Raw genomic sequence first — 57,671 nt, 5'->3', positions numbered from 1 at the left:
TTGTCGAGGAGCGAAATCTTGATGCCTTCGACTCTGGCGCTGTTCTCGCGAACGATGGAGAGCACCGTTTCCAGCGCCTCCTCGAAATTCTCCGAGCCCCAATAGCCCCTGAGCTGCGGGTCGAACATGTCGCCCAGCCAATGCAGCACCACCTTATCCTTGGCCTGGGACAGGATGCGGCCGTAGACGCGGCGGTAGTCGTCTGCGGAGCGCGCGACGCGGCCGAGCGCGCGGCTTGCCATCATGATCGCCCGCCCACCCTCGGCCTCGACGAAGCCGATCTGCTCCTCATAGGCGGCGATGACGTCCTCGACGGAGCGCGCATCCGCGGGTGCGAGCTGGTCGGTGCCGGCGCCGCAGGCAAGGTCGGCGCCGGGGACGCTGCGGGCCTCCGCAAGCGACCGGCGGATCAGCTCCTGCGCGCCCGCCCAGGAAAGTCCCATGCCGCGTTGGGCGGTATCCATAGCCTCTGCGATTTTGAAGCCGAGGCTCCAGAGATGGCGGCGGAAGGCCATGGTCGCATCCCAATCGATGGCCGGATTGCCCCACGGATCGGCGTCGTCGAGCGGGTTGGAGACGACATGGGCGGCCGCATAGGCGACGCGGCTGAAGCTTGGCACCGCTTCGGGTCGGGCGATCGGCGTTCCGCGGAACCGGTATTCTTCGACAGAGCCGTCTCGGTTCGGCAGCAGCAGGCTGGTCATCGGCGTTGATCCTCCTCGGTCTTGCGGAAGGAGTAATTTAGATCGTTCCAAATGACAAGTTGGAAAAATACAAGCCGGCAGATGTTGCGGTCACGCTTCTGCTATCGGCGTCCGCCTCGCGGCGGAGCCACGCTTGCGAGTTGCGATTAAGTCTTTGAATTACCGCAAGTTTCGGCAGTTATGCCATATGCTTTACCGGTGGTGCAGCCGTCCGGGCGGTTCCATCAGCAGTGCAAAAAAGTGAACTGAACCCTCTTGACGGGATTGGAACGATCCAATTATGTAGACCGTCAGAATGAAAAACCGGTGGGAGGCATCCATGGCGAAGGAGCGGGTGACGGTCGTCGACATTGCGCGTGCCGCCGGCGTGTCGAAGTCGACCGTGTCGCTGGTGCTGCAGAGCAGTCCGCTCGTCAACGAAGTGACGCGGGCCAAGGTGAATGCCGCCATCCGCGAGCTCGGCTATGTCTACAATCGCGGCGCCGCCAATCTGCGCCAGGCGAAATCGAAGATCATCGGCATCGTCGTAAACGATCTGACCAACAGCTTCTTTGCCGAGCTTGCCGTCGGCGTCGATTCGGTCGTGCAGGCGGCAGGCTTCGTGCAGTTCCTTGCCAATACGGGCGAAAGGATTGGGCGCCAGCGCGAGGTCATAGCCTCCATGCGCGAGCATGGCGTGTCGGGTCTGATCGTCTCGCCGGCGCGCGGCACGCAAGCCGCCGACCTGGCGCCGCTTGTCGCTAGCGGCATGCCCGTCGTGCTCGTCGTTCGCGACATTGCGGGTGCCGGGGTTTCGTCGCTGACCTCCGACAATCATGCCGGCGCCATTGCTGCCGTGCGCCATCTGGTCGAGCGTGGCCATCGCCGCATCGCCTTTCTCGGCGGCTTTCCCGATACCGCCGTCTTCGAGGCGCGCATGCACGGCTATCGCGATGCCCTTGGCGAGGCGGGATTGGACTCTCCAGAGGAGCTCGTCATCGGTTCGGCGCCGTCGCGCGCCGGCGGGGTCACGGCCATCGAACAGGCGATGATGCTGAAGGAGCGGCCGACGGCGGCACTCTGCTTCAATGACGCGGTCGCTTTCGGCGTCTGCGACGGGCTCAGGGCGCGGCGGCTGGAGCCGGGCGCGGATTTCGCCGTGATCGGCTTCGACGACGTTATTGAGGCGAAGACGGCGGTGCCGGCGCTGACCACGGTCTCGGTCGATCCGCAGGGCATGGGCGAGCGTGCGGCGGAATTGCTGTTGAAGCAGATCGGTGCCGGTCGCGCGGAGGCGCAAGCGATCGTCAGTCCGGTGCGGCTCGTCGTCCGCCAAAGCTGCGGTGCGCCGATCGAGCGCAGGGTGAAGGAGGTTTCGCCATGATTCGCTGGGGATTGATCGGCGCGAGCACGATCGCGCGCGAATGGGTGATCGGCGCCATCCGTGCGGCCGGCGGCGAGGTTGTCTCGGTGATGAGTTCGAGCGCCGAGCGGGGCGCGGCCTACGCCCAGGAAAACGGCATCGCCAGGGCGGCCGCCAACGTCGATGAGCTGGTCGGAGATCCGGATCTCCAGGCGGTCTATATCTCGACGACCAACGAACAGCATCACGACCAGGCGCTCGCGGCGATCCGCGCCGGCAAGCATGTGCTCTGTGAGAAGCCGCTGGCCCTGAACCTTAACGACGCCTGTGAAATGGTGTTGAAAGCGTGCGAGGCGGGCGTCGTGCTTGGCACCAATCACCACCTGCGCAATGCCGCGACCCACCGCACCATGCGCGAGGCGATCGCCGCGGGCCGCATCGGCAGGCCAATCGCGGCGCGCGTATTTCACGCCGTCTACCTGCCGCCACATCTGCAGGGCTGGCGGCTCGACAGGCCGGCGGCCGGCGGCGGCGTCATCCTCGATATCACCGTGCATGATGCGGACACGCTGCGTTTCGTGCTCGACGACGACCCGATCGAAGCGGTGGCGATCAGCCATAGCGCGGGTCTCAGCAAGGAGGGGCTTGAGGACGGCGTCATGGGCGTGTTGCGCTTCCGCTCCGGCGTCATCGCCCAGTTCCACGATGCCTTCACGACGAAATTCGCGGAGACCGGGCTCGAGGTGCACGGCACGGATGGCTCTCTCATCGGCCGCAACGTGATGACGCAGCGTCCCGTCGGCACCGTCACGCTGCGCAACGAAGAGGGTGAATTCGAACTGCCGCTCGACCACCGCAATCTCTACGAGACGGCGCTTCAAGCCTTTCATGCCGCCATCGAAGGGAAGGGCAGTCCTTCGGCTACAGGCGAGGACGGCGTGTGGTCGCTTGCGGCCGGCCTCGCGGTTTCAAAGTCTGCCGCCAACGGCATGGCGGTGCAGATCGAAACGGGGCTCTGAGGCGCAATGCCCACATTTTCCAGCAAGCACATCAGCTCGGCCGAAGCGGCGGCCCTCATTCCGGACGGCGCGGTGGTTTCGGTCTCCTCCTCGAGCGGGCTCGGCTGCCCGGACCTGATGCTGAAGGCGATCGGCGAGCGCTTCGACGCGACCGGCCACCCGCGGGATCTGACGACCCTGCATCCGATCGCCGCCGGCGACATGAGCGGCATCAAGGGCGTCGACCACATCGCCAGGAAGGGTCTCCTGAAGAAGATCATCGGCGGCTCCTATCCGTCCGGGCCGTCGAGCGCAGAGCCGCCGCTGATCTGGCAGATGATCGGTGCCAACGAAGTCGCCGCCTATAACATTCCGTCCGGCGTCCTCTTCGACATGCATCGCGAGGCGGCGGCCAAGCGGCCGGGGGTGATGACCAAGGTCGGCCTCGACACCTTCGTCGATCCGTTGCGCGAAGGCTGTGCCATGAATGCGGCGGCGGCCGCAGAGCCGGTCGTGAAGAAGATTTCCTTCGAGGGCGAGGACTGGCTCTATTTCAAGGCGATCGCGCCTGATGTTGCGATCATCCGCGCGACGACGGCGGACGAGCGCGGCAATCTCACCTATGAACATGAGGGCGCCTATCTCGGCGGCCTCGATCAGGCGCTTGCCGCCCGCAACAATGGCGGCGTCGTCATTGCCCAGGTGAAGCGCCTCGCCAGGGAAGGCTCGCTCAAGCCCCATGATGTGCGCGTTCCCGGCGTCCTCGTCGACTATGTCGTCGTCGATCCCGAACAGAAGCAGACGACGCAGACGCTCTACGACCCGGCGATCTCCGGCGAGATAATCCGGCCGCTCGACAGCTTCCGCCTGCCGGAATTCAACATCCAGAAGGTGGTCGCCCGCCGCGTTGCGCAGGAGCTCGAAGCCGGAAGCGCGGTCAATCTCGGCTTCGGCATTTCCGCCAACGTGCCGCGGATCCTTCTTGAAGAGGGATTGCACGGGGCTGTGACCTGGGTGATCGAGCAGGGCGCGGTCGGCGGCGTGCCGCTCCTCGACTTCGCCTTCGGCTGCGCCTCCAATGCCGATGCCTTCATGCCGTCGCCTCACCAGTTCACCTATTTCCAGGGCGCGGGTTTCGACGCTTCGCTGCTCTCCTTCCTGGAGATCGACCGCACGGGTTCTGTCAATGTCTCCAAGCTCAGCTTCCGCCCGCATGTGACGGCGGGGGCAGGGGGCTTCATCGACATCACCGCGCGTGCCAGAAAGATCGTCTTCTCCGGCATGTTCAATGCCGGCGCCAGGGTTGCAGCCGCTGATGGAAGGTTGGTCATCGAGAAGGAAGGCAAGCTCAAGAAGCTCGTCGACGGCGTCGAGCATGTCACCTTCTCCGGCCGGCGGGCGGTCGAACAGGGGCAGGACGTGACCTATGTCACCGAACGCGCGGTAATGAAGCTGACGCCGGAAGGAATCATGCTCACGGAGATCGCGCCAGGCGTCGACCTTCAGGAACATGTTCTCGGGCAATCCGAATTTCCCCTCATAGTTTGCGACAGGCTGAAGGTCATGGATGCGGCGCTGTTTCAGGAGGCGCCGATCGGGCTCAGGCTGCCGGCCAAGCCGCGGCGGGCGAATGCGGGAGGCGCCGATGCCTGACGACCGGATTCGCGTCGATATCGACGGCGCCGTTGCAATCTTGAGGATCGCGCGACCGGATAAGCTCAATGCCTTCGACATCGACATGCTGAAGGCGCTCGCCGCCGCCTGCGATCGGGTCGAGGCCGAGCCTGCCGTGCGCGTCGTGATCCTGACGGGCGAGGGCAAGGCCTTCTCCGCCGGCGGCGACATCAAGGCATGGGGCGGCATGGATCCGCACGCGTTCGGCCATGAGTGGGTGCGCTTCGGCCATCGCGTCTTCGAGCGGCTCGCGACGCTGCGCATGCCGGTGATTGCAGCGCTCAACGGGCACGCGCTCGGCGGCGGACTGGAACTCGCGGCGGCCGCGGATATCCGCATCGCCGAAAAGCAAGTGAAGATCGGCCTGCCGGAGACGAGCCTCGGCATGGTGCCCGGCTGGTCCGGCACGCAGCGTCTGGTCGTTCGGTTTGGCGCGCAGATCGTGCGGCGCATGGTGCTCGGCGGCGAGATGTTCTCGGGAGAAGAGGCAAAGGCCGAGGGCCTGATCGATCTCGTGGTGGAAACCGGGGCGGTGATGCGGACGGCGCGGGACTATGCGGCGCGCGTGGCCACCCGCGGTCCCGCGGCGCTCGAAGTATCGAAACTGATGATCGCCTCGGCGAATGGCGAGGACAAGGGCGCCGCAGTCGAGGCGCTGGGTTCGATCCTCGTAGCCAAGACCGGCGACCTCAAGGAAGGCGTCGCCGCCTTCGGCGAGAAACGCGAAGCCCGTTTCAAGGGAGAATGGTGATGACGGTTCTGGTGCGGCCAAAGGGGCTCGGCGATTTCAGGGTGCGCGAATTCCGCATGCTGATCGACGGCCAATGGGTTGCAGGTGCGGAAGGCCGCACGATCGAACGGATCGCGCCCGGCCACGGCGTCGTCGTCAGCCGCTATCAGGCGGCGACACGGGCGGATGCGGAACGGGCGATCGCCGCCGCCCGGCGCGCCTTCGATGACGGTCCCTGGCCGCGCATGACCGCGGCGGAGCGCTCGCGCATCCTGCTCAAGGCCGCCGATCTGATAGAGGCGCGCGGCGACGAGCTTGCCTTTCTCGATGCGATCGAATCCGGCAAGCCGATCAGCCAGGCGAAGGGGGAGCTTACGGGCGCGGCGGACATCTGGCGCTATGCGGCGGCACTCGCCCGCGAGCTGTCCGGCGAAAGCTACAACACGCTCGGCGACGGCACCCTCGGCGTCGTGCTGCGCGAGGCGATCGGGGTCGTCTCGATCATCACGCCCTGGAATTTCCCCTTCCTGATCGTCAGCCAGAAACTGCCATTCGCGCTCGCAGCCGGCTGCACGGCGATCGTGAAGCCATCGGAACTTACCTCCGCCTCGACGCTCGTCCTCGGCGAAATTCTTGAGGCCGCCGGGGTGCCGGCTGGTGCCGTCAACATCATCGTCGGAACCGGGCCGGAGGCGGGCGCGCCGCTCACCAGCCACCCGGAAGTCGACATGGTCTCCTTCACCGGCTCGACGGGGGTCGGCCGGCTCACCATGGCCAATGCCGCCCAGACCTTAAAGAAGGTCTCGCTCGAGCTCGGCGGCAAGAACCCGCAGATCGTCTTCCCCGACGCCAGTCTCGACGAATTCGTCGACGCTGCCGTTTTCGGCGCCTATTTCAATGCCGGAGAATGCTGCAATGCCGGTTCACGGCTGATCCTGCATCGCGACATTGCCGAGGAGGTGACGGCGCGCATCGCCAGCCTCTCCGCCAAGGTCAAGGTTGGCGATCCGCTCGACCCGGAGACCCAGGTCGGCGCGATCATCACCCCTGAGCACCTGGAAAAGATTGCCGGCTATATTTCCGCCGCGGCGAATGACGGTGCCACGATTGCGCAGGGCGGCGCGGCGCTCGACCTCGGCATGGGGCAGTTCATGGCCCCGACCATTTTATCGGCTGTGCGGCCGGACATGGCGATGGCACGCGAGGAAGTGTTCGGGCCGGTCCTTTCGGTGCTGACCTTCGAGACGACGGAAGAGGCGATCCGCACTGCCAATTCGATCGACTACGGCCTTTCGGCCGGCGTCTGGAGCCGCGACCTCGATACGTGTCTGACGATTGGACGGCGGGTGCGCGCTGGAACCATCTGGATGAACACCTTCATGGACGGCGCCGCGGAACTGCCCTTCGGCGGCTACCGTCAGTCGGGGCTCGGCCGCGAACTTGGGCGGCATGCGGTCGAGGACTATACGGAAACGAAGACGCTCAACATGCATATCGGCCGGCGTACCAACTGGTGGATGCGGCGCTGACGCTCCGGCGAACGGTGAAGTCGTCGCAGGCGGCGAAAAGGTGTAACGTATTGATTAGGCTTGCGGCAGAAGCCGCGAGCGATGCCGTCCGCGGGATAGGGGCGGCAAAGGAGACAAGGCGGGAGGAAATTCTCCGCTTCGGTAACTTGCAAACGGGAGGAAAACGATGCGCAAGTTGATGACGACGACGGCTGTTGCGGCTCTGATGTTGGCGGCGACCGCGGCGCAAGCAGCCGAGAATGTGGAAGTGCTGCACTGGTGGACGTCGGGCGGCGAGGCGGCCGCACTTGAGGTTCTGAAGAAGGATCTGGAAAGCAAGGGCATCGGCTGGACCGACATGCCGGTTGCGGGGGGCGGCGGTACGGAGGCGATGACGGTGCTGCGTGCCCGCGTCACCTCCGGCAATCCGCCGACGGCGGTGCAGATGCTCGGCTTCGACATTCTCGACTGGGCCAAGGAAGGCGCGCTCGGCAATCTTGACGAGGTGGCTGAGAAGGAGGGCTGGGGGGGGGTGATCCCAGACGCGCTGCAGCAGTTCTCCAAATATGACGGCCACTGGATCGCCGCTCCGGTGAATGTCCATTCGACCAATTGGGTCTGGATCAACAAGGCGGCGCTTGACAAGGCCGGCGGCAAGGAGCCGACGACGTGGGAGGAACTGATCGCGCTGCTCGACAATTTCAAGGAGCAGGGCATCACGCCTGTCGCCCACGGCGGTCAGCCTTGGCAGGACGCGACGATCTTCGACGCGGTCGTGCTTTCACTCGGCAACGACTTCTACAAGCAGGCCTTCATCGACCTCGATCCGGCGGCGCTCGGCAGCGACAAGATGAAGGAGGCCTTCGACCGGATGACGAAGCTGCGCTCTTATGTGGACGACAACTTCTCCGGCCGCGACTGGAATCTCGCCTCGGCGATGGTGATCGAGGACAAGGCCGGCCTGCAGTTCATGGGCGACTGGGCGAAAGGCGAGTTCCTGAAGGCCGGCGAGACGCCGGGCGAGGACTTCGTCTGCATCCGCTTCCCCGGAACACAAGGCTCGGTCACCTTCAACTCCGACCAGTTCGCGATGTTTGAGGTTTCTGAGGAGAAGGTACCGGCGCAGCTGGCGATGGCGTCTGCCATTTTGAGCCCGACCTTCCAGTCGGCCTTCAATGTCGTCAAGGGGTCGGTTCCTGCCCGCACCGACGTTTCGGACGCCGATTTCGATGCCTGCGGCAAGAAAGGGATCAAGGATCTCGCCGAGGCCAATGCCAGTGGTACGCTTTACGGCTCCATGGCGCATGGCCATGCCAATCCGGCCTCCGTCAAGAACGCGATCTACGACGTGGTGACCCGTCACTTCAACGGCGAGATAAGCTCGGAAGAGGCGGTCGAGGAACTCGTCACGGCGGTCGAGTCGGCGAAGTAAGAAGAGGTTGCCCCTCATCCCGCTGCCGCGCCCTTCTCCCCGCACGCGGGGAGAAGGGACAAGCGGCGAGCTCCCGCATCCCTCTTTCCCTCTGGTGGGTGAGCGGCTGCGCCCGCCCCTCTCCCGCAGGCGGGAAGAGGCGACTTAAGGCGCTACGGCACGACACCTTCTCCCCGTGAGCGGGGAGAAGGTGCCGGCAGGCGGATGAGGGGCGAGCCCCCATGCAAAACGACAACGGTGGTAACGAACATGGATAGCCGCGCCCGGCTGCAGGAGCTTTTGCCGAAGCTCGTGCTCGCTCCCAGCTTTCTGATAGTCCTGGTCTTCGTCTACGGCTTCATCGTCTATACCGGCTTCCTGTCGATGACGAACAGCCGCATGCTGCCTTCCTATGATTTCGTCGGCTTGAGCAATTATACGAGGCTCTGGGCGCTGCCGCACTGGTGGCGTGCGATCAGCAATCTGGCGATCTTCGCGACGCTCTATATCGCGATCTGCTCGGTGCTGGGCCTGGCGCTCGCCATCCTGCTCGATCAGAAGATCCGCGCGGAAGGTTTCCTGCGGCCGATCTATCTCTATCCGATGGCGCTCTCCTTCATCGTCACGGGAACGGCATGGAAATGGTTCCTCGACCCCGGCATCGGGCTCGAGAACACCATGCATCTCTGGGGCTGGGAGAGCTTCTCCTTCGACTGGATCAAGGACCGCAATTTCGCGATCTATTGCGTCGTCATCGCCGCCGTCTGGCAATCGACCGGCTTCATCATGGCGATGTTCCTGGCGGGCCTTCGCGGCGTCGACAACGAGATCATCAAGGCCGCCCAGATCGACGGGGCGACGACGCCGACCATCTATCGGCGCATCATTATCCCGCTGATGCGTCCGGTCTTCCTCTCGGCCTTCGTCGTCCTCGCCCATCTCGCGATCAAGGCCTATGACCTCATCATCGCGCTCACCGGCGGCGGGCCGGGCCAGGCGACAGAGCTGCCCGCGACCTTCATGTATTCCTACACCTTCACGCGCAACCAGATGGCCATCGGCGCCTCGTCGGCGATCATCATGCTGGTGATGATCTTCTCGATCATCGTTCCCTATCTCTATTCGGAAATCCGGGGAGGAAAACGCTAATGGGCGCGGCGAGACCCGAAAACGTCATCTCCCATGATCGCCTGACGCGGGCGCTGATTTACCTGGCGCTGATCCTCTTCGCGCTCTACTCGCTGCTGCCGCTTTATGTGATGGTGGTGAATTCCTTAAAGCCGCTCGATGAGATCCGCCAGGGCGGCATGCTGAACCTGCCTCAGACCTGGACGATCGAGCCTTGGCTTTCCGCCTGGTCGACCGCGCAGATCGGCGTGCAGCCGACCGGCCTTCGCCCCTTCTTCATCAACTCGATCCTGATGGTGGTGCCGGCGGTGGCGATCTCGACGATGATCGGCGCGCTCAACGGCTATGTGCTGACGAAGTGGCGCTTCCCCGGTGCGAACATCGTCTTCGGCATGCTCTTGCTCTCCTGCTTCATCCCGTTCCAGATCGTGCTCATCCCGATGGCGCGTATTCTCGGCGTCTTCGGCCTTGCCGGGTCGATATGGGGGCTGATCCTCGTGCATGTGGTTTACGGCATCGGCTTCACGACGCTCTATTTCCGCAACTATTACGAGGCGTTTCCAACCGAACTCGTGCGGGCGGCGCAGATCGACGGCGCCGGCTTCTTCCAGATATTCCGGCGCATCCTGCTGCCTTCCTCCGGGCCGATCATCGTCGTCTCGGTCATCTGGCAGTTCACCAATATCTGGAACGACTTCCTGTTCGGCGCCTCCTTTTCAGGCCCCTTTTCGACGCCGATGACGGTTGCGCTCAACAACCTCGTGAGTTCCTCGACCGGGGTCAAGGAATACAACGTCCACTTCGCGGGCGCGATCCTCGCCGCCCTGCCAACGCTCATCGTCTACGTCGTATCCGGCCGCTACTTCGTCCGCGGGCTGATGGCCGGCGCCGTGAAAGGATAAGCCCATGTCATTCCTGAAGATCAGTCACCTGCGCAAATCCTACGGCTCGCTCGAGATCCTGAAGGACATCGATCTCGAGATCGAGGAGGGCGGTTTCCTCGTGCTCGTCGGCCCCTCCGGCTGCGGCAAGTCGACCCTTCTGAACGCGATCGCGGGGCTGGAGCCGATCACGTCCGGCGACATCGCCATCAATGGCCGCTCGGTTTCGGGCCTCCACCCGTCGAAGCGCGACATCGCCATGGTGTTCCAGTCCTACGCGCTCTATCCGAACATGACGGTCGCCGGCAACATCGCCTTCGGCATGGAGATCCGCGGCGTGCCGAAGGAAGAGCGCGAGAAGGCGATCCGCCAGGTCGCGGAGATGCTGCAGATCGACCACCTGCTCGACCGCAAGCCGAGCCAGCTTTCCGGCGGCCAGCGCCAGCGCGTCGCCATGGGCCGGGCACTGGTGCGTGAACCGCAGGTCTTCCTCTTCGACGAGCCGCTGTCGAACCTCGACGCAAAGCTGCGCGTCGATATGCGCACGGAGATCAAGCGCCTGCACAGCCGCATGAAGACGACGATCGTCTATGTGACGCATGACCAGATCGAGGCGATGACGCTTGCGACCAAGATCGCGGTCTTGAAGGACGGCGTGCTGCAGCAGTTCGGAACGCCGGCGGAGATCTACAACAACCCGGCCAACATGTTCGTCGCCGATTTCATGGGCTCGCCGGCGATGAACCTCCTGAGCGTCCGCGTCGAGACCGAAGGCGCGCAGGTCGCCGTGGCGCTGGAGCGGCCGAACGCCGAACCGCTGAAGCTCCTCGTCCCGCATGACGGCGCGCTTTCCGCCTATGCCGGCAGGGACGTCGTCTTTGGCATCCGTCCGGAGGCGCTGACCGATCCGGAAGGCGCCGACCGCAATGCAAAGTTCGTCACCGAAGGCGAATGCCTGATCGAGGTGGTCGAACCCGCCGGCTCCGACACCTTTGCCGTCACGAGGCTTGGCGGCAAGGAGATCGTCGCGCGGCTCCGGGCCGATGCGCGCATCGCGCCCGGTCAGACTTCGCGCCTTGCCTTCAATCTCGACAAGGCCGTGTTCTTCGATCCCGAGAGCGAGAAGCGGATCGCATGAGCGTGGCCGTGGCGGCAGAGCCGGATATCGTCATCATCGGTTCGGGCATCGGCGGCGCCACCGTCGCGGCTGGCCTTGCCGAGTCGGGTGCGGAAATCCTCATCCTGGAAGCGGGCGGCCATATCGAGGACCGGCCGGAGAACCGCGACCAGCGGGCGATCTTCCAGCGCGGTCATTTCCGGCCCAAGGAGACCTGGTACGAGGCGGGCGGCCTCGGCTTCAATCCCGGCAACTACTACAATGTCGGTGGTAATTCGAAATTCTACGGCGCGGTGCTCACCCGCTACCGCCGGGAGGATTTCGAGGAGATGGTCCATCTCGACGGCGTGTCACCGGCCTGGCCCTTTCCCTATGAGGAACTCGAGCCGTGGTATGCCAAGGCCGAAGAGCTCTACCAGGTGCGCGGGCGCCTCGGAGAGGATCCGACCGAGCCCCCTCACTCGAACGACTATCCGCATGGGCCGGTGCCGGACGAACCAGCGATCGCCAAGGTTCGCGAGCGCTTGCGCGGGCTTGGGCTTCATCCCTATTCGCTGCCGCTCGGCATCGATATCGAGCGTTGGCTTGCCAGGGGCAAGACGCCCTGGGATGCGCATCCGAACAGTTTCGACGGCAAGATGGACGCGGAAACCGCGGCACTGGCGAAGGCGCTCGAATATCCGAATGTCCGGCTGCAGACCGGCTCGCGCGTGACGCGGCTGTCACCCGCGCCGGACGGCAAGGCGATCGAGACGGTGCACTACATCAAGGACGGCACTGAGCGCCGCCTGGTGCCGAAGCTGGTAATCCTTTCGGCGGGCGCGGTGCAGTCAGCCGTCCTCTTGTTGCGTTCGGCCGATGAGCGCAACCCCGGCGGAATCGCCAACCGATCCGATCAGGTCGGCCGCAATTTCATGAATCACAATTCGAGTGCGGTCATTGCACTCAGCCCCTGGTACCGCAATGATTCCGTCTACCAGAAGACGTTCGGGCTCAATGATTTCTATCTGTCGGACGGCGAGGGCGGGCCGCCGCTCGGCAATATCCAGCTTCTCGGCCGCGTTTCCGGCGCTATTCTCAAGGCGAATTTGCGCTCGACGCCGGAATGGCTGCTGGAGCAGGTCTCCGCCCGCGCTATCGACTTCTACGCCATGAGCGAGGATCTGCCGTCGCCGGAAAGCCGGGTCATGGTCGATGGCGAGCGCATTCTTCTGCAATGGGTGCGCACCAACTGGCAGGCGCATCTGAAGCTCGTCGCCAGGCTCAAGGCCGTGCTCCGGCAGGCGGGTTTTCCAGTCGTGCTCGCGCGCGCCTTCGACAAGCGCACGCCCTCGCATCAATGCGGAACCGTCCGGATCGGTAATGATCCGGAAAAGGCGCCACTCGATGTCTATTGCCGCGCCTTCGATCATCCGAATCTCTTCGTGGTCGACGCGAGCTTCCTGCCAACCTCGGCCGCCGTCAATCCGGCGCTGACGGTCGCGGCCCAGGCGCTGCGCGTCGCCGACCACATCGCCAGAGCGGGATGAGGAAAAGTGTGCTCGGTTTTCCGCCCACATCCCGCTCTAACTTTAGAATCGATCACGTTTATGATTTTGGGTCGAGACGACCCAAAATCATCGTGATCTAAGGAGGGGCTCCGGTCATGACGCAGGGGACGCGACGGATCGCGATCGTCACCGGCGGCCGGCGCGGCATCGGGCGCGGCATCGCCCGCGCGCTGGCTGCAAGCGGCTTCGACATTGCGATCACCGGGATAGGCGACGCGGAGGGCGTCGAACCGGTGATAGCCGATCTCGAGGCGCTCGGGGCCCGCTCGATTTTCCTGAAGGCGGACCTCGCCGACGTGGCGAGCCATCAGACGACCGTTGACGCAGTGGTCGACGCCTTCGGCCGGATCGATTGCCTCGTCAACAATGCCGGCATCGCCTCCGTCATGCGCGGCGACTTCCTCGACCTGAGACCTGAAAATTTCGACACGATCATTGGCGTCAATCTGCGCGGCACCGTCTTCTTCACCCAGGCAGTCGTGAAGGCGATGCTTGCGGCGCAAGCGGGCGCGCCGCGTTCGATCGTCAACATCACCTCGGTATCCGCGGCGATGACCTCGCCGGAACGGCTCGACTATTGCATGAGCAAGGCGGGGCTCGCTGCCTTCAGCCAGGGGCTGGCGCTCCGGCTTGCCGAGACCGGCATCGCGGTCTTCGAGGTCCGCCCCGGCATCATCCGCTCCGACATGACCGCGACGGTTTCCGGCAAATACGACGCCCTGATCGCCGGCGGGCTGGTGCCGATGCGGCGCTGGGGCGAGCCGGGCGATATCGGCAACATCGTCGCCGGGCTCGCCAGCGGCAGGTTCGGCTTCGCTACCGGCTCGGTAATCCAGGCCGACGGCGGGCTGTCGATCGGACGGTTGTGAGGCGGAGTGGGGCCGCCCCTCACCCTAACCTCTCTCCCCGCTCGCGGGGAGAGAGACGTGCCCGGCGAAGGCTGGCGCTCATTTGGCGACGGCGGTTCCGCGAGTCCCTTCTCCCCGCAAGCGGGGAAAAGGTGGCGGCAGCCGGATGAGGGGCGGCCAAGGGCGAGTGAACGACAATAACCGCGCCGGAAGCGCGGAACTTGAGGACGTGTGAATGGGCTACGACTACATCATCACCGGTGCCGGTCCTGCCGGCTGCGTGCTTGCCAACCGACTGAGCGAGGATCCGACGGTCAAGGTGCTGCTGCTGGAGGCTGGTGGTGGCGACTGGAACCCGCTGTTCCACATGCCGGCGGGCTTTGCCAAGATGACCAAGGGCGTGGCGAGCTGGGGCTGGCATACGGTGCCGCAGAAGCACATGGAGGGCAGGGTGCTGCGCTACACCCAGGCGAAGGTGATCGGCGGCGGCTCGTCGATCAATGCGCAGCTCTATACGCGCGGCAACGCGGTCGATTACGATCTCTGGGCACGCGAGGACGGTTGCACCGGCTGGGACTACCGTAGCGTGCTCCCCTATTTCAAGCGCGCCGAGGACAATGAGCGCTTCGCCGACGACTACCATGCCTATGGCGGTCCGCTCGGCGTCTCGATGCCGGTCTCGGCAATGCCGATCTGCGACGCCTATATTCGCGCCGGCCAGGAGCTCGGCATTCCCTACAATCACGATTTCAATGGCAGCCGGCAGGCGGGGATCGGCTTTTACCAGCTGACCCAGCGCAATCGCCGGCGCTCCTCGGCTTCGCTCGCCTATCTGGCGCCGATCAGGGAGCGGAAGAACCTCACGGTGCGCACCGGCGCCCGGGTCGCCCGCATCCTGCTCGAAGGCCGGCGTGCCGCCGGCGTCGAAGTCGTGACGGACGGGGGCGGCGAAACCATCCGGGCCGAGCGCGAGGTGCTCGTCACCTCGGGCGCGATCGGCTCGCCGAAGCTGCTTCTGCAATCCGGTATCGGCCCGGCCGATCACCTGCGCGCGGTCGGCGTCGAGGTGCTGCACGATCTCCCCGGCGTCGGCGGCAATCTCCAGGATCACCTCGACCTTTTCGTCATCTGCGAATGCACCGGCGACCACACCTATGACAATGTGGCCAAGCTGCACCGCACGCTGTGGGCCGGGCTGCAATATGTGCTGTTCCGCACCGGTCCCGTCGCCTCGTCGCTCTTCGAGACCGGCGGTTTCTGGTATGCGGATCCGGACGCCCGTTCGCCGGACATCCAGTTTCATCTCGGCCTTGGCTCGGGCATCGAGGCCGGTGTCGCCCGGCTCAGGAATGCCGGCGTGACGCTCAATTCCGCCTATCTGCATCCGCGCTCGCGCGGCACCGTGCGGCTTTCCTCGGCCGATCCGAACGCGGCACCGCTCATCGATCCGAACTATTGGGAGGATCCGCACGACCGGAAAATGTCCATCGAGGGCCTCAGGATCGCCCGCGAGATCATGCAGCAGCCGGCGCTCAAGCCCTTCGTTCTGGCCGAACGGTTGCCGGGGCCGGAGATCGGGACCGAGGAGCAGCTCTTCGACTATGGATGCGCCAATGCCAAAACCGATCACCACCCGGTCGGCACCTGCAAGATGGGGACCGATGCACTGGCCGTCGTCGATCCCGAGCTTCGGGTCCGCGGGATCGATGGGCTTCGCGTCTGCGACAGCTCGGTTATGCCGCGGGTGCCCTCCTGCAACACCAACGGGCCGACGATCATGGTGGGCGAGAAGGGGGCCGACATCATCCGCGGCCTGCCGCCGCTGCCGCCGGCGCTCTTCCAGCACGAGCGCAACGACACCAGGCCGCGCGCCCGCGCCGATATGCGCTGACCGTGACGACCGGCGGATAGGGCGCCGAGACGTGTCCGTTTCCGACCCACGGCGCCCGGTGTCTTGTTCAGACGCGCCAACGTCGCTGCAGCGCTTTAAATTGCTGCCGAATTCATCCTTAGATCGAATAGGATCTGAGACATTATCCCGTAGCTATCCGGATTTGATTCGATGACATTGATCGAGCCGCGCCCCTTCCTGACCTCCCTCTTCGAGGCCGCCGTCACTGCGGCCGATCCAGAAGCCGCCATTCGCGCCCATCTGCCGGCGCGGCCCAAGGGGCGGACGATCGTCGTCGGCGCCGGCAAGGCGGCAAGCCAGATGGCGGCCGCCTTCGAGCGGCTCTGGGACGGCCCGCTCGAGGGCACCGTCGTGGCGCGGCACGGACCGATCGAGGCATGCAAGCGCATCGAAGTGCTGCAATCGGCGCATCCGGTGCCGGACGAGGCAGGGCTCGTCGGCTCGGCAGCGCTCATCGAACGGGTGCAAGGGCTGAGCGAAGACGATCTCGTGGTGGCGCTGATTTCCGGCGGCGGCTCGGCGCTGCTGCCTGCGCCGCCCACGGGTCTGACGCTTGAGGACGAAATAGCCGTCAACCGGGCGCTGCTTGCTTCCGGCGCGCCGATCTCGGCAATGAACGTGGTGCGCAAACATGTTTCCCGCATCAAGGGCGGACGGCTCGCCCGGGCGGCATCGCCGGCGCGGGTCGTCAGCCTCGTCGTTTCCGACGTCCCGGGCGACAACCCGGCCTTCGTCGCCTCCGGGCCGACGGTGCCGGACCGGTCGAGCCTTGAGGAGGCGCGCGAGATCGTTTCCCGCTACGCCATGGCTTTGCCGGAGCGGGTGATGGCACATCTCTCTTCCGATGCCGCCCGTGCGCCGAGCCCCGACGACCCGGCTTTTATCGGCAACGAAGTCCATGTGATCGCCTCCGCGACCGTGTCGCTCGAGGCGGCCGCGGCGCGCGCCCGTGAGGCGGGCATCGAGGCGGTCATTCTTTCGGATGCGATCGAGGGCGAGGCGCGCGACATCGGCCGCATGCATGCGGCGCTGGCGCGGGAGGTGGCCACACGCAACCGTCCGGCTACCAAGCCCGTCGTGCTGCTTTCCGGCGGCGAGACGACCGTCACCATTTCCGGCAACGCCTACGGCAAGGGCGGGCGCAACAGCGAGTTGCTCTTGTCGTTGGCGCTCGACATCGACGGCGTTCCGGGCATCGATGCGCTCGCCGCCGACACCGACGGCATCGACGGCTCGGAAGACAATGCCGGCGCGTTTGCCGACGGGGCGAGCATCGCCCGCATGCGGGCGGCAGGCATCGACCCGCGGGCCCATCTCGCCCGCCACGACGCCTGGTCCGCCTTTTCGGCGAGCGGCGACCTGTTCGTGCCCGGCCCGACCGGCACCAACGTCAATGATTTCCGGGCGATACTGATACGCTGAGTTGATTGAGGTGTGGAGCGGGCCTGGAAACGGAAGGCGTGTGAATGCCCCTCCCCACAGGTGGGAGGGGCTTAGCAATCTCCTGTCAATTCTCGAACCAACAGGCAGGGACGGTGCGGCAAGTTAGCTCTCCCCCTTGTTAGGAGGGGTTGGGGGGGTCTTGTTACCCTAATCTATCCGTGCGGTTACTTCACCCGCTTCAGCGCATCGCCGAGGATCGAGACGATCCCGGAGATGTGCTGTTTTTCGGCGATCAGCGGCGGCGAGAAGGCGATGATGTCGCCGGTGACCCGGATCATCAGCCCTTTCTCGAAGCAGTCGACGAAGACGTCATAGGCGCGGGCTCCGGGTGCTCCATCGCGCGGGCTGAGTTCGATGCCGGCAATAAGGCCGATGGTGCGGATGTCGATCACATCCCGCAGGCCCTTCAGCGAATGCATCGCGTCGTGCCAGTCCTCTTGCAGTTCCGCGGCGCGCGTCATCAGGCCTTCGTCGCGGTAGATGTCGAGCGTGGCGATGCCGGCGGCGCAGGCGGCCGGATGGCCGGAATAGGTGTAGCCGTGGAAGAGTTCGATCTGGCCTTCCGGCCCATGCATCAGCGCGTCGTGCACCTTGCGGCTGACGAAGACCGCGCCCATCGGGATTGCACCATTGGTGAGGCCCTTGGCGGTGGTGACGATATCCGGCGTCACGCCGAAATAATCGGTGGCGAAGGCGGCGCCGAGGCGGCCGAAGCCGGTGATCACCTCGTCGAAGATCAACAGGATGCCGTGCCTGTCGCAGATCGCCCGCAGCCTTTCGAGATAGCCCTTCGGCGGGATCAGGACGCCGGTCGAACCGGCGATGGGCTCGACGATGCAGGCGGCGATCGTCTCGGCGCCGTGCAGCGCCACCAGCCTTTCGAGATCGTCGGCGAGTTCGGCGCCGTGCTCCGGCTGTCCTTTGACGAAGCCATTCTTGGCAAGATCATGCGTGTGACGCAGATGATCGGAACCGGGAAGCTGCGGGAAGACCCGGCGGTTGTTGACAATGCCGCCGACGGAAATGCCGCCGAAGCCGACGCCATGATAACCGCGCTCGCGGCCGATCAGCCGTGTGCGCGTGGCCTGACCGATGGAGCGCTGATAGGCGAGCGCGATTTTCAAGGCCGTGTCGACCGATTCCGAGCCTGAGCCGGTGAAGAATATCCGGTCGAGCCTGGCGTCGGGGCCGCCGGGGGCGATTTCGGCAAGCCGCTCGGCAAAGTCGAAGGCGATCGGATGGCCCATCTGGAAGGAGGGGGCATAGTCCATCGTCGAAAGCTGGCGCTCGACCGCAGCGGCGATCTGCCGGCGGCCGTGGCCGGCATTGACGCACCAGAGGCCGGCCGTGCCGTCGAGAATCCGGCGGCCATCGACGCTGGTGTAGTGCATGCCTTCGGCCGAGGCGAGCAGGCGGGGCGCCGCCTTGAACTGGCGGTTGGCGGTAAAGGGCATCCAGTAGCTGTCGAGAATCGGAGCGTTGGGCTTGTCGTGGGCGTTCATGGCATCCTCCTATGGTCGCGCGATTGACGCCATGATTTGAATACCCGAACAAGTCCTTTTCTTCGATTGCCTAACACATTGTATTTGTTAGTGAGGAGCTGATAGAATTTCGGTATTCCGAACAAGATCAACACGGGACTTGCGATGAGCGTTGATATCGGCAACCGCCTGCGCCATGTGCGGCTGATGCATAATCTCTCCCAGCGCGAACTCGCCAAGCGCGCGGGCGTCACAAATTCCACGATCTCGCTGATCGAATCCAACGCCTCCAACCCGTCGGTTGGCGCCTTGAAGCGCATCCTCGACGGCATCCCGATCGGGCTTGCCGAGTTCTTCTCCTTCGAGCCGGAAAAGCCGCGCAAGGCCTTTTATGCGGCGGAGGAGCTGATGGAGATCGGCAAGGGACCGATTTCCTATCGCCAGATCGGCGACAATCTCTTCGGCCGCAGCCTGCAGATCCTAAAGGAGTGTTACCAGCCGGGGGCAGATACCGGCAAGGTGCCGCTGGTGCACGAGGGCGAGGAGGGCGGGATCGTGCTCTCGGGGAGACTGGAGGTGACCGTCGACGAGGAAAGGCGCATTCTCGGGCCGGGCGACGCCTATTACTTCGAAAGCCGCCGGCCGCACCGCTTCCGCTGCGTCGGGCCGGTACCTTGCGAGGTGATCAGCGCCTGCACGCCGCCGACATTTTGAGGAAGGGACTCGCGGGACCCCTTCCGGCCTTCTCGAGCGGCGTCTTACCGGACACGTCCCCTCTCCCCGCGTGCGGGGAGAGGGGAAGGGTGAGGGCATTTTGAGGTTAGGTGAGGTCCACCTAAACCTTCACGAAAGCCGCGCGCAGGCGGCAGCGATGCGGGTGAGTGCTTCGGTCAACTCCGCCTCCGACGTCGCGTAGGAGATGCGGAAATAGGGTGAAAGCCCGAAGGCGGAGCCGGGGACGACGGCGACATGCGCGTCTTCCAGCAGATAGGCGCAGAAATCCGCGTCCGTCCCAATCCGCTTACCGATGGGCGTCACCTTGCCGAGCATGCCGGCGCAGCCGGAGAAGGTATAGAAGGCCCCTTCGGGGACGCGGCAGTCGAGGCCCTCGATCGCATTCAGGCCGGTGACGACGAGGTCGCGGCGGCGCTTGAAGCTTGCGGTGCGCTCCTTCAGAAAGTCCTGCGGGCCGGTGAGCGCCGCGACCGAGGCGGCCTGGCTGACCGAGGAGGGGCAGGAGGTCGACTGGCTCTGCACCACCGCCATGGCCTTGATCAGGTCGCACGGGCCGCCGGCATAGCCGATCCGCCAGCCGGTCATCGCATAGGCTTTCGATACGCCGTTGACGGTGAGGGTGCGGTCTTTCAGCCGGGGCTCGAGCTGAGCGGGTGTGACGAAGCGGAGGTCGTCATAGACGATATGCTCGTACATATCGTCGACCAGCAGCCAGAGATGCGGATGCCTGAGCAGCACGTCGAGAAGCGGCCGGTAGTCGTCGGCGCCGTAGGCGGCACCCGAGGGGTTCGACGGCGAATTCAAGAGCACCCAGCGCGTGCGGGGCGTGATCGCCGCCTCGAGCTTTTCCGCGGTGAGCCGGAAGCCCGAGGATGCGTTGCAGGGGATCAAGACCGGCCTGCCTCCCGCAATCTCAACGATGTCCGAATAGGAGGTCCAGTAGGGCGTCGGGATGATCACCTCGTCGCCGGAATCGACGGTCGCCATCATGGCGTTGAACAGGACCTGCTTGGCGCCGGTGCCAACGGTGATCTCGTCCAGCGCATAGGCGAGCCCGTTCTCGCGCTCGAATTTCTCGCGGATTGCTGCTTTCAGCTCCACCGTTCCGTCGAGCGCCGTATATTTCGTCTCGCCGCGCTGGATCGCCTCCCAGGCAGCCTGCTTGACATGGTCCGGCGTGTCGAAATCCGGCTCGCCGGCGCCGAGGATGATCACCGGCTTGCCCTCGCGCTTCATCGCACCGGCGCGGGCGCCGATCTTCAGAATTTCCGAAACGCCGATCGAGGAAATCCGCGAGGCGGGCCGAAAGCCCGCCTCCTTGACCGTGGCATTGATGGTCATGGTCGAACCCTATTCGCCAATCATTCGATGTCGAACGAGACGCCCTGCGCCAGCGGCAGAGCCTTCGAATAGTTCACCGTGTTGGTGGCCCGGCGCATATAGGTCTTCCAGGCGTCGGAGCCCGATTCGCGCCCGCCGCCGGTCTCCTTCTCACCGCCGAAGGCGCCGCCGATTTCCGCACCGGAGGTGCCGATATTAACATTGGCGATGCCGCAATCCGAGCCGTCTGCCGCCAGGAAGCGTTCAGATTCCTGCATGTCGCGGGTGAAGATCGAGGAGGAAAGCCCGGCCGCAACGGCATTGTGCTCGGCGAGCACCGCGTCGAAGTCGCTGTACTTCATGACATAGAGGATCGGCGCGAAGGTCTCTTCGAGAACTGGGCCCTCCTGCTTCGGCATCTCGACCACCGCCGGCTTCACATAGTAGCCGTTGTCGTAGCCGAGCTCGACGCGTTCGCCGCCGGTGACCGCACCGCCATGGGCCTTCGCTTCAGTGATCGCCTTCTGCATGTTGTCGAAGGCGGCCTTGTCGACGAGCGGCCCGACGAGAGCCGAGCTTTCCAGCGGATTGCCGACGGAGACCGACTGATAGGCCTTCTTTAGCCGTGGCACGAGTTGATCATAGACGCTTTCATGAACGAACAGACGCCGCAGCGTCGTGCAGCGCTGGCCGGCAGTGCCCATGGCCCCGAAGGCGATGGCGCGCAGCGCCATGTCGAGGTCCGCCGTCGGGCAGACGATTCCGGCATTGTTGCCGCCGAGTTCAAGGATCGCCCGGGCGAAGCGCTTCGCAAGTCGCGGACCGACTTCGCGCCCCATGCGGGTGGAGCCGGTCGCCGAGACGAGCGGCACCTTCGGATGGTCGACGAGCACCTCGCCGATCGACCGGTCACCGATCAGCACCTGCGACAGGCCCTCTGGCGCGTCGCCGAAGCGGGCGAGGGCGCGCTTAAGGATCGCCTGGCAGGCAAGCGCGGTGAGCGGCGTCTTCTCCGACGGTTTCCAGACGACGGCGTCGCCGCAGACGAGGGCCAGCGCCGCGTTCCACGACCAGACCGCGACCGGGAAGTTGAAGGCGGAGATGATGCCGACGACGCCGAGCGGATGCCAGGTCTCCATCATGCGGTGACCGGGTCGCTCGGTGGCGATCGTCAGCCCGTAAAGCTGCCGGGAGAGGCCGACGGCGAAATCGCAGATGTCGATCATCTCCTGCACTTCGCCGAGACCTTCGGACGGTATCTTGCCGGCTTCGATCGAGACCAGTCGGCCGAGGTCGGTCTTGAAGACGCGCAGTTCTTCGCCGAGCAGGCGCACGAGCTCGCCGCGCTTCGGCGCCGGCACCAGGCGCCAGGCGCGGAAGGCTTCGTCCGCCTTTTCGATCTTCCTGGCGGCTTCTTCCGCCGAGTCGGTCCTAAGACTTGCAATCTGTTTGCCGGTGACCGGGCTGAAGGACGGCATGTCGCCGCCGGTGTAAGCTTCCTTGGAAACGCCCATTTTTTCGAGGAGGGCTGCTGCCTCCTCGGCGACGTCGACTTTCGTGGCTGCAATATTCATGTGCTGACTCCCGTTTGATCTTGTCGTTTGGCTGTGGCGGCTCCGGGCGGAAAACCGCGCACACTTTTCCTCATCCCGCGCTAGCCGAACCGCACGCTGCCGAGCCTTCCCGGCGAGGTGATCGGCTTGAGACCGGCCGCCATTTCCTTCAGTTTTTCCGGCGTGTAGAAATCGTAATAGGCTTGGTTGCGGCGGCCGATCGCGTGCTCCGCACTGAAGCTGCCGTGATACTGCTCCACCGCGACGGCGAAGACCCATTCGCGCAGGCGCTGCTCGAAACTCGGTTCGTCCAAGAGCGGGCTATCCTTCTCGACAACCAGATTGAAGTGCACGCCGCCATCGCCGATATGGCCGAAATCGCAGACGGTGACGCCCGGAAACTGCGCCGACATCTCCGTCTTCATATGGTCGCAGAAGGCCATGATGTCACCCCGGCGGAAGGAAAGGTCGAAGGCGAACAGCTTGCCGAAATGCTTCACCCCTTCCGAAAGCGCATGGCGTAGCGCCCAGGTCTCGTGCGGCGGCCCGATGAAGCCGTCGGCGAGCGGCGCGTCATCCATTCCCCAGATCTCCGCCAGCACGCTTTCGAGCACCGCGTCGAGCGATTGCTCGCCTTCGCGCGGCGTCCATGTGCGGGAGATCTCGGCGAGGATCACATAGTCCGGTATGTTTCCGCCCTGGAACGGGTTCTTCAGCGACGGCACATGGGCGAAAGCCGCGGCGATCGCATTTCTCGACATCCCCTCGAAGGCGGAGAGATAGGCGCCAAGCCGTTCCTCCATCGCCTTGAGCAGCGGCAGCACATGCGCGCCGCCCGAAGGCACCAGGAAAGCGGTCGCTGTCTGCTTCGGCAGGCGTTCGAGATTGAGCACGCATTCGGTGACGATGCCGAAGGCGCCGGACGTGCCGATGAAGATCTGCTTCCAGTCGACGCCGGTATTGTTTTTGCGAAGGCTGCAATCGAGGTCGAGCACGGTTCCCGCCTCGTCGGCAAGAACGACCTTCAGCCCCAGCGTGTTGCGGCGGACGTCGCCATATTTGAGGAAGCGAGAGCCGCCCGTATTGGTGGCGATCATGCCGCCGATCCGCGGATCGGCGCCGAGATCGATCGGGAAGAACAGGTCGTGTTCCTCGAGCTTCCGGTTCAGGTCCGACAGGCGAAAGCCCGCATCGAGGTGAACCGATCGGTTGTCCATGTCGATTTCGAACTGGCGGGTCAGCCGGTCCAGGCTGAGGATCACGTCGCTGCCGGTTTCATCCGGCGTCGAGCCGGAAACAAGGCCGGTATTGCCGGCTTGCGGGATGAGGGCGAGGCGGTTGCGCGCGCAATAGCCGACGGCCGCGGAAACCTCCGCCGTGGTCGCGGGACGCAGCACGGCGCCGGCGCGGCCGCGATCGTAGCGGGCGCCTGTCTCATAGGCTTCCATGTCCTCTTGACGCGTGATGACGCCCTTGTCGCCAAGAAGCTCCGTCAGCGCGTCGATATGGTGCTTGTCAATCATCGTTGGCGTATCATTCCGCTGCGATCGCCGGAGTCAGCGCCTCGAGGCAGCTTTCGATCGATGCCCTTTCGATCCCGTCATAGTGCTCGAATTCGTTGAGCACGGCGGCGCCAAGGTCGGCTTCGAAGCGTTGCTGGTTCGGACTTGCGACGAATTCCTGCTGGGCACCGTCGCCGAGGTTCGACTGGAAGATACCGGCAGCGCTGACCGGAAGGAAGTCCTCGTAGACGATCGGGTCGAACCGAACGAGGCCTTCGGCGATCAGGGAGTCGATATCGCGGCGGCCGGGAAGCTTCATCCGGCGGCCCTTCTCTGTCAGAGAATAGCTGAAATAGCCGAGGCCCGCCTCGCGAATTTCGGCCCAGCTGTCGGGGAAGGCCGCGAAAGCTTCGGCAAGCGCCGCCTCGTATTGCCGGGCATTGGAACCGTCGGCTGTGGGGCGAACGACTTTGCGCGATTCGTCGAGCAGCCGATCGTAAAGACCGCGGCCCTTTGGCGTCAGCGCAATTCCGCGCTGTTCGATCTCGCCGAAGCGGGCCGTGTGGGAACCGGCCTTCCAGCAATCTCCCTCGCGGAACGACACGGCCTCTTCAAGCGCCTTGAAGGAGGTCTGGCGCAGCAGGATTGGGCACTGGCGCGTCGGCGGGCCTTCGACCACCGCCTTGGGCGCGATGCCATGGTCCGGCATCAGCGCCTGCACCCTGTCGATGTCGAGCGTGCGCGGCGTCAGGTGGTTGATGTGCGGCCCCTTGAAGCAGACGACGTCGGCGATCAGCCGGTGAGCGTCGTGCAGCCGCTTGTAAAGATCGGCGCTGACATTGGCCCGGTCGTGCCAGCGGAAGGTCTCGAGCACTTCGGCGACGAAGCGTTCCGCGTCCGCCTTGTCGAGCCCGCCGGTGCGCTCGGCTCTTCCGGTGAGCTCGACCGCTCCCTCCGTGAAGATCCGGCGCTCCTTGAGGATGGCCTCGGCTTCGGCGCGCAAGGTGACGTCGGCGATCAGGTCTAATCTCAGGAGTGAGGTGAAGACCCGGAAAGGATTGCGCTTCAGCGATGCCTCGCCGACCGGGCGGAAGGCGGTGGAATGCACCGGCACGCCGGCGGTCGAAAGGTCGTAGTAACCAACCGGATACATGCCCATGACTGCAAAGACGCGGCGCATCATCGAAAGCTCCGCGGGCGTGCCGAGGCGGATCGCCCCGTGCCGCTCCTCCGAGATGCGCTCGAGAGAATCGGTCGCCGTGAGGCGCTCCTTCAATTGCGCGTCGGCGCAGAGCGTCTCCGCATTCACCCTTTCGACCAGGTCCATCAGCGTCCCGTAGGCCGGGACCTCTTCCCGGTACATGATGGACATCGCGGCGGAAAAGGCCGAGCGGATATCGTCGGCCGAAAGGAAACTATTCTCTTTCACTGGGACTCGCCTCGCGCTAAGAGTGAAGGACAAGATCATTCTTATTTCTGATCATATCGGAACGCCACGGCCTTGGATCGCGCTGCTTCCGACTATGTTGATGCGAGGCCGGAATGAAGTTAAGCCGCCGACTGGTCCCCGACGTGACGACGCTGCAGGCTTTCGAATGCGCCGCGCGCCACGGCAGCTTCACTCAGGCGGCCGCCGAACTCAACCTGACGCAGAGCGCGGTCAGCCGCCAGATCAAGGATCTGGAAACGCAGCTCGGCGTGCTTCTCTTCGAGCGGGTGCGCCAGCGGGTCATCCTCTCGGATGCGGGGGAGAAGTTTCTGCCGGAGGTCCGCCGCCTGCTCAACCAGACCGAGGAATTGATGGTGCGCGCCATGGCGTCGGCCCGCGCCGAAGCGAGCCTCTCCATCGCGTCGCTGCCGACCTTCGGCAGCCGCTGGCTGGTGCCGCGCCTGCCTGCTTTCCTGAGGCGCAATCCCGGTACGGTTCTCAATATCGCTTCCCGTTCCGCCCCCTTCGATTTCGAGGAACAGAATTTCGACCTCGCCATTCACTACGGGCAGCCCGTCTGGGCGCGCGCCGCCTGCAGCTATCTCTGCAGCGAGGTCATCGTGCCGGTCGCAAGCCCGGCGCTCAGCGCCGCACGCCCGGTCGAAACGCCTGAAGATATCGGCGACGGTCCGCTGCTGCATCTGGCGACCAGGCCGAAGCTCTGGGCGCAATGGTTCGAGGCGAGCGGCGTCGACAGCCATGGCGCCTATCGCGGCAATCGCTTCGATCAGTTTTCCATGGTCATCGAAGCGGCGGCCGCAGGTCTCGGTTTTGCCCTTTTGCCCCGCTATCTCATCGAACAGGAACTCGCCGCGGGCACGCTGCGGATCGTTCTTGATCGACCGATGCAGACTGAGAACAGCTATTATCTCGTTGTTCCGGAAGGCAAATTGGAGAACCCGATCAGCCGCGCTTTCCGGGAGTGGATCAGCGAACAAGTCGGCTGATCCAGCGCGGCGGGAGACGTCCGGGCCGGCCATTTCCACGGCCTTTCGCCGCCCGGATCCTTGGATTTCCAGGCACCAGAAAGGGGCTGACTTGAGAGAGACGTTCATCGATCCGACGCCGCATGTGGACAGTGCGGTTTCTCACGATCCAGAGCCTGCTCAATTCCCCCGCGCCGGCGCTCGCAATCCTTGCAAGTCGCTGACACTACGGCTAAAAAATGCCATCTTCATGCATCACCCGGCCCGTGACAGCGAGCGTGCCGTCGGCTTTGCGATCACCATTGCCCCGCGTCCCGGCCGACGCCCCTCTGCACCGGCCTTCCGTTTCAGGACGATGACGGCGAATGGGGGACATGACCGTGTCTAGAAACGCACCGGCGGCGCTCGAAACTTCAGGGCCGAGATCATTGCGGCAAAACAACGAGAACCGGGCCGACGAAGCTCGGTTGGAGACAGAATCCGTACCCATGCTCCAGAACACGACGCCGTCCAGTCCACCGCGCGAACCGGAAGCGAAGCAGATCGACTACAATGATTCGATCCGCGCGAGCTATTTCTCGATAGACGATCTCAGGACCTGCGGTGCCGATCTCGCACGAAACGGCGTCAAGTCTCTGCCGGGCTTTTTCCCTTTCGAGTTCCGCGCCCGGCACCGGGAGAACGAGAAGGAAATCTTCCGCGTCTACCGGGTTACCGCCCAGGATGTCGAGGCGGGCGCTGCGATCACCCCGGCTGCCGAATGGCTGCTCGACAACCATCACGTCGTCGAGGACGCGATCCAGGAGGTCCGGCGCGATTTTCCGCGTCGGTTCTACCGGCAATTGCCGACGCTTCCGGTCTCCGGCGTCGACATTCCGCGCGCCATGGCGCTCGCCTGGCTCTATGTCGCGCACACCCACAGCACGGTTTCCTGGGAAAGCATTACCGCCATGGTCGAGGGCTTCCAGGAGCACGAGACCTTTCGGATCGGCGAATTGTGGGCACTGCCGTCAATCCTGCGCTTCGTCCTCATCGAAAACCTGCGCCGAATCGCCATCCGCGTCGAGCGCTCGCGCGCCATGCGCCAGAAGGCCAATGACGTCGCCGACCAGATCATCCGCCTGAGCGAACCGGAACGGTGCCGCGCCCTGCTTGCGGAATACGAGGCGCTGGCCGCCGACAACACCTTCATCGCCCAGCTTCTCTACCGCCTGCGCGATGGGTCTCAGACTTCGGGGGTGGTGATCGGCTGGATCGAGGAGAGGCTCGAGCGCCGCGGCACCGACGTCGAGGAGGCGCTCGTCGCGGAGCAGAACCGCCTGTCGTCGGGCAATGCGACGATGAGCAACATCATCCGCAGCCTGCGCGAAATCGACGACACGGACTGGGCCGTCTGGTTCGAAAGCGTCAGCAAGATCGATGCGACGCTACGCGCCGGTTCCGATTATGCCGCGCTCGATTTCGGCTCGCGCAACACCTATCGCGATACGATTGAGAAGCTCGCCCGCCGTTCCGGCTACAGTGAGCACGAGGTCACCCAGATCGCAATCGACATGGTCGAGGAGGCCAAGGCCGCGGCCGCCGTCGAGGCGCCGCTGCAGGAGCCGAATGTCGGCGCCTTCCTCGTCGGCGAACGGCGCAAGGACTTGGAGCGCCGGATCGGCTATTCGCCGTCGCCGCTCCAGCGCATCATCCGGCCCATTCGAAAGCTCGACTGGTTTGCGATCGCCGGGCCGAACATTCTGCTGACCGTGCTGGCGATGGTCGCCGTCTACGCCTTCGTCGACCCGATGGACATTCCGAACGGCGCCAAGCTGATCATGCTGCTTCTCTTCGCGCTGCCGGCCTCCGAAGGCGCGATGGGCCTGTTCAATACGCTGGTCACGCTGGTCGTCAAACCGTCACGGCTTGTCGGCTACGAGTTTCTCGAGGGCATTCCGCAAGATGCCCGCACGCTCGTCGTGGTCCCCTGTCTCATCGCCAAGCGCGACCATGTCGACGAGCTGGTGCGCAATCTCGAGGTGCATTACCTCGCCAATCCGCGCGGCGAGATCTATTTCGCCCTGGTGAGCGACTGGGCCGACAGCAAGGTCGAGGAAACGCCGGCCGATCACGACGTGCTCGAATATGCCAAGCGCGAAGTGGCTTCTCTCGCCGCGCGCTACGCCTATGACGGCAAGACCCGCTTCTTCCTGCTGCATCGCCGGCGCCTCTACAACGAGGCCGAGGGCGTGTGGATGGGGTGGGAGCGCAAGCGCGGCAAGCTGCACGAGCTGAACCTGCTCTTGCGCGGCGACCGCGATACCTCCTTCCTGCAGGGTGCCAATACGGTGCCGGAGGGCGTGCAATATGTGATGACGCTCGATTCCGACACGCGCCTGATGCGCGACACGGTGACGAAGCTCGTCGGAAAACTCTACCACCCGATCAACAGGCCGGTCGTGAACCCGACGACGCAGGACGTCGCGACCGGTTACAGCCTCCTGCAGCCGCGCGTGACGCCGTCTCTCACCACCGGCAGCGATGCCTCGGCTTTCCAGCGCATCTTTTCGGCCAGTCGTGGCATCGACCCTTACGTCTTCACGGTTTCCGACGTCTACCAGGATATTACCGGCGAAGGCAGCTTCACCGGCAAGGGCCTGTATCATGTCGATGCCTTCGAAGCGGCGCTGAAGGGCCGTGTCGAAGAGAATGCCGTGCTCAGCCACGACCTGCTCGAAGGCTCCTATGCGCGCTGCGCCCTCGTCACCGACGTCGAGCTCGTCGAGGATTTCCCGATCCGATACGAAGTGGAGATGTCGCGCCAGCATCGCTGGGCGCGCGGCGACTGGCAGCTGCTGCCCTATATCTTCAACCCGTCCAATGGGCTTTCCATGCTCGGGCGCTGGAAAATGTACGACAACCTGCGTCGGTCGCTCATTCCGGTCGCCTGGCTCGTCGCCTCGGTCATGGGCTGGTACTACATGGAGCCGATGGAGGCGTTGATCTGGCAGCTCGTGCTGATCTTCAGCCTTTTCGTCGCGCCGACCCTGTCCCTGATCTCGGGGCTGATGCCGCGGCGGAGCGACATCGTCGCGAGAGCCCATATCCACGCGGTGCTCTCGGAAATCCAGGCGGCCAATGCGCAGGTTGCGCTCCGCATCGTCTTCATTGCCCATAATGCGGCGATGATGGCGGATGCGATCGTCCGCTCGATCTACCGCACCTTCGTCAGCCGCAAGCTGATGCTCGAGTGGCGCACGGCGGCACAGGTCCAAAGCGCCGGCCACGGATCGATCGGTGACTATTTCCGCGCCATGTGGGCGGCCCCGGCGCTGGCCGTGGTCTCGCTGGCGCTTGCGGCGATCTCGGACACCGGATTGCCCTTCATCGGCATTCCCTTTGCCCTGCTTTGGGCGTTCTCACCCGCGGTCGCATGGTTCGTCAGCCAGTCGGCCGAGACGGAGGACCAACTCGTCGTTTCCGAAGAGGCGATCGGCGACATGCGCAAGATCGCCCGGCGGACCTGGCGCTATTTCGAGACCTTCGTCACCGCCGAGGGCAACTTCCTGCCGCCGGACAATTTCCAGGAAACGCCGCAGCCGGTCTTGGCGGAGCGAACCTCGCCCACGAATATCGGCGTCTATCTGCTCTCGGTGATGTCGGCGCGTTCCTTTGGCTGGATCGGCTTCGAGGAGACGATCACGCGGCTCGAGCAGACAATCGCGACGATCGACCGCATGCCGAAATATCGCGGGCATCTGTTCAACTGGTACCGCACGCGCACGCTCGAGACGATGGAGCCCCGCTACGTCTCCTCCGTCGACAGCGGCAATCTCGCCGGGCACCTGATCGCGGTCTCGTCGATGTGCCGCGAATGGGCGGAGGCACCCTCCGCTCATGTCCAGGGCAATCTCGACGGCATCGGCGACGTCGCGGCGATCCTTGCGGAACTGCTGTCGGAACTGCCCGACGACCGCAAGACCGTGCGGCCGCTCCGGCGCTTGATCGAAGAGCGCATCGCCGGCTTCCAGAATGCGCTTGCCTCGGTCAAGCGCGAGCGCGAGTTCGCATCCATCCGAGTGATCAACCTGGCGGTGCTCGCGCGCGACATTCACAAGCTGACGGTCAACCTCGACCATGAGGTGCGCACCCAGCAGACCGGCGAGGTGGCAAAATGGGCGGGTTCGCTGGCGGCGACCTGCGAAGCCCATATCGCCGACGGCGTCTTCGACCTCGGCGCGATCGAGGCGCTGCGCCAGCGGCTGCTGGTGCTCAAGGAGCGCGCCCGCGACATCGCCTTCTCGATGGATTTCGGTTTTCTGTTCCGGCCGGAGCGGCGGCTGCTCTCCATCGGCTACCGGGTGAACGCCAACGAACTCGACGAGGCCTGCTACGACCTGCTCGCGTCGGAAGCGCGGCTGACAAGCCTCTTCGCCATCGCCAAGGGCGACCTGCCGACCGAGCACTGGTACAAGCTCGGCCGTCCCGTCGTGCCGGTCGGCGCGCGTGGCGCGCTCGTCTCCTGGTCGGGCTCGATGTTCGAATATCTGATGCCGCCGCTCGTCATGCAGGAACGCCAGGGCGGCATTCTCAACCAGACCAACAATCTGGTGGTGCAGGAGCAGATCAATCACGGCCGACGCCTGGGAACGCCTTGGGGCATCTCCGAGGCCGCGTTCAACGCGCGCGACCATGAGCTGACGTACCAATACACGAATTTCGGCGTTCCGACGCTCGGCCTCAAGCGCGGCCTCGGCCAGAACGCGGTGATCGCGCCCTATGCGTCGATCCTCGCCTGCATGTACGATCCGAGGGCGTCGCTCGATAACCTGGAGCGGCTGAGGGCGCTCGGCGCGCTGGGCCCCTATGGCTACCACGACGCCGTCGATTTCACGCCGACACGCGTGCCCGAGGGACAGTCTTGCGCGGTGGTACGCAACTACTATGCGCATCATCACGGCATGTCGATCGCGGCGATCGCAAACGTCGTCTTCAATGGACAACTGCGCGAGTGGTTTCATGCCGATCCGGTGATCGAGGCCGCCGAGCTTCTGCTGCAGGAGAAGGCGCCGCGCGACATTCCGGTGATGGCCGCCAAGCGCGAGCCGGAATCGCTCGGCAAGGGCCATGCCGATCTCCTGCGTCCGGAGGTCCGCGTCATCGAAGATCCGCTGATGCAGGACCGCGAAACGGTGTTCCTGTCGAACGGCCACTACTCGATCATGCTGACGGCGACCGGCGCCGGCTATGCCCGCTGGAACGGGCAGGCGGTTACCCGCTGGAAACCGGATCCGGTGGAAGACAGGACCGGAACCTTCATTTTCCTGCGCGACACGGTAAGCGGGGAATGGTGGTCGGCGACGGCAGAGCCGCGGCGCGCGCCGGGCGAAAAGACGCTGACGCGCTTCGGCGATGACAAGGCCGAGTTCGTCAAGGTCGTCGGCGATCTGACGAGCGAGGTCGAGTGCATCGTCGCCACAGAACACGATGCGGAAGGCCGCCGGGTGATTCTGCTCAACACGGGGCTGGAAGACCGCTTCATCGAGGTAACATCCTATGCCGAGCCGGTGCTCGCCATGGAGGAGGCCGACAACGCGCATCCGGCGTTCTCGAAGATGTTCATCCGCACCGAGATCAGCCGCCAGGGCGACGTCATTCGCGTCTCGCGCAACAAGCGCAGCCCGGGCGATCCGGATATCGCGGTCGCGCATCTCATCACGGACAATGCCGGCAGCGACCGCCACACCCAGGCGGAAACCGACCGGCGCCGCTTCCTCGGCCAGGGCCGCACCCTTTCGGAGGCTGCCGCCTTCGATCCTGGCGCGGCGCTCTCGGGCACCGACGGCTTCACGCTCGATCCGATCATGGCGCTTCGCCGCGTCGTGCGGGTTCCGGCCGGCAAGAAGGTAAGCGTCATCTTCTGGACGGTCGCTGCCCCCGACCGCGAGGGCATCGACCGGGCGATCGACCGCTATCGTCATCCGGAGACCTTCAATCACGAGCTGATCCATGCCTGGACGCGCAGCCAGGTGCAGATGCGCCATGTGGGCATCACCTCCAAGGAGGCTGCGTCCTTCCAGATGCTCGGCCGCTATCTGGTCTATCCGGACATGCATCTCAGGGCCGACACGGCGACGGTGAGGGCGGGGCTTGCCACGCAGGCGGCACTCTGGCCGTTGGCGATATCGGGCGATTTCCCGATCTTCTGCCTGAGGATCAACGACGACGGCGATCTCGGCATCGCCCGCGAGGCGCTCCGCGCCCAGGAATATCTGCGGGCACGCGGCATCACTGCCGATCTGGTGGTGATCAACGAGCGCGCCTCGTCCTATGCGCAGAACCTGCAGCACACACTCGACGCCATGTGCGAGAACTTGCGGCTGCGCGGCCTTTCCGACGGTCCGCGCCAGCACATCTTCGCGGTACGCCGCGATCTGATGGAACCGGAGACCTGGTCGACGCTGATCTCGGCATCGCGCGCCGTGTTCCACGCCCGCAACGGCACAATCTCCGACCAGATCGCTCGCGCGAGCTCGCTTTACGCGAAGCCTCTGGAAAGTAGCGAAGAGACGACGCAGATGCTGCTGCCGGTGATGCAGGAGGGCGCCGCAGGGCCAGCCGCCGCCGTTAACGGCGACGATCTCGAATTCTGGAACGGCTTCGGCGGCTTTGCCGAGGACGGCCGCGAATATGTGGTGCGGCTCAGAGGCGGCGAGGCGACGCCACATCCGTGGATCAATGTCATCTCCAACGAGAACTTCGGCTTCCACGTTTCTGCCGAGGGCGCGGCCTTCACCTGGAGCCGCAACTCGCGCGACTACCAGTTGACCCCCTGGACCAACGATGCGGTCGTCAATGCGCCGGGCGAGGCGATCTTCATCCGCGACCTGGAGAGTGGCGCGGTGATGACGCCCTATGCGGCACTGTCGCGGCGCAAGTCCGCGGTTTTCGAGGCGCGCCACGGGCTCGGCTATTCTCTGTTCAGAAGCGCGCAGGACGGCCTGGAGATCGAGGCGGCGCATGCCGTGCACCCGACCCTGCCGGCGAAGCTCGTCCGTATTTCCCTTCGCAACCGCGGCTCCGCGCCCCGCAGGCTTCGGCTTTACGGCTATGCCGAATGGGTTCTCGGCAACAATCGCGGCCGCACGGCACCCTTCGTGGAGACAGAGTGGCAGGAAGCGGCCGCCGCGCTGCTCGCGACCAATCCCTACAGCATCGACTATGCGGGCCGAGTGGCGTTCTTTGCGTCCGACGGCGACGTTGCGAGCTACACGGCGAGTCGGCGCGAGTTCCTCGGTCGGGCCGGCGGCATTCTCGCCCCGCAGGCGGTGCTGTCGGGGGCGGGCCTTACCGGCGCGACCGAGGTCGACGGCGACGCCTGTGCAGCGCTTGCGAGCAATCTTACCATCGAGCCGGGGGCGGAGCGGCAGATCACCTTCTTCCTCGGCGATGCCGACAATGCCGAAGCGGTGGAGGCGATCCTTGCAGAATTGCGCGCGGCCGACTTCGATACGGTAGTGGAGACGGCAAAGGGATTCTGGGCCGATTTCACCGGTACGGTGAAGGTCAAGACGCCGGATCGGGCCTTTGATCATTTGATCAACCATTGGCTGCCCTACCAGGCGCTCGGATGCCGGATCATGGCGCGCGCGGCCTTCTATCAGGCGAGCGGGGCATTCGGCTTCCGCGATCAGCTCCAGGATACGCTGGCCTTCCTCGTTCACCGGCCGGAGCTTGCGCGCGCGCAGATCCTCAACGCTGCTGCCCGGCAGTTCGTCGAGGGAGACGTGCAGCACTGGTGGCTGCCGGGAACGGGTGCGGGCGTGCGCACGATGATATCCGACGACGTCGTATGGCTCGCCCATGCGGTTGCCCATTATTGCGCCGTCATCGGCACGACGGATATCCTCGAGGAGGAGCTTGCCTTCCTGACCGGGCCGGCACTGGAAGAGGGGCAGCACGACAGCTTCTTCAAGCCGGAGCCGGCCGAAGAGATCGGCGACGTTTACGAGCATTGCGCCCGCGCGCTCGATCTCGCGATCATGCGGACGGGGGCCAATGGCCTGCCCCTGATCCTTGGCGGCGATTGGAACGACGGCATGAACCGCGTCGGCGAAGCGGGCGAGGGGACGAGCGTCTGGCTGGGCTGGTTCCTCGCCGGCACGCTCCGCGCCTTCCTGCCCCATGCGCGTGAGCGCCAGGACGAGAAGCGGGTGACGCTCTGGGAGTCGCATCTCGAGGTGGTGAAGCAGGCTCTGGAGGAGGCCGGCTGGGACGGCGACTACTATCGCCGCGGCTATTATGACGACGGCACGCCGCTCGGTTCGGCGACAGGCGGTGAATGCCGGATCGATTCCATTGCCCAGTCCTGGAGCACGCTTTCCGGCGAGGGCGATGCGGAGCGGTCCAGGCGCGCGATGGATGCGGTCATGGCGGAACTAGTCGATCCGGAGAAACGCATCGTCCGCCTCTTCACCCCGCCGCTCGAAGAGACCGAGCAGGATCCGGGCTATATCAAGGCCTATCCGCCGGGCGTGCGCGAGAATGGCGGCCAATATACCCATGCGGGCACCTGGGTCGTGCTGGCCTTTGCCGCACAGGGGCGGGCGGAGGAAGCCTGGCGCGCATTCCAGATGCTGAATCCGGTATCGCATGCGCTCAATCGCGAAGAGGCGGAACATTACCGGGTCGAACCCTATGTGGTCGCGGCCGACATCTATGGCGAAGGAGCGCTTGCCGGCCGTGGCGGCTGGACCTGGTACACGGGTTCGGCCGGCTGGCTCTACCGGGCCGGCGTAGAGGGTATTCTCGGCATCGGTCAGAAGGGCAAGAGACTGGCGGTTCGGCCGGTTCTGCCGGAGCATTGGGACGGCTACACCGCCGAGGTCCGGGTGAACGGCGCCACGCACCGGATCTCCGTCAGCCGCGATCCGAAAACCGGCAAGCCGATCGTCAGCATCAATGACAGCCTTACGAAGGACGCGCATGAGGGCGTGTTACTGTAGTCGCCGGAACTGAGCTCGAGATGAGCCGGCTTCGCACCGAAAGGGCGAGGCTGGCTTTTCCTGGGGGTGAGCATCTTCTCGCGGGATTGTCCGGAAGGTGCTCGTAGCGCTCCGTGAGCTGAGCCGGAGACTTACATTAGGCCAGGCAGGAGAAGTGAGCCGATGAATCTGATGACGCGAACCATGATCCTCATGGATGCGGGTGCTTCCCGTTTCCAAGTTCGTGTGGGCGCGTTGATCTGGTCAAATGGACATATCCTCGTCCATCGTGCAGCGGGCGATACATATTGGGCTCTCCCCGGAGGGCGAGTCGAACTTCACGAGCCGAGCCCCGCGGCACTGGCGCGGGAAATCGAAGAGGAAATTGGTTGCCCGGCGAACATTGGGTCACTGCGCTTTATCATTGAGAATTTTTTCGAATTGGACGGACGCAAAGCACATGAGATCGGGTTTTACTTCGATACCGTGCTGTCGCGACCTCTTCCGTTTCACTCGAGCGAGATTGTACATCGCAGTCGCGACGGAGAGGCTGAGTTGGAGTTCCGGTGGGCTTCACCGACGGCCTCCGCCCTTGATGCATTGGATTTGAAGCCCGCTCCATTTCGGGAGTTGATCGAGACTCTACCGACCAGCGTGGCGCATCACGCGCACTATGACCACGCGAAATAAAATAGCGGTCGGGCAGACTGCCCATCACGGTTGCCTGAAGAGGCTCTGGAGTGAGAGTCGATCTGCTCGGATCTTGCGAGCATCGCAGGGCTCCGAGCATGGCAGCGAAGCACCCCCTTCTGGCCCGCCAATGTCGGAGGGCCAGAAGGGGGTATCCACGCCGGCTTTGCCGACCTTCGCTCCTGACCCCGGCTTTGACCCCAGGCGCACTACGCAGCCGCGAGCGGCCTCGCCGTTCCCACGTCCTTAAGCCAGTCGAGATAGTAGGCGTAGACGAAGTGCAGACCGATGCCGGCGATGACATAGAGCGAGCCGGCGATCGGGTCCTTGTCGGTGACGAAGAGAAATACTTGTCCCGCCATGGCGAGGATCGTTCCGAAGACGAAAACCGGAAGAGAGTGCCGGCCGATCATCACCAGCGGGTGATCGGCGCGCAGGCGCGCCAGTCGGCTGATGCCGGGAATGACCGCAAGGAGATAGGCGAGCGCCAGCACGTGCAGCAGCCGCGTCAGCGACAGGAACGTTTTGTCGAAGCCGGTCAGGACCGCCGGCAGGCCGAAGGAAATGTCGATACTCCACCAGGAGAACAGCACCCAGCAGGCGGAGATGAGGACATAGGCGGCGGAAAGCCCGATGAGCCAGGGGCTGCGCGGCAGCTCGCCGCCCGCGCGCACATGGTTCATGCAGAGGATGCCGATCACGAAGAGGAACTGCCATGACCAGGGATTGAGGAACCAGTAGCCCTCGTCGAGGAAATTGTAAGGCACCAGCTTCAGGCAGCCGGCGGCAAGCCACAATGTTGCCGAGACCGCAAACAGCAGGCGGGGACTGATGGCATTCAGCCAGAGCATGGCCGGCAGCATCAGGAGCAGCACGGCATACATGGACAGGATATTGTTGTAGCCGAGCTGGTGGCCGAGGAGCACCATGGCGACGATGCCCTGTTCCGTCTGCTCGACGAGGGGGCGGATATTGATCTCGCCGAGTAGTTCCTGCCGGCCGAAATAGAGCGCGCCGGCGGAAAAGATCGCAAGCGTCACGATGCTCGTCATGATGTGCGCCACATAAAGCGTCATGGCGCGCCGCCATGCCTTGAGCGTCGAAGCGAGCCGTGCTCCGGCGACGAAATTGCGTCCATAGGCGGCGCCGACCGCAAGGCCGGAGATCAGCACGAAGGCCTCGGCCGAATCGGAAAAGCCGAAGTTCTTGTGCGTGAGATATTCGAGATATTGCCCGGGCACATGGTTGACGAAGATCGTCAGCAGGCAGAGGGCCCGGAAGACGTCGAGGCGTGTGTCACGGGCCGTCGCGCCGGGGCGGACGGCTCCCATTTGCTCTCTGGCGCTCTGAAAGGTCTTTTGCAGCATGCGGTCCTATCCGGGTTCGGCGCCCCGCCCCACCCTGCAGCGGGCCTACAGCCGCTGCGGCCTTTTGAATGGCTGCGTGTCCTTGTCCTTGGAGACGAGTCGATCCGACGGACATGCAGCGTTTGGAACGGGACGGCGCCGCGCCCGAAGAGCCGGCGCCGTCGGAGTCGCAATTCACGCCGCGGTGAGGCTCCGGCGGACATCGTCGTCCGTCAGGATGCCGCTGGCGCGCAGGAGGGCTGCGAAGCGGCCGTTGCTGCGGCTGAGCTCGTTGAAGCCGCCCATCTCGACGATGCGGCCGTGATCCATGAAGATGACGAGGTCGGCCTCGCGCACCGTCGACAGCCGGTGGGCGATGATGAAGGTCGTGCGGTCCTTGCGCAGGGCGTCGATCGCGTCCTTGACGCGGGCCTCAGTCTCGACGTCGAGGGCGCTGGTCGCCTCGTCGAGCACCAGGATCGGCGCGTTCTTGAGTATGGCGCGGGCAATCGCGACGCGCTGGCGTTCGCCGCCGGACAGCCGATTGCCGCGTTCGCCGACGACCGTGTCGTAGCCGTGGACGCGGTCTTCGATGAAGTCGCTCGCGGCGGCGGCTTCGGCCGCGGCCATGATCTCTTCGAGCGTGGCGTCTTCACGGCCAAGCCGAATGTTGTCGCCGATCGACCGGTTCATCAGGCCGGCATCCTGGAAAACGGTGGCGATCGAACGGCGCAGCGACTTGCGGGTAACTGTGGAGATGTCGACCCCGTCGATCAGGATCTGGCCGTGCTTGGGATCATGGACCCGCTGCAGGAGGTTGACGAGCGTCGTCTTGCCGGCGCCGGTCGGACCGACGATGGCGATCGTCTGGCCGGCCTTGGCCGTAAAGGAGACGTTGCGCACGCCTTGCGCGGAATTCGCAAAGTCGAAGGAGATGTCGCGGAATTCCACCTCTCCGACGACGCCGGTCAGCTCCTTGGCGCCGGCCGGCTCCTCGCGTTCACGCACCGCATCTTCGAGTTGGAAGAAGTCCTCGAGCTTGGCACGCGCCTCGAAAATCTGGGTGGCGAAGGCCTTCATCTGGTCGAGGCGGCCGATCAGGAGATTGGCGAAGCCAATGAAGGCGATGACCTCGCCGACGCCAAGTTCGCCGCGCTGCACAAGAATGGTGCCGATGACGAGGATCGCCATCATCGAAATGGTCGAGGCCATGCGGTTGAGCGCGCTTGCGAGCGCCCACCAGTCGAGCACCGGATACTGCGCAGACAGCAGCCGTTCGGTGAACTTCTTCAATTCGCGCGTTTCCGCCTCGATGCGGTTGTAGCTGTGAACCACGGACACGTTGCTGATCGAGTCGGAGACGTGGGAGAAAACCGTATGATAGTGGTTCTCGACCGAGGCCTGGCCTTCCTTCGTGCGGTTCATCACCACCTTGCTGATCACCACATAGGCGGCGCCGAGGATGACGAGCACGATCGAGAGGCGGACATCCATCGCGAAGGCGGTCGGCACGAGCAGCACGAGCGCGACGGCGGTCGCAAGGTGCTGCCGCATGAATTCGAGCCAAAGGCCGAAGAGGGTTTCGCAGGCACGCAAAAGCGTGTGCAGCGCGTTGGACGTGCCGCGCTGGCTGTGCCAGGAGAGCGGCATCGAGACGATCCGGCCGAAGGCCTGGGTCAGGAGTGTCGCTCGCCGGCCATGTGCAAGGCGGTCGGCCTCGCGCGAGATGAGCACGAAGGCAATGGTGTTGAACACCCCGAAGCCCGCCCACAGGAGCAGCATCGGAGTGACTTCCTTTTGCGACGAGATCGCGTCGATGATGCGACCGAACAGGATCGGTTCTGCAATCGTGATGACGGCGAGGACGATATTGGCAATGACGATCGCCCCGACGCGGAACTTGTGAACAGCAAGGTACTGAAGCGCTCTTGCATACACCTGTAACAAAGACACTGTCTCACCCCTTTGGGCATCGATTGGACGCCGCGACCGAGCGGTGCGGCAGGTGCGATGCGTCTTCGCCAGCCCCGGCGCGATGGCGCTTTCGCCATGCGGGAACCGACAAAGCCGCGCGGAGACGGTCCCGTGAAAAAACCTGCTGGAAATGCGGAAGGGGGCAGATCAGAAGGCCGGATCGTCCGCCGCCATGGGAGGGTTGGCGGGAAGGCTCACAGCTCGCTATCTCTTGCCCCGACTCCGATTTTTTGCAGGTTTCGTTCAGAACCGGGCGTGGTAAGAAGAATTATCGCGGTTGCAACATGAATGGCTTCTGAACGGCGTATTCATGTTGAAATTCCAGGGCGCTGCAGCCTGTTCTGACCTGAAGGTGTTCCATGAATATCACGTTGCTCGTACAGTTTCTGGCGCTTCTGGAGGAGATGAGGACACGCGAAGAGATCCTGCCGGAGTTCGAGCGGCTGCTCGATCGCTGCGGGTTCGACTTCTATGGCGTGGTGCGTCAGCCGAAGCCTCACGAAAATCCGCTGCGACTGCTGCTCGCCGGGCGCTGGCCGGAGAATTGGCCGCAGATCTACATCCGCAAGAAATACGTCGTCATCGATCCGACCATCCGCTATCTCGGTCACGCCCAGCGCGGATTTCGCTGGCGCGACACGCTGGCCGCCTTCCGCTCGGACCCGCACCGCAAGCGCATGGAGAGCATGATGGTGGAGGCGCGCAATCACGGCCTCTTCGACGGCTATATCTTCCCGGTGCACGGGCGACGCGGGCTCATGGGCAACCTTACGGTCGGCGGCCGCGTGGTCGATCTCACCCCGGTGGAACTGAGCCTCTTCGACTCGATCGCCAGGCGGCTGTTCTGGAAGCTGCTCGAGCTTACCGACCCGGAGATCATGGCGGAGCTCGTCTCGCGCGTCGAAGTGCAGATGACGCGACGCGAAATGGAGGCGCTGAACTATCTCGCCGACGGCATGACCTCGAACGACATCGGCAAGGTCCTCGACATTTCGAGCCACACGGTCGACTGGTACATGAACGGCATTCAGGAAAAGCTGAAGGCGAAGAACCGCCATCATGCCGTCGCCATCGCCTTCCGCCTCGGCCTGATCTCGTGAGAAAACGGGTCATATTCGCGTCGCATCTGAAATTGCACTTCATTCCGTGACTCGCTAATAGTTCATTTCGCGGGTGCAGCATTCCCGTGAATTCAAGTCTATTGAGGAGTCCGACTTGTCCATCTCAAAGATCCTTGTTGCCAACCGATCCGAAATCGCCATCCGCGTCTTCCGCGCGGCCAACGAGCTGGGGCTTGAAACGGTCGCGATATGGGCGGAGGAGGACAAACTGGCGCTGCACCGCTTCAAGGCGGACGAGAGCTACCAGGTTGGCCGCGGTCCGCATCTTCCCCGCGATCTCGGGCCGATCGAGAGCTATCTGTCGATCGACGAGGTGATCCGCGTCGCCAAGCTTTCCGGCGCCGATGCCATCCATCCCGGCTACGGGCTCCTCTCAGAGAGCCCGGAATTCGCCGAAGCCTGTGCCGAGAACGGCATCACTTTCATCGGCCCGAAGCCGGAGACGATGCGCCAGCTCGGCAACAAGGTGGCCGCCCGCAACCTGGCGATCTCGATCGGCGTGCCGGTCGTGCCGGCGACGGATCCGCTGCCGGACGATCCGGCGGAGATCACGCGGCTTGCCGAAGAAATCGGCTATCCGGTGATGCTGAAGGCCTCCTGGGGCGGCGGCGGCCGCGGCATGCGCGCGATCCGCGATCCCAAGGACCTGATCCGCGAGGTGACGGAGGCCAAGCGCGAGGCGAAGGCCGCCTTCGGCAAGGACGAGGTCTATCTGGAAAAACTCGTCGAGCGCGCCCGGCACGTCGAAAGCCAGGTTTTGGGTGACACCCATGGCAACGTCGTTCACCTCTTCGAGCGCGACTGCTCGATCCAGCGCCGCAACCAGAAGGTCGTCGAACGGGCTCCCGCCCCCTATCTCACCGAGGCGCAGCGCCAGGAACTCGCCGACTATTCGCTGAAGATCGCCCGGGCGACCAACTATATCGGTGCCGGCACGGTCGAGTATCTGATGGATGCCGACACCGGCAAGTTCTACTTCATCGAGGTCAATCCGCGCATCCAGGTCGAGCATACGGTGACCGAGGAGGTGACCGGCATCGACGTCGTCAAGGCGCAGATCCATATCCTCGACGGTTATGCCATCGGCACGCCGGAATCGGGCGTGCCGCGCCAGGAGGATATCCGCCTCAACGGCCATGCGCTGCAGTGCCGCATCACCACCGAGGACCCTGAGCAGAACTTCATTCCGGATTATGGCCGCATCACCGCCTATCGCGGTGCCACCGGCTTCGGCATCCGGCTCGACGGCGGCACTGCCTATTCCGGTGCGGTCATCACCCGCTATTACGATCCGCTCCTGGAGAAGGTCACCGCCTGGGCGCCGAACCCGGAAGAGGCGATCCGCCGCATGGATCGGGCGCTCAGGGAATTCCGCATCCGCGGCGTCGCCACCAACCTCACCTTCCTCGAAGCGATCATCGGCCATCCGAAGTTCCGCGACAACAGCTATACGACGCGCTTCATCGACACGACGCCGGAACTGTTCCAGCAAGTCAAGCGCCAGGATCGCGCCACCAAGTTGCTCACCTATCTCGCCGACGTCACAGTCAACGGGCATCCGGAAGTCAAGGGCCGGCCGAAGCCGTCGAACGATATCGCCGCGCCCGTCGTGCCCTTCATCGATGGCGGCGTAAGGCCGGGCACCAAGCAGCGTCTCGACGAACTGGGACCGAAGAAGTTCGCCGAGTGGGTCAAGGCGCAAAAGCCGGTGCTCATCACCGACACGACAATGCGCGACGGCCATCAGTCGCTGCTTGCGACCCGCATGCGCACCTATGACATCGCCCGTATCGCCGGCACCTATGCCCGGGCTCTGCCCAACCTCTTCTCGCTCGAATGCTGGGGCGGCGCCACTTTCGACGTCTCGATGCGCTTTCTGACGGAGGATCCGTGGGAGCGGCTGGCGATGGTGCGCGAAGACGCGCCGAACCTGCTTCTGCAGATGCTTTTGCGCGGCGCCAACGGCGTCGGTTACAAGAATTATCCGGACAATGTCGTCAAATACTTCGTCCGCCAGGCGGCCAAGGGGGGTATCGACGTCTTCCGCGTCTTCGACTGCCTCAACTGGGTCGAGAACATGCGCGTCGCGATGGATGCGGTCGCCGCGGAGGACAAGATCTGCGAGGCGGCGATCTGCTATACCGGCGACATCCTCAATTCCGCCCGGCCGAAGTACGATCTCAAATACTACACGGCGCTCGCCGCCGAGCTGGAAAAGGCCGGTGCCCACATCATCGCGGTCAAGGACATGGCGGGGCTGCTGAAGCCGGCGGCCGCGCGGGTTCTCTTCAAGGCGCTCAAGGAAGCGACCGACCTGCCGATCCACTTCCACACCCACGATACGTCGGGCATTGCCGCTGCCACGGTGCTCGCCGCAGTCGAATCCGGCGTCGACATCGTCGATGCGGCAATGGATGCTCTTTCGGGCAATACCTCGCAGCCTTGCCTCGGCTCGATCGTCGAGGCGCTTTCCGGCACGGAGCGCGATCCCGGACTCAATCCCGAATGGATCCGCCGCATCTCCTTCTACTGGGAGGCGGTGCGCCACCAATATGCGGCCTTCGAGAGCGACCTCAAGGGGCCGGCCTCGGAAGTCTACCTGCATGAAATGCCGGGCGGCCAGTTCACCAATTTGAAGGAACAGGCCCGCTCGCTCGGGCTGGAGACCCGCTGGCACGAGGTGGCTCAGGCCTATGCGGACGCCAACCAGATGTTCGGCGACATCGTCAAGGTGACGCCGTCTTCCAAGGTCGTCGGCGACATGGCACTGATGATGGTCAGCCAGGACCTGACCGTTGCCGATGTCGAGAACCCGGCGAAGGACATCGCCTTCCCGGATTCGGTCGTCTCCATGCTCAAGGGCGATCTCGGCCAGCCGCCGGGCGGTTGGCCGCAGGCCTTGCAGAAGAAGGTGTTGAAGGGCGAGGAGTCTTATACCTCCGTGCCGGGCTCGCTTCTGCCGCCGGCCGATCTCGACCAGGAGCGCAAGACCATCGAGGAGAAGCTCGGCCGCGAAGTGACCGACTTCGAGTTCGCCTCCTATCTGATGTATCCGAAGGTCTTCACCGACTATGCGGTCGCCTGCGAGACCTACGGTCCGGTAAACGTCTTGCCGACGCCCGCCTATTTCTACGGCATGGCGCCGGGCGAGGAGCTTTTTGCCGATATCGAGAAGGGCAAGACGCTGGTCATCCTCAACCAGGCCCAGGGCGAGATCGACGAGAAGGGCATGGTCAAGGTGTTCTTCGAGCTGAACGGTCAGCCGCGTTCGATCAAGGTGCCGGACCGGGCGCACGGCGCTTCCGCCGCCATCCGCCGCAAGGCCGAAGCCGGCAACGCCGCCCATCTCGGCGCCCCGATGCCGGGCGTCATCTCGACTGTCGCGGTCATCACCGGCCAGGCGGTGAAGGCCGGAGACGTGCTCTTGTCGATCGAAGCGATGAAGATGGAGACGGCACTGCACGCCGAGAAGGACGGGGTCATCGCCGAGGTGCTGGTCCGCGCTGGCGACCAGATTGACGCGAAGGACCTGCTCATCGTGTTCGGCTGAGCCGCCTTGCGCCGGCAAAGATGGACAGCGGCTTCCCGATAACGAGTCGGGAAGCCGCAGGCCGTTTCACTGTCCTTTAGTCGGTTCCGAACTTAACTTCCCGACCTCACCGCCACGGTCGCGACCCCCGCTCCGACGAGTAACGTGCCGCCGGCCTTGTTGAAAATGCAGATCGCGCGAGGATTGCGGACGACGTTTCGTGCCCTAGATGCAACAAGCGCGTAGCCAAGAGCATTGGCGAAAGCGAGCGCCAGGAACGTGGCCTCGAAGATGGTCATCTGGACCAGAAAATCCGCGCTACGGTCCAGGAATTGCGGCAGGAAAGCTACGAAGAAGGTAATGCTTTTCGGATTGAGTGCGGTAACCAACCAAGCATGCCCGGTCATCTTCGCCGCGGACGCCACGTCCGTGCGCGGCTTGGCGTCGAGTGCGCCGCCTGCGCGGAAGAGCCTGACACCGAGATAGATGAGATAGGCAGCGCCTATCCACTTCAGGATCGTGAAGACCGTCGCCGATGCCATGAGCAGAGCGCCGACGCCAAGCATCGACAGCGTCATCGCTGTGAAGTCGCCAACCGCTACGCCGGCAGCGATCGGCAACGCGGCGCGCCAGCCTTGCCCAAGCGCATAGGATACGACGAGCAGGATTGTGGGGCCAGGGATAATGAGAAGTACCGTGGAGGCCGCGGTGAAGGCGATCCAAGTTTCGAATGTCATGGGGAGTCTCCTGCTAAAAAACAGGATAAATCCTTACTGGAGGACTTTTGTAAAGGGGGTCACGCTCGACGCCCGACCAGCCATTTTCGGGTATGAAAATGCCAAGGACCGCTTCTATCGCGCTCAAATCTCATAGCTCATCGGCGCACTGAGCGAGGCAATGAACCGCTTGGTGCGCTCACGCTCCGGCGTCGTGAAGATCGTCTTCGGCGGTCCGCTTTCGACGACGACTCCGGCGTCGAGGAAAATCACGTGTTCGGCGACGCGGGAGGCAAGCCGCAGGTCGTGGGTGGCCATGATCATCGTCGTGCCTTCGCGGGCAAGCCGGCTAAGCACCTCGACCACCTCTTCCGCCAGCTCCGGATCGAGGGCCGAGGTCGGTTCGTCGCAAAGCAGCACGCGGGGCGATGGGGCAAGCGCCCTGGCGATCGCGACGCGCTGCTGCTGGCCGCCAGAGAGCGTTGCCGGCCAGGCGTCGGCCTTGTGGGCCATGCCGACCTTCTCAAGGAGTTCGAGCGCGCGGGCGCGGGCGCGATCCGCGGGCCATCTGAGCACGGTGACGAGGCCCTCCATGACGTTGCCGATCGCCGTCTGGTGCGGGAAGAGCTGAAAGTTCTGGAACACCATGCCGGTCTGGCGGCGGAGCTTCTGGACCGCCTGCCAGCCGACCTTGCGGTCGGGCGCGAATTCCAGCCGTTCGTCGCCGAGGCGGATGGCGCCGCTGGTCGGGATTTCGAGAAGATTGACGCAGCGCAAAAGCGTGCTCTTGCCTCCGCCGGAGGGCCCGACAAGGGCCGTGACTGTGCCCTCCGCCAGCGTCACGCTGATGTCGTTCAGCACTGTATGGGTGCCGAAGCGCTTGACGATATGCGAGAGCTCGATCATGCGCGCGCCTCCAGGAAGCCGCCATAGCGGGCGAAGCGGTGCTCCAGCTTCACCTGTAGGGCCGAAAGCACGGAACTCATGACAAGATAGATCAAGGCGGCCTCGATGTAGAGGATCAGCGGCTCATAGGTGGTGGCGACGATGCGCTGCGCCGTCTGGAAGAGTTCGGGCACGGTGATCGCGGCGGCGAGCGAAGTGTCCTTCACCAACGAGATGAAAGTGTTCGACAGCGGCGGCACGGCGACGCGGCCGGCCTGCGGCAGGATGGTGCGGCGCATTGCCTGGGGCCAGCTCATGCCGATCGAGTAGGCCGCCTCCCATTGCCCGCGCGGGACCGACGAGATGACGGCGCGGATGATCTCGGACGAATAGGCGCCGACATTCAGCGTGAAGCCGATCAGCGCGGCTGGAAAGGCGTCAAGCAAGATGCCGAGGCTCGGCAGGCCGTAGAAGATGACGAAGAGCTGGACGAGCAGCGGCGTGCCGCGGATCACCCACACATAGAAGCGCGCCACGGCGACGAGCGGGGCCGGGGCAAAGAGCCGGACGAGCGCGGTGACGAGGCCGAGCAGGAGGCCAAGGGTGAAGGAAAGCAGCGTCAGCGGAATGGTGAAGATCAGTCCGGCCCAAAGCAGGGTCGGCAGCGATTCCGCCATCAGGTTGAGCCAGTCGGGCAAAGAAAAACCTTTCAGAAGATGCGATCCGCTCCTTGGAGCGGGATGAGGGAACGTATGCGCCCATATCCCGCTTCAACCTTCAAGGAGCGGATCGTCGTTCATGCGGTTACGCAGAATCACTTGGAAACGTCGGCACCGAAATATTTCTGCGAAATCTGCGCATAGGTGCCATCCGCCTTGATCTCGGCCAGCGCCTTGTTGATGGCGTCGAGCAGTTCCGGTTCGCCCTTGCGGACGATGATTCCAGAATGGTCGGCATCGGGCTTTTCGGCGGCGATCTTCACGTTCGCGTCGGGCTTCTGCTTCTTGAAATCGAGGAAGGAGAGGCTGTCGTTGATGGTCGCATCGGCGCGACCGGTCAAGACGAGCTGTATCGACTGATCGAAGCCTTCGGTCCCGACCAGCTCGGCGCCCGATGCTTCGGCGAGCTTGCCGAAATTGCTGGTCAGCGACTGCGCCGCCTTCTTGCCGCCGAGATCGGCGAAGCCCTTGATCTCCTCGTTGTCGCCCCTGACGATCAGCACCGCCTTGGAGGCGATATAGGGCTCGGAGAAGTCGTATTTCTTCTTGCGTTCCTCGGTGATGCCGACCTGATTGATGACGGCGTCGTAGCGATTGGCATCGAGGCCGGCGATCAGGCCGTCCCACTTGCCTTCGAGGAATTCGGCCTCGACGCCGAGCCGCTTGGCGACTTCCCGGCCGATCTCGACATCGAAGCCGACCAGCGCACCGCTCGCGTCGTGAAAGGTGAAGGGGGCATAGGTGCCCTCAGTGCCGATCTTCAGCACGCCGGCGGACTTGATCTCGTTGAGGTTGGAGCCGGCCTCGGCCGGCGCAAAGGCGGCGAGCTGCAGGAGGCCGGCAGCGAAAAGCGTCGGAAGAAGTTTCATCGTGTTCTTTCCATCCTTGTCGTTCTCCGGCCCGTCATCCGGATTGCGGCGAAGATCGCACAAAAGTCGGCGCGTCTGAGCGCATAAAAGACCAATTAGCGGCTGTTCCGATGAATATTTTTTTCTATTGGTCAGAAATCCTTCGAAACGGCTGTCGCTACATCCGACAGGTCTCCGCCCCGTTCCACGCTTGGAGGTTGAAGTCGTTACCAAAAGGTGGTATTCACGTTTTCACCTATTCATGCACGGTTATGCACGGTTGCCAATGACGACAGAATTGCTGCTGCGGGAAAGACAAGCTGCGATCCGCGAACGCCTGGTGACGCATGGCCGCGTCCTCGCGAGCGATCTGGCGCGTGAGTTCAATGTTTCCGAGGACACGATACGCCGGGATCTGCGCGAAATGGCCTCGGCCGGGCTTTGCGAGCGTGTCTATGGTGGCGCCTTGCCCCTTGCGCCGGATGCGGGCCGCTCCTTGAGCGAACGCGCTCAGATCGCGTCCGAGCGCAAGGCCGCGCTGGCGCAGGTATGTGTCGGCTACATCGAGCGCGGCATGACCGTCTTTCTCGATGCGGGCTCGACCAATCTGGCGATTGCGCGGGCGATCGCTCCGGAACTGGCCGCGACCATCGTCACCAATACGCCGCTGATCGCTTCTGCCCTGATGGAGAAACCGGCTCTCGATCTGATCCTGATCGGCGGCACGCTCGACCGTGCCGTCGGCGCGGCGGTCGGTGCGCGGGCGCAACGCGACGCGGAACTGCTTCGGCCCGATCTCTGCATCCTCGGGGCCTGCGGTGCCGACCCGGAAGCCGGGCTTACGGCTGTTCATTTCGAGGACGCCGAGTTCAAGCGGCTCGTCGCAACGAAGAGCCGCGCGGTGCTCGCCGCCGTCACCACGGAAAAGCTCGGCACCGCCGCCCCTCATGCGGTGGTCGGCATCGAAGCCGTCTCGACCTTGGTGCTCGAGGCGGATGCGCCGGCAGCTGACGTCGCCGCCCTCAAGGCGCGCGGCATCGGCGTCGTTCTCGCCGAGGAGCCAGGCAGATGAGCGGGTCGCTCGAACCTCTGGCGACGGCAATTGCCGGATATTCATCAGATCGAGCCGGTCGGATCCGGCAGCAGGAAGGCTGATCCCATGGACCAATATGCCGACAGTGCCCGGACCGGTATGCGCCAGGGCTATATGACAAAAAACCGGTTCGCCGTGTCGCTTCTCTTCCTGATGAACGGCTTCGTCACGGGAAGCTGGGCGCCGAAGATTCCCGAATTCAAGGACCGGCTCGGCATTGGCGAAAGCGCGCTCGGCCTGTTGATCCTGGTGTTCGGTATCGGCTCGCTGGTGCTGATGCCGATCGCCGGCGGCTTCATCGCCCGCCTCGGTTCGGAAAAGGTGGCGAAGCTCACGGCGATCATTCTCTCGCCGCTGCTCCTTTTGCTGACACTGGTGCCGAATGTCTGGACGGCCGCGGTCGGCATGTTCCTGCTCGGGGGCTTCGTCGGCGCCATGGACGTGGCGATGAACGCCAATGCGGTCGAGGTGGAGAAGTCGATGCGGCGGGCGATCATGTCCTCCTGCCACGCCTATTGGAGCCTCGGCGGGCTGATCGGCGCCGGGAGCGGCGGCTTCCTGATGGCGCGGATGGGCGTGCTGCCGCACGCGGCCGCGGTGACCCTGCTCTCTCTGGCGATCCTCGCTGTCGCCTGGCCCATGGTTCTCGCCGACAAGCCGCATCCGACGGCGACGAAGGAGAAACTCAGCCTGCCAACGACGCCGCTGCCCTGGCTGATCGGCCTGATGGCGCTGTTCTCGATGGTGCCGGAGGGCGCGGTGCTTGACTGGGGCGCGCTCTATCTCCGGAACGAACTCGGCGCGTCGATCGAGCTCTCCGGCTTCGGCTTCGCGGCCTTCTCGGCGACGATGGCGATCATGCGCTTTGCCGGCGACCATGTGCGGGACCGTCTCGGCGCGAAAAGCACGCTGCGCATCTGCACCATGACGGCGCTTGTCGGCCTCATCCTTGCCGGGATGGCGCCTAATGCGGCGCTGGCGATCCTCGGCTTCGCCATTGCCGGCATCGGCATCTCCAACATGGTGCCGATCGCCTTCTCCGCCGCTGGTAACATGCCCGGCCTGCAGCCGGGCATCGGGCTCGCGGTCGCGACCACCATGGGTTATTCCGGCATGCTCTTCGCCCCGTCGCTGATCGGTTTCATAGCGGAGTACAGCGGATTCGCCGTGATCGTCACCTCTATCCCGGCTCTCTTCGTCGTCGTGCTCCTACTGTCGCGACACGCCTCCCACGCCGACCACGGCCGGGGGCAATGACAACGGCCATGCCATCAATTCGCCGTCAGTGCGCGATGTGGGCGTTGACAAGCGGGTTTTCCTTCGCCACCTGAAAGGCTCTAAAGCAATTCCAGGAAAAGCAATACGTCCGGAACTGCGCAGTACCTAGAAGAGGCCTTCATGTCTTCTGCCTTCGATTTCGAGCCAAAGCCGCGCCGTGCCTCGGTTGCCGTCGATGTCGGCGGCGTGGTCGTCGGCGGCGGCGCGCCGGTCGTCGTACAATCGATGACCAATACGGACACGGCCGATGTCGATGCGACCGTCGCCCAGGTGGCGGCGCTCCACACGGCGGGCTCGGAACTGGTGCGCATCACGGTCGACCGGGACGAGAGTGCCGCCGCGGTGCCGAAGATTCGCGAGCGGCTGTTGCGCCTCGGCATGGATGTGCCGCTCGTCGGCGACTTCCACTATATCGGCCACAAGCTGCTTGCCGACCATCCGGCCTGCGCCGAGGCGCTTGCGAAGTACCGCATCAATCCGGGCAATGTCGGCTTCAAGGACAAGAAGGACAAGCAGTTCGCCGAGATCATCGAAATGGCGATGCGCTACGACAAACCGGTGCGCATCGGGGTGAACTGGGGTTCGCTCGATCAGGAGCTCTTGACGCGGTTGATGGACGAGAACAAGGCCAATGGCTCGCCCTTGACGGCGCAGCAGGTGACGCGCGAGACGATCGTGCAGTCGGCGCTCATCTCGGCCGAGCTCGCCGAAGAGCTCGGCCTGCCGCGCAACCGCATCATCCTGTCCGCCAAGGTCTCGGGTGTGCAGGACCTGATCGCCGTCTATGCGATGCTTGCCGCCCGCTCCGACCATGCGCTGCATCTCGGGCTCACGGAAGCCGGCATGGGCACCAAGGGCATCGTCGCCTCCTCGGCCTCGCTCGGCATTCTGATGCAGCAGGGCATCGGCGACACGATCCGCATATCGCTGACGCCGGAGCCCGGCGGCGACCGCACCCGTGAGGTTCAGGTGGCGCAGGAACTTCTGCAGGTGATGGGCTTCCGCCAGTTCATCCCCGTCGTCGCCGCCTGTCCCGGCTGCGGCCGCACGACCTCCACCGTCTTCCAGGAACTGGCGCAGAAGATCCAGGAGGATATCCGGGCGAGCATGCCGATCTGGCGCGAGAAATATCCGGGCGTCGAGGCGCTGAAGGTTGCCGTCATGGGTTGCATCGTCAATGGTCCCGGCGAAAGCAAGCACGCCGATATCGGCATTTCGCTGCCCGGCACCGGCGAGACGCCGGCCGCGCCCGTCTTCATCGACGGCCAGAAGGCGATGACGCTGCGCGGCCCGAAGATCGCCGAGGAATTCCAGTTGCTCGTCGCCGACTATATCGAGAAGCGTTTCGGCCGCGGCCAGGCTGCAGCAGAGTAGGGCGCGTACTTCCCGCTGTTTGCCCCTAATCCGGCCTGCCGGCCACCTTCTCCCCGCAAGCGGGGCGAAGGAGACCCGCGGCGCCGCTTCAATCCACACTCCGCCTGCGGGTCTGTAACGGGGACATTGTGCCAACCAGTCCTTCTCTCCGCAAGCGGCAAGAGGGTTAGGGTGAGCGGCGACTCCGCGCCTGCTCGGCCTAGCTCGATCGCCTCAAACTATCTCGTCGAGTGCCGTGATCAGCCTGGCGCATTCCGCGTCCGTGCCGATGGTGATGCGCAGGAAATCCTCGATCCTCGGTTTGGCGAAGTGGCGGACGATCACGGCGCGCTCGCGCAGCTTCGCGGCGAGTGTCTGGCCGGCATGGTCCGGATGGCGGGCAAAGACGAAATTCGCCTGGGACGGCAGGACCTCGAAGCCGCGCATTTCCAGTTCGCGGATGAGTTCCGCCCTCGTGGCAATGATCTTGCCGCGCGCTTCCTCGAACCAATCCGTGTCCCTGATCGCGGCAATGGCGCCGGCCTGGGCGGCTCGTCCGAGCGGGTAGGAGTTGAAACTGTCCTTGACGCGCTCCAGCGCTTCGATAAGCGGCCGCTGGCCGATGGCGAAGCCGACGCGCAAGCCCGCGAGTGCGCGCGATTTCGAGAAGGTCTGCACCACGAGCAGGTTCTCGTATTTCGGTACGAGCGCAACCGCCGACTCGCCGCCGAAGTCGATATAGGCCTCGTCGATCACCACTGGCTGGTCGGGGTGCTCGGCGACCAGTCGCTCGATTTCCGCAAGCGGCATGCCGATGCCGGTCGGCGCATTGGGGTTCGGAAGGATGATGGCGCCAGCGGGGCGGCGATAGTCGGCGATGTCGATGCGGAAGGCGTCGTTGAGCGGTACCTCGACCGCGTGGATGCCGAAGAGGCCCGCATAGGTCGGATAGAAGCTGTAGGAAATATCCGGATAGAGCAGCGGCTGATCGTGCTTCAGAAGGGCGGCGAAGGCGTGCGCCAGCACTTCGTCGGAACCGTTGCCGACGAAGACCTCGTCGGCGGAGACGCCGCAACGTTCGCCGATCGCCTGTCTCAAGCCAAGTGCGACCGGATCCGGATAGAGCCTCATATCGTCGCTCGCCGCAGCCCGGATGGCTTCCAGCGCCTTTTCCGAAGGCCCATACGGGCTCTCATTGGTGTTGAGCTTGACGAGGTTGGCCATGCTCGGCTGTTCGCCCGGAACATAGGGCTTCAGCCTGGACACGATCGGCGACCAGAATTTGCTCATGGGTGGATCTAGCTCCTGCGATTGGCAATGAACCGGGCGGTCTCGGCGAGAACGGACGAGCGGGCGCCGTAGGGTGCCAGCAACTCTTCCGCTTGACTGACCTGTCTTTCGAGTTCGCGCTCGGCCCAGGCCTGGCCGTGGAGGGCAACCAATGTGCCCTTGCCGCGGGCGGCGTCCTTCCCGGTGGCCTTGCCCATCGCCTTGGCGTCGGCTGTCAGGTCGAGCAGGTCGTCGGCAAGCTGGAAGGCGAGGCCGATCTTCTCGCCGAAGGCGCGAAGCCGCCGGCGATCGTCTGAACTCGCATCGGCGATGATCGCCCCGGCTTCGCAGGCGAAGCGGATGAGCGCGCCGGTCTTCATCGCCTGCAGCGTAACGATGCCGGCCTCGTCCGGTGCCGTCTTCTCGGCGGCAAGGTCGAGCGCCTGGCCGCCGGCCATGCCGCCATGGCCGGAAGCGCGGGCAAGCGCAAGCACAAGCGCCGTCTTCTGCCGGTCCGACAGCGGCGTTTCCGGTGCGGCGATGATGTCGAAGGCGTAGGTCAGCAGGCCGTCGCCCGCAAGGATCGCGGTCGCCTCGTCGAAGGCGATGTGCACCGTCGGCTGCCCGCGACGCAGCTCGTCGTCATCCATAGCCGGCAGGTCGTCATGGACGAGTGAATAGCAGTGCACGCATTCGAGCGCCGCACCGACCCTCAAGGCCGCCCCGGCATCCCCACCGAGAAGGGCGGCGCTTTCGGCGACGAGGAACGGGCGCAGCCGCTTTCCGCCATTGAGCACGCCATGGCGCATGGCGTCGAGCAGGACCGCCGGGCGGGTGATCTCGTCTTCGAGCGGCGCGCAGCCGAGAAGGGTGGCAAGCAGGCTCTCGACCGCCTGTGCATCGCTTTTCAGCCGTGCCTCGAAGGATGGTATCTCGTCTGTCATGAATGGCTCTTTGACACGGGCCGAAGCGGCTTTCAACGGGCTTTCGCGTCGCATTCGCCGGGGATGAGCGCGCCCAGCCCTTGTCTTTTGCGACAAGGCCGTTCAACTTTCGGCCTCCGTGAAATAAGAAAACGGAAATGAACAGAGGGTCGAACAGCCAGGCCGTGGACATCATTTCGGAAAAGCGCGAGGAGGGCGAGATGTCTGCCGGCCGAGGATCTGCCCTGCGTCGCGCCGGGCGGCGCCTTCTCCGTCTCGGTCTCTTTCTCCTCTTACTGCCTTATCTGCTGGTCTTTCTGTATCTCGTCGAGTTCATCCATCCGGTTTCGACCTTGATGCTGCGCGACCTCGTGTTCCTGCGCGGATATGACCGGCAATGGGTCGAGTTCGAAGAGATCGCGCCGATCCTCGTGCAGTCGGTGATGATGTCCGAGGATGGCCAGTTCTGCGCGCACACGGGTGTGGACTGGGTGCAGATGCGTGGTGTGGTCGAGGATGCGCTCGAGGGTGAGCAGACGCGCGGCGCCAGCACCATTCCGATGCAGACGGTCAAGAATCTCTATCTCTGGAACGGCCGCTCCTTCGTCCGCAAGGCGCTGGAAGTGCCGCTGGCGATCGCCGCCGACTTCGTCTGGAGCAAGCGGCGCTTGATGGAGATCTACCTGAACGTCGCCGAGTGGGGCGAGGGGATCTACGGCATCGAAGCGGCTGCGCGCCATTACTTCGGCGTTCCGGCGGCAAAGCTCTCGCGCCGACAGGCGGCGCTGCTCGCCGTTGCGCTGCCCAATCCGATCGACCGCAATGCCGGCAAGCCCGGCCGGGGCCTCAGGCGTCTTGCCGCGGTGATCGAGCGCCGCGCCAGCCAGTCCCGCGACTACATCACATGTCTTTATGATTGAGATGAAGGCAATTCATTGGTCCTCGTGCCGCTGATGTGGCAAGGCTGTCCCTAAAAGATGAACGGAGACAGGACCATGGCCAAGCTCGTGCTTTACGTCGGCAACAAGAATTATTCCTCCTGGTCGCTGAGGCCTTGGCTGGCGCTCGAGGCCTGCGGCGTCCCGTTCGAGGATGTCGTTATACCCTTCGATTTTCCCGCGGGGAACCCGCGTTTCAGCGAGATTTCGCCGACCGGACGTGTGCCGGTGCTGCACCATGGCGACGTGCGGGTCTGGGAGTCGCTTGCGATCATCGAATACGTGGCGGAGCTTTATCTCGATGCGGGCCTCTGGCCGGAGGTCCTGGAGGATCGCGCCCGCGCGCGCAGCTATTCGATGGAGATGCTCTCCGGTTTCCGGGCGCTGCGCGGCGCATGCCCGATGAACATCCGCAGGCCGCGCAAGGCCATCGCCCTTCCCGAAGGGGTGGCGACCGACGTCGCGCGGATCGAAGCGATCTGGCGCGAGGCGATCGCCCGCTCCGGTGGGCCGTTCCTGTTCGGCCGTTTCACCGCGGCCGACGCGATGTTCGCACCGGTCGTCAACCGTTTCGACGTCTACGAACTCGTGACGGATCCCGGGACGCTTGCCTATATGGAGGCGGTCAAGGCGCATCCCGCCTTCAGGAAATGGGAAGAGGCGGCGAAAGCCGAACCCTGGATCGTTCCCGAGGACGAGGCCTGATGCTCTTTGAAACTGCGCCGGCGCGCCGCCCGCGTGGATTCGAAAATTTGCGTGCGGGGACTGGTCAAACGGCGGTCGGCCATGTATAAGCGCGCGAAATTCCGAGATCGACATCTGTTTGACCCGGCCATTTTCGGCTGCTGAACAGTGTTTTGCCCGATAAGTGGAGAATGAAATGGCTGTACCGAAAAGAAAAACGAGCCCGTCCAAGCGTGGCATGCGCCGTTCCGCTGACGCCCTCAAGGCTCCGACCTACATCGAAGACAAGAACTCCGGCGAACTGCGCCGTCCGCACCACATTGACCTGAAGACCGGCATGTATCGCGGTCGCCAGGTTCTGACGCCGAAGGAAAACGCATAAGCGTTGTCCTTGGCGGATGAGGCTCGAAGGGTCGGCATTGCCGGCCCTTTTTTCTTATATGAGCCAGGCGTGGTGGCGTTGGATCATGCAGGCCGTGCCCTGGCCATCCGGCCTGCCAGCCCACCTCTCCCCGCCCGCGGGGGCCGGAAAATCGGACGAGGCTTCGAAAAGCGCGTTGCGCAGAGTGAAAGACTTACAGCGCTCTTTGTGCGTCCCGAAGCACGGGCGGCGCTATAGCCGGCGCTACCAAAAAGGCGGGAATTTCAGCCCAGATTGTCGAGCTTCGTCTGAAGCGCGCGAAGCTGCTCCTTGAGCTCGTCGAGGTCCCTGGCCTCGGGTTTCTTCGTCTCCTTGGCCGGAGGGGCGGCCATGAAAGGGGAGAACATCTGCATTGCCTGGTGGAACATTTCGGTGTTGCGCCGGACCTGTTCCTCGACCAGTTGCAGCGGCACCTGCAGGTTCTTGCCGAGCGGCGTATCGCCGAAGGCCTTGTTGATCTGCTCGCGCATCTGCGCCTGCTGCTCGGTGAAGGCCTGCATCGAGTGCTCGAGGTAGCTCGGCACGACCATCTGCATCTGGTCGCCGTAGAAGGAGATCAACTGGCGCAGGAACGAGATCGGCAAGAGCGTGTTGCCGGTCTTCGACTCCTGCTCGAAAATGATCTGCGTCAGCACGGAATGGGTTATGTCCTCGCCGGACTTGGCATCCTGGACGATGAAGTCCTCGCCCCGCTTCACCATCACGGCCAGGTCGTCCAAGGTCACGTAAGTGCTCGTCCCGGTGTTGTAGAGTCGCCGGTTGGCATATTTCTTGATAACGATCTGGCCATCGCTCTTTGCCATCAGGGTCTCCTCTTACCCATGGTCCCGTCTTTATTGTGTTTTTCAGAGTATCCGCAAAAGAGCGCTGCTGACAATCTCTTTGTGCAATGCGGTGACGCGGGTGCAAAAATATGATGGAGCTTCAGAATCGTGAAGCTTTTGTATCGGTCATCAAGCCGTTTGACTTGCGCTCGCGGCTTTGCCAGTCTGGCCGGCGAGGCCAAGCTAGAAGAGGAAACGTCCCATGAGCAATCCCTCCATCGTGATCGCCAGTGCCGCCCGTACCGCCGTCGGGTCCTTCAACGGCGCCTTCGGAAATACGCCCGCCCATGAACTCGGCGCAGCCGTCATCAGGGCGGTGCTCGAGCGTGCCGGGGTCGAGGCGGCGGAGGTGGACGAGGTGATCCTCGGCCAGGTGCTGCCCGCGGGCGAAGGGCAGAATCCGGCGCGCCAGGCGGCGATGAAGGCCGGTGTCCCGCAGGAGAAGACCGCCTGGGGTATGAACCAGCTTTGCGGTTCGGGCCTTAGGGCAGTGGCGCTCGGCATGCAGCAGATTGCGACCGGCGATGCAAACATCATCGTGGCCGGCGGCATGGAATCCATGTCGATGGCGCCCCATTGCGCCCATCTTCGCGGCGGTGTGAAAATGGGCGACTTCAAGATGATCGACACGATGATCAAGGACGGCCTGACCGACGCCTTCTATGGCTACCATATGGGTATCACCGCCGAGAACGTCGCGCGCAAATGGCAGCTGACGCGCGAGGAGCAGGACGAATTCGCGCTTCGCTCCCAGAACAAGGCCGAGGCCGCCCAGAAGGCCGGAAGGTTCGCCGACGAAATCGTCCCCTTTGTCGTGAAGACCCGCAAGGGCGACGTCACGGTCGATCAGGACGAATACATCCGCCACGGCGCCACGCTCGATTCCGTTGCAAAGCTGCGGCCCGCCTTCGACAAGGACGGCACGGTCACGGCCGCCAATGCCTCGGGCCTCAACGACGGCGCTGCCGCGACGCTCTTGATGACGGAAGCGGAGGCCGAAAGGCGCGGCGTCCAGCCGCTCGCCCGCATCGTCTCCTGGGCGACGGCCGGCGTCGACCCGCAGATCATGGGAACCGGGCCAATCCCCGCCTCGCGCAAGGCGCTCGAGAAGGCCGGCTGGTCCGTCGGCGACGTCGAGCTCGTGGAAGCGAACGAGGCCTTCGCGGCGCAGGCCTGCGCCGTCAACAAGGACCTTGGCTGGGATCCGTCGATCGTCAATGTCAATGGCGGAGCGATCGCGATCGGCCACCCGATCGGCGCCTCGGGCGCGCGCGTCCTCAACACGCTGCTCTTCGAGATGAAGCGGCGCGGCGTCTCCAAAGGTCTGGCCACACTCTGCATCGGCGGCGGCATGGGGGTAGCCATGTGCGTGGAACGCATGTAACCGGCAGCCGCGTGCGGGCATTCACCGCATTGGGTCGAGTGCATGTGGCCCGGGACTCCCGGGCTACATGAGTATGCTATTGCGAACTTCAATCAACCGAATGGGAGGCGAACATGAGCAGGGTAGCATTGGTGACGGGCGGGTCCCGCGGCATCGGCGCTGCGATTTCGGTCGCGCTGCAGGCGGCGGGCTACAAGGTAGCCGCGACCTACGCCGGCAATGATGAAAAGGCCCAGGCCTTCAAGCAGGAAACCGGCATTCCCGTCTACAAATGGGACGTTTCCAACTATCAAGCTTGCGTCGACGGTATCGCTAAGGTGGAGGTCGATCTCGGGCCTATCGACATCCTCGTCAACAATGCTGGCATCACGCGCGATGCGATGTTCCACAAGATGACGCCGGAGCAATGGGGAGAGGTCATCAACACCAACCTGACGGGGCTCTTCAACATGACGCAC

General features: G+C 64.2%; 42 protein-coding genes (2 of these 42 running past the window's edge). 27 read left to right on the top strand and 15 right to left on the bottom strand.

Features of this window, described 5'->3' with window-relative positions; translation table 11 throughout:
• Positions 1-704, bottom strand: partial view of a dihydrodipicolinate synthase family protein gene (locus tag SJ05684_RS15980; RefSeq protein WP_034852709.1) — the 5' portion only. It extends 484 nt beyond the left edge of the window; only the first 704 of its 1,188 coding nucleotides appear in the window; the start codon lies at positions 702-704; its stop codon lies beyond the left edge, outside the window.
• 319 nt (positions 705-1,023) lie between these two features.
• On the opposite strand from SJ05684_RS15980, the gene SJ05684_RS15975 reads away from it, so the two are divergent.
• From SJ05684_RS15975 to SJ05684_RS15915, 13 genes are all read left to right on the top strand, one after another.
• Positions 1,024-2,067: a LacI family DNA-binding transcriptional regulator gene (locus tag SJ05684_RS15975; protein WP_034852710.1), complete on the top strand. Its 1,044-nt coding sequence runs from the start codon at positions 1,024-1,026 to the stop codon at positions 2,065-2,067.
• Positions 2,064-3,065: a Gfo/Idh/MocA family protein gene (locus SJ05684_RS15970; protein ID WP_034852711.1), complete on the top strand. Its 1,002-nt coding sequence runs from the start codon at positions 2,064-2,066 to the stop codon at positions 3,063-3,065. The genes SJ05684_RS15975 and SJ05684_RS15970 overlap by 4 nt, the downstream gene beginning before the upstream one ends.
• Before the next feature lie 6 nt (positions 3,066-3,071).
• A complete protein-coding gene (locus SJ05684_RS15965) occupies positions 3,072-4,697 on the top strand; it encodes an acyl CoA:acetate/3-ketoacid CoA transferase (RefSeq protein WP_034852712.1) in 1,626 nt (541 codons plus the stop codon).
• Positions 4,690-5,469: an enoyl-CoA hydratase/isomerase family protein gene (locus SJ05684_RS15960; RefSeq protein WP_034852854.1), complete on the top strand. Its 780-nt coding sequence runs from the start codon at positions 4,690-4,692 to the stop codon at positions 5,467-5,469. The genes SJ05684_RS15965 and SJ05684_RS15960 overlap by 8 nt, the downstream gene beginning before the upstream one ends.
• Positions 5,469-6,977, top strand: a complete 1,509-nt coding sequence (locus tag SJ05684_RS15955; RefSeq protein WP_034852714.1) for an aldehyde dehydrogenase family protein — start codon at positions 5,469-5,471, stop codon at positions 6,975-6,977. Before SJ05684_RS15960 ends, SJ05684_RS15955 begins: the two co-directional genes overlap by 1 nt.
• A gap of 166 nt (positions 6,978-7,143) precedes the next feature.
• A complete protein-coding gene (locus SJ05684_RS15950) occupies positions 7,144-8,388 on the top strand; it encodes an ABC transporter substrate-binding protein (protein ID WP_095694287.1) in 1,245 nt (414 codons plus the stop codon).
• Positions 8,389-8,637: 249 nt separating this feature from the next.
• A complete protein-coding gene (locus tag SJ05684_RS15945) occupies positions 8,638-9,516 on the top strand; it encodes a carbohydrate ABC transporter permease (RefSeq protein ID WP_034852716.1) in 879 nt (292 codons plus the stop codon).
• Positions 9,516-10,397, top strand: a complete 882-nt coding sequence (locus tag SJ05684_RS15940; RefSeq protein ID WP_034852717.1) for a carbohydrate ABC transporter permease — start codon at positions 9,516-9,518, stop codon at positions 10,395-10,397. The genes SJ05684_RS15945 and SJ05684_RS15940 overlap by 1 nt, the downstream gene beginning before the upstream one ends.
• Before the next feature lie 4 nt (positions 10,398-10,401).
• Positions 10,402-11,514: an ABC transporter ATP-binding protein gene (locus SJ05684_RS15935; RefSeq protein WP_034852720.1), complete on the top strand. Its 1,113-nt coding sequence runs from the start codon at positions 10,402-10,404 to the stop codon at positions 11,512-11,514.
• A complete protein-coding gene (locus SJ05684_RS15930) occupies positions 11,511-13,022 on the top strand; it encodes a GMC oxidoreductase (RefSeq protein ID WP_034852726.1) in 1,512 nt (503 codons plus the stop codon). Before SJ05684_RS15935 ends, SJ05684_RS15930 begins: the two co-directional genes overlap by 4 nt.
• 116 nt (positions 13,023-13,138) lie before the next feature.
• Positions 13,139-13,912, top strand: coding sequence for a 3-ketoacyl-ACP reductase (locus tag SJ05684_RS15925; RefSeq protein WP_034852728.1), 774 nt, complete (start codon positions 13,139-13,141; stop codon positions 13,910-13,912).
• A gap of 214 nt (positions 13,913-14,126) precedes the next feature.
• Positions 14,127-15,782: a GMC family oxidoreductase gene (locus tag SJ05684_RS15920; protein WP_034852730.1), complete on the top strand. Its 1,656-nt coding sequence runs from the start codon at positions 14,127-14,129 to the stop codon at positions 15,780-15,782.
• Between the two features lie 171 nt (positions 15,783-15,953).
• On the top strand, positions 15,954-17,225 hold the full coding sequence (locus tag SJ05684_RS15915) for a glycerate kinase type-2 family protein (protein ID WP_034852731.1): 1,272 nt from the start codon (positions 15,954-15,956) through the stop codon (positions 17,223-17,225).
• Positions 17,226-17,410: 185 nt separating this feature from the next.
• Here the strand turns inward: SJ05684_RS15915 and aptA are convergent, their stop codons facing one another.
• Entirely contained in the window at positions 17,411-18,748 is a 1,338-nt protein-coding gene (gene aptA / locus SJ05684_RS15910) for an omega-aminotransferase AptA (RefSeq protein ID WP_034852733.1), read from the bottom strand.
• Between the two features lie 144 nt (positions 18,749-18,892).
• Here aptA and SJ05684_RS15905 point away from each other — a divergent pair, with 144 nt between their 5' ends.
• On the top strand, positions 18,893-19,441 hold the full coding sequence (locus tag SJ05684_RS15905) for a cupin domain-containing protein (protein ID WP_034852735.1): 549 nt from the start codon (positions 18,893-18,895) through the stop codon (positions 19,439-19,441).
• A 129-nt stretch (positions 19,442-19,570) separates the two neighbouring features.
• Here the strand turns inward: SJ05684_RS15905 and SJ05684_RS15900 are convergent, their stop codons facing one another.
• The 4 genes from SJ05684_RS15900 to hglS form a co-directional block, all read right to left on the bottom strand.
• Positions 19,571-20,803 carry a pyridoxal phosphate-dependent aminotransferase gene (locus SJ05684_RS15900; protein ID WP_034852736.1) on the bottom strand — a complete coding sequence of 411 codons (1,233 nt, stop codon included), beginning with the start codon at positions 20,801-20,803 and terminating at the stop codon, positions 19,571-19,573.
• Between the two features lie 20 nt (positions 20,804-20,823).
• Positions 20,824-22,356: an L-piperidine-6-carboxylate dehydrogenase gene (gene amaB / locus SJ05684_RS15895; RefSeq protein WP_034852738.1), complete on the bottom strand. Its 1,533-nt coding sequence runs from the start codon at positions 22,354-22,356 to the stop codon at positions 20,824-20,826.
• Between the two features lie 80 nt (positions 22,357-22,436).
• Positions 22,437-23,858, bottom strand: coding sequence for an FAD-binding oxidoreductase (locus SJ05684_RS15890; protein ID WP_034852740.1), 1,422 nt, complete (start codon positions 23,856-23,858; stop codon positions 22,437-22,439).
• Between the two features lie 10 nt (positions 23,859-23,868).
• Positions 23,869-25,266, bottom strand: a complete 1,398-nt coding sequence (gene hglS / locus SJ05684_RS15885; RefSeq protein ID WP_034852741.1) for a 2-oxoadipate dioxygenase/decarboxylase HglS — start codon at positions 25,264-25,266, stop codon at positions 23,869-23,871.
• A gap of 113 nt (positions 25,267-25,379) precedes the next feature.
• Here hglS and SJ05684_RS15880 point away from each other — a divergent pair, with 113 nt between their 5' ends.
• The 3 genes from SJ05684_RS15880 (at position 25,380) to SJ05684_RS15870 (ending at position 35,908) form a co-directional block, all read left to right on the top strand.
• Positions 25,380-26,273, top strand: coding sequence for a LysR family transcriptional regulator (locus SJ05684_RS15880; RefSeq protein WP_034852743.1), 894 nt, complete (start codon positions 25,380-25,382; stop codon positions 26,271-26,273).
• Positions 26,274-26,626: 353 nt separating this feature from the next.
• Entirely contained in the window at positions 26,627-35,239 is an 8,613-nt protein-coding gene (ndvB, locus tag SJ05684_RS15875; RefSeq protein ID WP_034852745.1) for a cyclic beta-(1,2)-glucan synthase, read from the top strand.
• A 162-nt stretch (positions 35,240-35,401) separates the two neighbouring features.
• Positions 35,402-35,908, top strand: coding sequence for an NUDIX hydrolase (locus tag SJ05684_RS15870; protein WP_034852747.1), 507 nt, complete (start codon positions 35,402-35,404; stop codon positions 35,906-35,908).
• Between the two features lie 209 nt (positions 35,909-36,117).
• Here SJ05684_RS15870 and SJ05684_RS15865 read toward each other — a convergent pair whose 3' ends face one another.
• Positions 36,118-37,275, bottom strand: coding sequence for an OpgC family protein (locus SJ05684_RS15865; protein ID WP_034852749.1), 1,158 nt, complete (start codon positions 37,273-37,275; stop codon positions 36,118-36,120).
• Positions 37,276-37,449: 174 nt separating this feature from the next.
• Entirely contained in the window at positions 37,450-39,207 is a 1,758-nt protein-coding gene (locus SJ05684_RS15860; RefSeq protein WP_034852750.1) for a glucan ABC transporter ATP-binding protein/ permease, read from the bottom strand.
• 380 nt (positions 39,208-39,587) lie between these two features.
• Between SJ05684_RS15860 and SJ05684_RS15855 the strand changes: the two genes are divergently transcribed.
• Entirely contained in the window at positions 39,588-40,328 is a 741-nt protein-coding gene (locus SJ05684_RS15855; RefSeq protein WP_034852753.1) for a helix-turn-helix transcriptional regulator, read from the top strand.
• 115 nt (positions 40,329-40,443) lie between these two features.
• Positions 40,444-43,899 carry a pyruvate carboxylase gene (gene pyc / locus SJ05684_RS15850; RefSeq protein ID WP_034852755.1) on the top strand — a complete coding sequence of 1,152 codons (3,456 nt, stop codon included), beginning with the start codon at positions 40,444-40,446 and terminating at the stop codon, positions 43,897-43,899.
• Positions 43,900-43,991: 92 nt separating this feature from the next.
• Here the strand turns inward: pyc and SJ05684_RS15845 are convergent, their stop codons facing one another.
• The 4 genes from SJ05684_RS15845 to SJ05684_RS15830 form a co-directional block, all read right to left on the bottom strand.
• Positions 43,992-44,615, bottom strand: a complete 624-nt coding sequence (locus SJ05684_RS15845; protein WP_034852757.1) for a LysE family translocator — start codon at positions 44,613-44,615, stop codon at positions 43,992-43,994.
• A gap of 123 nt (positions 44,616-44,738) precedes the next feature.
• Positions 44,739-45,500, bottom strand: coding sequence for an amino acid ABC transporter ATP-binding protein (locus SJ05684_RS15840; RefSeq protein ID WP_034852760.1), 762 nt, complete (start codon positions 45,498-45,500; stop codon positions 44,739-44,741).
• Positions 45,497-46,177, bottom strand: a complete 681-nt coding sequence (locus tag SJ05684_RS15835) for an ABC transporter permease subunit (RefSeq protein ID WP_034852761.1) — start codon at positions 46,175-46,177, stop codon at positions 45,497-45,499. The genes SJ05684_RS15840 and SJ05684_RS15835 overlap by 4 nt, the downstream gene beginning before the upstream one ends.
• Positions 46,178-46,293: 116 nt before the next feature.
• Positions 46,294-47,067, bottom strand: a complete 774-nt coding sequence (locus SJ05684_RS15830) for an amino acid ABC transporter substrate-binding protein (protein ID WP_034852856.1) — start codon at positions 47,065-47,067, stop codon at positions 46,294-46,296.
• Between the two features lie 265 nt (positions 47,068-47,332).
• Here SJ05684_RS15830 and SJ05684_RS15825 point away from each other — a divergent pair, with 265 nt between their 5' ends.
• The 3 genes from SJ05684_RS15825 (at position 47,333) to ispG (ending at position 50,791) form a co-directional block, all read left to right on the top strand.
• Positions 47,333-48,118, top strand: coding sequence for a DeoR/GlpR family DNA-binding transcription regulator (locus SJ05684_RS15825; protein WP_085939007.1), 786 nt, complete (start codon positions 47,333-47,335; stop codon positions 48,116-48,118).
• A gap of 87 nt (positions 48,119-48,205) precedes the next feature.
• On the top strand, positions 48,206-49,396 hold the full coding sequence (locus SJ05684_RS15820; RefSeq protein WP_034852858.1) for an MFS transporter: 1,191 nt from the start codon (positions 48,206-48,208) through the stop codon (positions 49,394-49,396).
• A gap of 141 nt (positions 49,397-49,537) precedes the next feature.
• Positions 49,538-50,791 carry a flavodoxin-dependent (E)-4-hydroxy-3-methylbut-2-enyl-diphosphate synthase gene (gene ispG, locus SJ05684_RS15815; RefSeq protein ID WP_034852763.1) on the top strand — a complete coding sequence of 418 codons (1,254 nt, stop codon included), beginning with the start codon at positions 49,538-49,540 and terminating at the stop codon, positions 50,789-50,791.
• Between the two features lie 213 nt (positions 50,792-51,004).
• On the opposite strand, the gene hisC is transcribed toward ispG, so the two are convergent.
• Positions 51,005-52,060: a histidinol-phosphate transaminase gene (gene hisC / locus SJ05684_RS15810; protein WP_034852764.1), complete on the bottom strand. Its 1,056-nt coding sequence runs from the start codon at positions 52,058-52,060 to the stop codon at positions 51,005-51,007.
• A gap of 8 nt (positions 52,061-52,068) precedes the next feature.
• Positions 52,069-52,983 (bottom strand): polyprenyl synthetase family protein, encoded by a 915-nt coding sequence (locus tag SJ05684_RS15805; protein ID WP_034852860.1) that lies wholly within the window; start codon positions 52,981-52,983, stop codon positions 52,069-52,071.
• Between the two features lie 137 nt (positions 52,984-53,120).
• On the opposite strand from SJ05684_RS15805, the gene mtgA reads away from it, so the two are divergent.
• From mtgA to rpmF, 3 genes are all read left to right on the top strand, one after another.
• Positions 53,121-53,882 carry a monofunctional biosynthetic peptidoglycan transglycosylase gene (mtgA, locus tag SJ05684_RS15800; RefSeq protein WP_034852765.1) on the top strand — a complete coding sequence of 254 codons (762 nt, stop codon included), beginning with the start codon at positions 53,121-53,123 and terminating at the stop codon, positions 53,880-53,882.
• 75 nt (positions 53,883-53,957) lie between these two features.
• On the top strand, positions 53,958-54,605 hold the full coding sequence (locus tag SJ05684_RS15795; protein WP_034852766.1) for a glutathione S-transferase family protein: 648 nt from the start codon (positions 53,958-53,960) through the stop codon (positions 54,603-54,605).
• Positions 54,606-54,780: 175 nt separating this feature from the next.
• Positions 54,781-54,966: a 50S ribosomal protein L32 gene (gene rpmF / locus SJ05684_RS15790; protein ID WP_003535764.1), complete on the top strand. Its 186-nt coding sequence runs from the start codon at positions 54,781-54,783 to the stop codon at positions 54,964-54,966.
• Positions 54,967-55,229: 263 nt separating this feature from the next.
• Here the strand turns inward: rpmF and phaR are convergent, their stop codons facing one another.
• Positions 55,230-55,808 carry a polyhydroxyalkanoate synthesis repressor PhaR gene (phaR, locus tag SJ05684_RS15785; RefSeq protein ID WP_034852768.1) on the bottom strand — a complete coding sequence of 193 codons (579 nt, stop codon included), beginning with the start codon at positions 55,806-55,808 and terminating at the stop codon, positions 55,230-55,232.
• Between the two features lie 223 nt (positions 55,809-56,031).
• Between phaR and SJ05684_RS15780 the strand changes: the two genes are divergently transcribed.
• A complete protein-coding gene (locus SJ05684_RS15780; RefSeq protein ID WP_034852769.1) occupies positions 56,032-57,213 on the top strand; it encodes an acetyl-CoA C-acetyltransferase in 1,182 nt (393 codons plus the stop codon).
• Positions 57,214-57,326: 113 nt separating this feature from the next.
• Positions 57,327-57,671: the 5' portion of a beta-ketoacyl-ACP reductase gene (locus SJ05684_RS15775; protein ID WP_034852771.1), read on the top strand. The gene runs 381 nt beyond the window's last position; 345 of the gene's 726 nt are visible here — the first part of the coding sequence; it begins with the start codon at positions 57,327-57,329; the stop codon falls past the right edge of the window.

It is taken from the genome of Sinorhizobium sojae CCBAU 05684 (assembly GCF_002288525.1).
In the GTDB taxonomy this organism is placed as follows: Bacteria; Pseudomonadota; Alphaproteobacteria; order Rhizobiales; family Rhizobiaceae; genus Sinorhizobium; species Sinorhizobium sojae.
This window is presented reverse-complemented; position numbering and strand designations above follow the sequence as displayed.

Coding starts and splice junctions, on each gene's coding strand:
- SJ05684_RS15975 (WP_034852710.1), top strand. CDS start 1,024: ATGGCGAAGGAGCGGGTGACGGTCGTCGACATTGCGCGTGCCGCCGGC.
- SJ05684_RS15970 (WP_034852711.1), top strand. CDS start 2,064: ATGATTCGCTGGGGATTGATCGGCGCGAGCACGATCGCGCGCGAATGG.
- SJ05684_RS15965 (WP_034852712.1), top strand. CDS start 3,072: ATGCCCACATTTTCCAGCAAGCACATCAGCTCGGCCGAAGCGGCGGCC.
- SJ05684_RS15960 (WP_034852854.1), top strand. CDS start 4,690: ATGCCTGACGACCGGATTCGCGTCGATATCGACGGCGCCGTTGCAATC.
- SJ05684_RS15955 (WP_034852714.1), top strand. CDS start 5,469: ATGACGGTTCTGGTGCGGCCAAAGGGGCTCGGCGATTTCAGGGTGCGC.
- SJ05684_RS15950 (WP_095694287.1), top strand. CDS start 7,144: ATGCGCAAGTTGATGACGACGACGGCTGTTGCGGCTCTGATGTTGGCG.
- SJ05684_RS15945 (WP_034852716.1), top strand. CDS start 8,638: ATGGATAGCCGCGCCCGGCTGCAGGAGCTTTTGCCGAAGCTCGTGCTC.
- SJ05684_RS15940 (WP_034852717.1), top strand. CDS start 9,516: ATGGGCGCGGCGAGACCCGAAAACGTCATCTCCCATGATCGCCTGACG.
- SJ05684_RS15935 (WP_034852720.1), top strand. CDS start 10,402: ATGTCATTCCTGAAGATCAGTCACCTGCGCAAATCCTACGGCTCGCTC.
- SJ05684_RS15930 (WP_034852726.1), top strand. CDS start 11,511: ATGAGCGTGGCCGTGGCGGCAGAGCCGGATATCGTCATCATCGGTTCG.
- SJ05684_RS15925 (WP_034852728.1), top strand. CDS start 13,139: ATGACGCAGGGGACGCGACGGATCGCGATCGTCACCGGCGGCCGGCGC.
- SJ05684_RS15920 (WP_034852730.1), top strand. CDS start 14,127: ATGGGCTACGACTACATCATCACCGGTGCCGGTCCTGCCGGCTGCGTG.
- SJ05684_RS15915 (WP_034852731.1), top strand. CDS start 15,954: ATGACATTGATCGAGCCGCGCCCCTTCCTGACCTCCCTCTTCGAGGCC.
- aptA (WP_034852733.1), bottom strand. CDS start 18,748: ATGAACGCCCACGACAAGCCCAACGCTCCGATTCTCGACAGCTACTGG.
- SJ05684_RS15905 (WP_034852735.1), top strand. CDS start 18,893: ATGAGCGTTGATATCGGCAACCGCCTGCGCCATGTGCGGCTGATGCAT.
- SJ05684_RS15900 (WP_034852736.1), bottom strand. CDS start 20,803: ATGACCATCAATGCCACGGTCAAGGAGGCGGGCTTTCGGCCCGCCTCG.
- amaB (WP_034852738.1), bottom strand. CDS start 22,356: ATGAATATTGCAGCCACGAAAGTCGACGTCGCCGAGGAGGCAGCAGCC.
- SJ05684_RS15890 (WP_034852740.1), bottom strand. CDS start 23,858: ATGATTGACAAGCACCATATCGACGCGCTGACGGAGCTTCTTGGCGAC.
- SJ05684_RS15880 (WP_034852743.1), top strand. CDS start 25,380: ATGAAGTTAAGCCGCCGACTGGTCCCCGACGTGACGACGCTGCAGGCT.
- ndvB (WP_034852745.1), top strand. CDS start 26,627: ATGACCGTGTCTAGAAACGCACCGGCGGCGCTCGAAACTTCAGGGCCG.
- SJ05684_RS15870 (WP_034852747.1), top strand. CDS start 35,402: ATGAATCTGATGACGCGAACCATGATCCTCATGGATGCGGGTGCTTCC.
- SJ05684_RS15865 (WP_034852749.1), bottom strand. CDS start 37,275: ATGCTGCAAAAGACCTTTCAGAGCGCCAGAGAGCAAATGGGAGCCGTC.
- SJ05684_RS15855 (WP_034852753.1), top strand. CDS start 39,588: ATGAATATCACGTTGCTCGTACAGTTTCTGGCGCTTCTGGAGGAGATG.
- SJ05684_RS15845 (WP_034852757.1), bottom strand. CDS start 44,615: ATGACATTCGAAACTTGGATCGCCTTCACCGCGGCCTCCACGGTACTT.
- SJ05684_RS15840 (WP_034852760.1), bottom strand. CDS start 45,500: ATGATCGAGCTCTCGCATATCGTCAAGCGCTTCGGCACCCATACAGTG.
- SJ05684_RS15830 (WP_034852856.1), bottom strand. CDS start 47,067: ATGAAACTTCTTCCGACGCTTTTCGCTGCCGGCCTCCTGCAGCTCGCC.
- SJ05684_RS15825 (WP_085939007.1), top strand. CDS start 47,333: ATGACGACAGAATTGCTGCTGCGGGAAAGACAAGCTGCGATCCGCGAA.
- SJ05684_RS15820 (WP_034852858.1), top strand. CDS start 48,206: ATGGACCAATATGCCGACAGTGCCCGGACCGGTATGCGCCAGGGCTAT.
- ispG (WP_034852763.1), top strand. CDS start 49,538: ATGTCTTCTGCCTTCGATTTCGAGCCAAAGCCGCGCCGTGCCTCGGTT.
- hisC (WP_034852764.1), bottom strand. CDS start 52,060: ATGAGCAAATTCTGGTCGCCGATCGTGTCCAGGCTGAAGCCCTATGTT.
- SJ05684_RS15805 (WP_034852860.1), bottom strand. CDS start 52,983: ATGACAGACGAGATACCATCCTTCGAGGCACGGCTGAAAAGCGATGCA.
- mtgA (WP_034852765.1), top strand. CDS start 53,121: ATGAACAGAGGGTCGAACAGCCAGGCCGTGGACATCATTTCGGAAAAG.
- SJ05684_RS15795 (WP_034852766.1), top strand. CDS start 53,958: ATGGCCAAGCTCGTGCTTTACGTCGGCAACAAGAATTATTCCTCCTGG.
- rpmF (WP_003535764.1), top strand. CDS start 54,781: ATGGCTGTACCGAAAAGAAAAACGAGCCCGTCCAAGCGTGGCATGCGC.
- phaR (WP_034852768.1), bottom strand. CDS start 55,808: ATGGCAAAGAGCGATGGCCAGATCGTTATCAAGAAATATGCCAACCGG.
- SJ05684_RS15780 (WP_034852769.1), top strand. CDS start 56,032: ATGAGCAATCCCTCCATCGTGATCGCCAGTGCCGCCCGTACCGCCGTC.